This is a genomic window from Paenibacillus sp. PvR133, assembly GCF_017833155.1.
GTDB classification, from domain to species: domain Bacteria; phylum Bacillota; class Bacilli; order Paenibacillales; family Paenibacillaceae; genus Paenibacillus; species Paenibacillus polymyxa_B.
On sequence record NZ_JAFIBS010000001.1, the window covers coordinates 172,627 to 230,297 of the forward strand.

A 57,671-nucleotide genomic window follows, 5' to 3' on the forward strand; every position below is an offset into this window, starting at 1 on the left:
TAGCACCAAAATAGGTGCCTTTTAGCGACTCTACAGCGAGCTCATCAATCAGAAAATCTATCATTGCCCCCAACAAAAGCTCACCTACAGTAAATACCACCATGGTCGCAATCAAATAAACAAAATGATGGGATAGTGAAAACATCACTAAACTTAAACTGATTAGTACGTTACCTAATGCAATAGATATGAAGGGTGTAAAGCGCTTCATGAGGTTAACGACAGGATATTGAATTAAAATCACCACAAATCCATTTACAGAGAGCAAAATTGAAAATGTCTCTACACCTTTCGTAAAAATGCTGGGTTCGCTAAAGTATTGAGGGAGTGTTGACGTCAAATGCGAGTAACCAGTAAATGTAAAAATAGTCCCCACTAAAGTCCACATGAACACCTTATCTGTAAAGATAACCTTGAGGGCAGGTACTAGCTTGACTTCACTCTTTTGAGTGCCCTTCTCTACTGTGCCATTTTCCTTCAATGTCAACAAAATCGAAAAGCCATATAGCAGATACATAGTGCCTAATAACACAAATGGCAGGATACTCGAATTTTTGCCAAGAGCAATACCGAGTATTGGACCTATAATGGCGCCCAAGTTCAATGCCGTCAATCGGAAATTAAAAACCATTAGCTTATTTCCTTCACTGGCATAGTCAGATAAAACCTTCCGCGTTGCTGGCTCAAATATGGAATAACAAATACCATTTAAAACATTTATTATAAAAAATTGTAATGCGCTGCTTGCTACCGTAAATGAAAAAAAGACTAAAGCCCAGACCACTGCTGTACTAATTAATATCTTTCTGGCACCATATTGATCGGTCAATACACCGCCCCAAAAGCTTGTGATGACTCCCACCAAAGCACTAGACGCTAAAATTATCCCTGCTACACTTGCTGGAATTCCCTTTATTGACGTGAGATAAATAGCAAGAAATGGCATACACATAAAATATGCAATGCGGCTAAATAGAGTTCCTATCAAGATATTCCAAGTTATTGGTCGTATCGTTAGAAATTTATTAATCACCTTACGCCCCCTTACTCACACTCTCAGTAACTATAATTTTCTGAAGTGCATTTTTCACTAAATTTGCAACACTTACAATATCTTCTCCGTTTACATTAACACTTATAATCTACCTCACAACATATTCTCCATAGGGATATAACCATAAATTTGTTTTTTTAAGGACTATACCAACTACATGGCCGTCATTCCTAAGTTTTTGTATGAATCATGACAATTTTTATCTCTGTATCACTAATCTCTAATTTTGAAAATTTAGATTTATTCGCTTTGAAAATAGCTTTGTATTATCATGGTCATCTTTTAGGCGCTCCACATGACAGAATAGGTTCTTCAAATATGAAGATAGCAACATTATTTTTTGTTCCAGGACTTATAGGAATAGACTTATCAGCAGAAAAACTTACTATTACACCTCCAAGTGAACTTGAGCCTAAAATTAGCCCTGTCATTGGAGGTGATATTCCTTTAATTTGAGTATGATCAATTTAAATAAACAGCATACTCATAAAGAACGCGATCCTACTAATTAGTATGCCAAAAACAATATTCCAAGCAAGTGTGCCGAATATAGGATTTTAAAGTTCAACACCTTGTAATCTTCTTTCTGTTTGGCTATGTTGCATTGCTTGCGAACATAAATTAGCAATTACATTAGATGCCAGTCTGATCTTTTCCGTATTAATATCGAGGTGGGTTACAGCCCGAATAGTGTATGGGGCCCACGGGTAGACCAAAACACCCATTTCTTTACATTTTTCTGCAAAGTTAACTGCTTTAATTCCTAATTTTCTCGTATCCAGCATAATCATGTTCGTCTCTGGAGGCTCTATATCTAACTCACATTCACAATTGGACTGGATCAAAGTTGCCAATAATTTTGCATGATCATGATCTTCTTTCAATCTAGAAATATTATTGGTAATAGCATACAAAGCAGCTCCAGCCATGAATCCCGATTGATGGAGACTACCTCCATACCATCTGCGGTATTTTTTTGCCTTTTCAATAAACTCTGATTTCCCCATAATGATCGATCCAAACGGTGCACCCAATCCCTTCGAAAATGAACAAGAAATACTATCAGAGAATGAGGCATATTCATTTACAGGAATGTTAGTAGCCACACAAGCGTTTAAGAATCGTTCTCCGTCTATATGCACTGGTATCCCTTTGGCCTGGGCATAGCTGTAAACATCCTTTAAAGCCTCTATAGGAAAGATACGTCCACCATGTCCGTTAATTGTATTTTCTAAGGAAATCAAAGCTGGCCTACTAAATAAATTGCCTCGGATTCTTTGCGTGATAGCATTATCAATCTGTTCAACTCCGAGTACTCCATCTTCTGTTTCGCACGTATGTAATAGTATTTTCCCCAGATCAGTTGATGGACCTGCTTGGAAGTAATTAATATGATAGCTCCGGTCAAGTATGACTTCATCTCCTGATTCTGTCCAACATCGAATAGATACCTGATCACTCATTGTACCTGAAGGCATAAAGAGCGCAGCTTCTTTACCAAACAATCTGGCACAATATTGTTCCAGCTCAATGGTCGTTTCATCCTCACCGTATCCGTGGTCCCCAACTCTAGCCATATAGATCTCTTGACGCATTTCTTGAGTTGGAGAAGTAACGGTATCGCTTCTCAGATCAACATACTCGATTTTATGGTTGTTCAACTTTCTCACTCCCTCTAATTTTTTCATTATGCTGGTTCACAAATTAACCACCTGCAATAGGCGACATAATAGTAATCACATCTCCGTCGTTCAAAAACGTTCCCCGCAAATCATTGACAATATTGTTATTCAAAAAAAACAATATTTTTCCATTGCTGTTTAACATATTATCGACATAACCCTTGAATGCTCCATAACTACTACATATTTGATCAAGAAACAAATTTTCCAAATTACAATTTACTGGAGCTTTAAATTTTTCCGAAGAAATTCCTGTTATTTTTTTCACTGCAGTTAAATACTTAACGGTAATTTCCATCGAGTTTTTCTCCCCCATTTTCAAATTACTTAAGGAAAATCTTAATTTCTTCTCCAAGCTTACCTTCATAAAATGCCCGCACCTTTGCTTCTCCAGTATCAGATATATAGACAATAAACATTACCATTTCAGAATCACGAGCCAAGTATTCATCTAACTTCGACGGAAGTTCTTTTGATTGAATTCCATTCCACGAATTTTCATGATGCATGTGATACGAGCCGATTAAAGATAAGTCGTACTTATCAAATAATGCCAACGCCTTCTGCACTTCTTTCGGAGATGCAGTCCATGCACGTTCTTCGACAGCAAGTTCAGCAGGAATTGAATAGTTTATTATCGCCTCATTCATATCATCTCGCATTGATTGGTCATAGCGAAAATTTTCACATAATGGTATAACCATTTGTACCGAAAGCACATTATTGTCTATCCTTCCTCCAACCAATCCAAAAGCTTGCTGTTCCATGGTTTCTTCAGGCATATAATGACAGTTGAGCTTTCGAATGCAGTGTGAGTATATTTCATTTTCCACCATTTTATCCATAAAAATAACATTAGCAACCTTCATCATGTCCAACTTTCTCACCTCCTTTCCAAACTTCTTTTAAGCTACTTCATACAATATTGAAGCTTTCAATAATATCTTTTAAGGCAGTCACAAGTGCATATACGTCTTCTTTCGTATTATAAAAACCAAAGCTAGCCCGAAGCGAACCTGTTGAGAACGAACCAGCTGTTTGATGGGCTAATGGGGTACAATGGAAGCCTGTTCTAAGAGCAATTCCAAAATGCTCATCAAGCAATTGCCCTAGCAAAATAGGCTCAATTCCATTCACATTAAAGGAAATAACTCCCGTACGCATTCGTAAATCGTCTGGACCGTATACTTTTATTTGTTTTATGTTTTTCAATTCTCCAATTAGAAGTTTGGCTAATTCCATCTCCTTCTCATATATGTACTCTACCGTATGTTCCATTACAAAATTCACACCCGCTAAAAGTCCACTGATACCTAAAGTATTTTGTGTACCGCTCTCATACCGGAAAGGCAACAATTGTGGCTGATCTGAATCTTCGGAATGATTACCTGTTCCCCCTTGCATTAATGGTTCCAACTTCAATTTCGGATTAAGGTATAACCCCCCAGTTCCCTGTGGGCCATACAAACCTTTGTGTCCAGGAAAGGCAAGCATATCAATATGCATTTTTTGTACATCTATCTTAATAACCCCTGCAGACTGCGAAGCATCCACTAAAAAAGGAATATTAAATTCTTTAGATAGAGAACCAATTTTCTCTATCGGTGTAATGGACCCAGTCAAATTAGAAACATGGGAAACGATAATAAGTGCGGTATCCTTTCTAATTTCAGCTTTAAATTTATCTAAATCCCATGTCCAATCTTTCTCAGGAGAAATATAAGTAATCTCAATCAGTCCGCTTTTTCGCAATTTTTCCAGAGGACGTCTAACAGAATTGTGCTCAAGAGTAGTCGTAATAATATGGGAACCAGCCTTGAGATAACCATGGATTGCCTGATTTAAAGCGTGAGTGGCATTTAAGGTGAATATAATGGAATTATAATTGTTTATATTAAACAATTTTGCTAATTTAATTCTCGTTTCAGACAATAAATCCCCAGTTTTTACCGACATTTTGTAGTTTCCTCTTCCAGGATTAACGCCGTATAAGAGATGTCCATGAACTGCATCAATTACACTCTGGGGTTTAGGCCAGGTCGTAGCTGCATTATCTAAATAAATAATTTCCATATAAATAACCATCCTCTTAAAATATTACACTTATAAATTTTTTAATAATTTAAAATTTTTAACATTTATAGTAGATTGACGTATTTTTTTAGTTAGCTTATCATAGAGAGGGGATTTTTACCATACTAAATTTCCAGAAATTTTTCATTTCTTCTTGTAGAACCATCTTGTCATTTAAAAGATACTAGGAGGTAGCTTTATGGACAGGTATTCAAGACAAACACTATTTTCACCTATTGGGAAATCAGGACAGAGCAAGCTTTTGAGTAGCCGAGTAGCGATTGTAGGCTTGGGGGCGTTAGGCTCGGTGTTAGCCAACCATATGGTTCGATCGGGGGTAGGGTACATTCGAATTATTGACAGGGATTTCGTTGAAACCAGTAATCTGCAACGGCAGATGCTCTATGATGAAACCGATGTTGAGCAGTTTTTGCCAAAGGCAGTTGCAGCATTTAACAAACTAAACTTAATTAACTCCTCTGTCAAAATAGATCCTGTTGTCGCTGACATCAATTCCGGTAATGCCGAATTACTTTTGGATGGATTTGATCTCGTATTGGACGGAACTGATAATTTCTTAACACGGTTTCTCATTAATGATGTATGCGTAAAAAGTAATACGCCATGGATTTATGGCGGTGCAGTTAGCTCAAACGGAATGTTTTCTGTGATCCGCCCTCATATTACACCTTGCTTTTGCTGTCTTTATGAATATTCTTCTGATCTTAACCACGGTGAAACTTGTGATACTTCAGGGGTTTTGGGACCTTTAGTAAACATTGTAGCTTCATATCAAGCCACTGAGGCTCTGAAGATTCTGACAGCTAATGAGCATATGCTTAGCTCTTTTATTCAACATCTTGATATTTGGCATAATGAAGTTGAACATTTCGAGATTGGACCAATAAACCCAGAGTGTCCATGTTGCGGAAAGCATCAATTTAATTTTCTAGACCCAGCGAAAACATATGATAACTTCACCTCTCTTTGCGGTAGAAATACCATTCAAATCACTCCATCAAATCCTAAAAAGGTAAACTTAGAAGCACTATCAAATAAAATTGGACATCTGGGGACTGTTGATTACAATAAGTTTCTTGTAAAGCTTCATGTAGATTCATATCAGTTGATATATTTTGAAGATGGTCGTGTACTAGTTCAGGGTACAAGCGATCTTTCTCAAGCAAAATCGCTTTATTCCAAGTACGTCGGTATGTAATGCTAGACCCGCAGAAACCATTTACAGTTTATTGAAAGGACGTGAGAAACTTATGCTAACTACATTTCCAAAATTAAAATGTGCAATAATTGGTAGTGGGAAAATAGGTACAGATCTACTGAGGAAAATTATAAAGTCGCCATATCTTGAATGCAGTGTCTTTATAGGCAGAAACCCAGAATCCGATGGTCTCAGAACCGCTCAAGAGATTGGTATAAAAACCTCCCATAGGGGGATTCAGGAGATTATTGAGAATCCTTCTTCTTGTAACTTGGTGTTTGATGCAAGCTCGGCAGAAAACCATTTCAAGCATGCCCCGATTTTAAAAGCCCTTAATAAAAAAATAATTGATATTACTCCGTCAAATCTCGGGTTTCCTTGTATTCCTGCCCTAAACACTGCTGAAAGTCTTCTACATAATAATGTGGGACTGATTACGTGTGGGGGACAAGTGTCGATTCCCTTGGCTTATGCAATCAGCGAAACCCACAAAAATACTCAATATATAGAAGTAGTTACAACTATTTCTTCTTTAAGTGCAGGTAATGCTACTCGTTCAAATTTAGATGAATATATCGAAACGACAGAACAGGCGTTAAAATATTTTACGGGCTGCACTAAAGTCAAAGCTATTCTAATTCTTAATCCGGCTTCTCCTGCGATTAATATGCAAACTACAGTTTTTGCTAAAGTTAAAGATTACCATTTGGACAAACTTAATCAGGAAGTCCAAACTATGGTAGCCAAAATCCAAGAGTACGCAAGTGGATACCGTATCATATCTCCTCCTGTAATTGATAATGAGCGAATAGTATTGATGGCCTCGGTTCAAGGTTCGGGAGATTTTCTCCCTTCCTATTCCGGCAATCTAGATATTATTAATTGTGCGGCAATCAAAATAGCTGAAGAATATGTACTCAATTCTTATAGAAGCGAGGTGGTTGGTCAATGAATGTTACTGTCTATGATCCCACATTACGCGACGGCTCACATGCTAACAGTCATCGGTTTAACCCATTTCAAATTGAAGAATACTGCAAAGCTGCAAATTCTATTGGTATTCCTGTAGTTGAAGTAGGGCATGGCTGTGGTATTGGGGCCTCTTCTTTACAATTAGGAGAATCATTAACTTCTGATTATGAAATGCTGACAGCAGCACGCGCTATGCTAACTACTTCTAAACTAGCAGTGCATGTCATACCTGGATTTGCAACTATTCATAAAGATTTGGAACCAGCATTCGAAGCAGGCGTTGATATTTTTCGAATCGCTTCACATTGTACCGAAGCAAATGTTACTCAGAAACATATTGAATTTGTAAGAAAGAGAAATTCCGAAGTTTACGGAGTGCTGATGATGAGCCATATGGCTCAACCGGAAAGACTACTTCAGGAAGCGCATAAGATGGAGTCTTACGGAGCGTATGGGATTGTTCTAATGGATTCAGCGGGTGCTCTGTTACCGGATGAAGTGAAGCAAAGAATTTCACTGCTTTCCTCCCAGCTAAACATTCCTGTTGGCTTTCATGCCCATAACAATCTTGGTTTGGCCATCGCTAACTCTCTTGCAGCAATTGAATCAGGAGCTTCAATCATAGATGGAACACTTCTAGGATATGGTGCTGGTGCAGGCAACACCCAAATAGAGTTATTAGTTATGCTACTGGATAAAATGAAATACACTACAGGTATTAACAGCAATCTGTTGATTGAACGCATTCCCGAATTGCGTAAAATCCTAGAAATTGAGCACCCGCTGATTGCCCCAAATGCTATAATGTGTGGAATTTCCGGTGTCGTATCCACATTCTTAAAACCAATTGAAAGAGCTGCCGAAGAGTATCACGTTAATCCGCTAGAGCTTTTCCTGGAACTTGGCAAAAGGAAAGTCGTCGCTGGTCAGGAAGATACAATTATTGAGGTTGCTCTTCAATTGCAGAGTGCGCCGCTAATTATCAAGGATAAGGTATTACAGTGATGAGGACCAAAAGTGAATTCAAAATAGTACCTTCCAATGCATTCGAAAGACTACCCGTCCATTTTTTTCAGCAGATTATACGAAATGCCACGACTATGAAAGAAAGTGGCGCGGATATAATTAATCTGAGTACGGGAAATCATGACCTCCCAACGCCTACACATATTGTGAGAAAACTCCAGGAAGAAGCTGAATTGAGTGAAAATCATCGGTATCCGCCCTTTGAAGGCTATTTCTTTTTGAAACAAGCTGTTGCAAAACGATATTGGGAAGATTACAAAGTTCATTTAGATCCAGAAAATGAAATAGCAGTGATCCCCGGAGGGAAAACCGGGATCATAGAACTCTGTCAGTGCCTGCTAAATCAAGGAGATGCATGCATAGTTCCAGATCCAGGATATACTGACTATTGGTCAGGAATTGATCTAACAGGTGGAGAAATGATTTCATTGCCACTAGATAAAAATTCAAATTATTTGCCGAATTTAGATCTTATTTCATACGAGCAAGCAAGGCGAAGTAAACTAATGTTTGTGAATTATCCGAATAATCCGACAGGAGCTGTAGCAACTTCAGAATTCTACGACAGGTTGATAGAATTTGCACTCTATCATAATATCGTGATTGCCAGTGATTTTGCCTATGGTCCCATTGTCTTCGACGGACTGAAGCCTGAGAGTTTTCTTAAGCATCCCCGTGCCAAGAAAGTAGGAGTTGAAATATATACACTCTCTAAAATATACAATATGGCTGGCTGGAGAATAGGATTTATAATAGGAAACTCCAAAATTATAAACATGATAAATAAATTTCAGAACCACCAATATTGTGGAATTTTTGGACCTATTCAAAAAGCAGCTTGTGAGGCACTGCTCGGCTCACAAGATTGTGTAAAAGATTTAGTATCCCTTTATCAAACAAGAAGAGATGTATTTTATAATGCTCTTCATAGCATCAATTGTGAAGCAATCCCTTCAAAAGGGTCTTTTTTTTGCTGGATCCCTACACCTAAAGGATTCTCTTCTATGCATTTTAGTGAGATATTGCTAAACCAAGCTCATGTGGTAACTGTTCCGGGTTCTGGTTTTGGCAATTCGGGTGAGGGTTTTGTTCGATTCAGTCTTGTGAGCTCGGACAAACTTCTTGAAGAAGCCGTTCACCGTATTGATAAGCTACACTTATATTAATTGCCTTTTTTTCTTAAGTTAAAATGCTACAAGGAGGTATAGTGATGCTAAAAGTTATTGAAATCAAAATCATACACTGTTTAGTCGATTCAGAAATTCTACCTTTGGTAAAATCAAGTGAATTAGAGGGTTTTTCCTATTTAAGACGGTTAACTGAAGAATACAAACATAACATTAACCGTTTTGATAAAAAAGGCGAACTACTAATCGGTGCATATCATTCAGAAAAGTTGATTGGCATATGTGGGTTGAATCAAGATCCTTTCCTAAATGATAAGTATGTATCGCGTTTACGCAGAGTTTATGTATCACCTGTTTACAGACGCCATGGAGTTGGCCGTAAGTTAGTGGAGTATATTATCACCCACGCCAGACAATATTTTAAAATACTGGTCTTAAGAACATTAACAAATGAAGGAAGAGCTTTTTATCATTCATTAGGCTTTATCTTTGATCCGCAAACAGAACATTACACGCATAAATTACCTCTATAAAAAATATGAATACTTGGTATATACACACCAAAGCAAGCAAAGTGGGAAACAGGTAACCTTCCCCTGTTGTTCTCTTTTCTTTATATACAAGTGCAGCCTGTCAATATCTATCGTTCTGATGAAGGTATGAGTATATAACCATACAAAGATATGTCTGTTCCAAGTCTGGAGTATATTATTGACAAATTACTTTAAATATTTCGATGTGTCATGCCATATTTCTGGTTTCAATACAATTTCAACTGCCCCCCGTCTAGTAGACAGTATAAATAATAAGAGATATTTAAGCGACCTTGGTCCTGAATTCCACGGACTGAGGCCGTTTGGTTTGGCCTGTAATCGTTCGTTATTGTAAAAATGGATGTACTCCGTTGGAGTTCTTCAAAGGTTCGGTAACTATGCAGGTAGTACTTCTCACATTTCAATATCCCCCAGAAGGACTCCATCGGCCCGTTATCAATACAACAGCTCACTCGGGACATGCCTTGTTCCAGCCTCGATTCGTCTAACCTCTCCTTAAATTTCAAAGAAGTATACTGATATCCACGGTCGCCGTGAGCAGTGGACGCCCCTTCGGTTCGGATTGCATGGCAAGCTCCAATGTCTCAAAAACCCAGCGAATTATTATTGGAATGGCATAGAACATAGGAAACAACCGAAATTACCAATTGCGTGTGCTGGACTCACTGATAATGATCCGCCAGAACTCATTACAACATGCTCCAATATAATTGGGTAATAAATATGCTGTTTTTACGATATTCGTATCTTCATTAACTTCGCTAAAAAAACTTCGAAGTTCGAATCAAACGCCCCCAAGTTAAACAGTTTTAGTTTCTTCTTGAGAATATCAAAAGTAGCGATATCAATAAGTTGATCATGTGAAGGATTAATCTCATAAGGAATGGCGCGTTCTTGATTCGTTACATACAGTACAGGTACACCAATAGAGTTATACCGACCATGTGAAGGCTTGCCTAGCAGAGCTATCCACAACTCCTCAACTGTGTAAGCCTTACTGGAGTCCACTGCTCTTGTTCTACCTCTAAATAGCTTTACTTCTGAAGCTTTTAATATGTCGTACTCTCCAGCATCGTAATGTTTTTTTAGAACATTGTATATGGCTGCTCCTGTCTTATTCTTAAACGCCAGCATTGGTTGCTTTCTGAGGACATCCCGAAATTTCAACAAATCTTTTTCAGAGATACTTTCTTCATATTTCTCCGCAAATTCCGAGAAAGCTTCTATCTCAAAACCAAGCATGCTTTCAACCTCTTGATTAGTGTACACATCATCCTGCTCATCAAAAATACTGGCATCCGGATTATTTCCATCCCTCGCATGTCTTCCATACCCACACTTACACTTAATCAGTTTAACGAAAACTAGAACTAAAACATCAGGCACGCCAGAATCCCTTAAATATGTCGATCTGCGATCCCAAACTTCTCCATGAGTCTACGATACGTCCAACCTTCTTCGATATGGAGTCGTATAGCCTCTACCTTGGTTTCAAACGTATACTCATTAAACTTTGTTCCTTTTTTCGCTGGCATAAAAAATGCACCCCCTAGATTTCATCGGATAAACTAGGGGTTTATTCCAATGTCTATTCTAAGGGGTGCACTTCACTCAGTGAGCGGGTTTTTTAAATGGAGGCGAGGGGAGTCGAACCCCTGTCCGAAGATAACGAAACATAAGCTTCTACGGGTGTAGTCGCAGTTTTGATGTCACCCGAGTAACTAATGAATATCAGATTGTTCATTCTGAAACTTTTCAATTGCATCGCTAAGTTCATCGAAGTATTCCATAAGTTTTATCCTTGTAGCGAATTTGTTTTTCATATAACTAGGGTGGATCATAATAACAAAATCATATACTGCATCTGGATCTTCATTTTCATCCATATCAGGTAGATAAACAAATCTTTTTGATATTTTAAAATGCATCATTATAGATATTGGTAATCCGCGCATCAAACGATCAAGCTTCTTTTCATTGTCTATTACACAAATTATTTCTGCTGAAAAAAGATGCTCGAATGAAATATCGCGTTCAAAAGATATTTCAGTCCAATCATTAACTTGATTGAACAATTCGATTGCCTCAACACTACTATTAATCGATCTAATTACGCTAACAAAATCTAATTTCGACAAGGTGTTCACCAACCTTTCGAAAGATTCACTCACTGATTTCTCTTGTTTTTCCCCTTCCAGTTCCCACCCTTCCAGCTCGTATAAACTGTGATAGTTTATCTGCTCCTTCCGCTCAAATCCCCAAGAAAAACTACCTAAGAAGGGTTGATAATAATCATAGTGATCAGCATCGAAATGATCACTATTTTCTGAATACGAGTATAGATGCACATCGAAAGAGTAACTTTGCCCATCCTCCAGAACATACCCATGACGAAGTATCTCCTTAATAGATCCGTGTAAAAAATATGGAATTTCACCAGAGGGATAGAGATAATCAATATACCAAGTATAGTTCCCATTTTTATCATCGAAATGTACTGCTCTAGGTCGAATCATATGTTTATTAGGTAAAGGAAGGTGTTCAATTTCGTTTATACGTGCAGTGATACTTTCTAGGTGGGGTTCAGCAGATGAACCTATTCGATTCGACAAGTGAATATAATATCCTTTATAGTTAACCACCCATCGATTCGGGTTTTCGGTCGCATATATCTTCCACCCATCATTAGCAGATATAGGGAAAAACCTCTGAGCTATTTTCCATGAACTTGGAGTAGACAGCATTCTTTCAATTGCAACACTATCTAAATATATTGCTGATAAGTTGTTATTTTTGTTTTGAGTAATAGCTTCAAGTCTATTAACCACAGTAGAAGAAGGATACGTAGAACACACTAGTAAATATCCTGTTGCATCATGTTGATAACATGAGTCAATTATATCATCGAGATCATTCTTTTGTACTGCTCGATCCCCGTGTGCAAAATGCTTACATTGAACAAGCCAACGCTTTTCAATAGATAATAACTGACTTTTTGGAGTTTCAATACATATTAAGTCTTTACCTCCATCAGGTCCTTTTCCACTCCAATATACTTTCATGCCCATACTAAATAGAAGTTCTCTGACTAGAAGTTCAAAATCGTTTCCATTTACACCAAGCTCTTTAAAATCCAGCATCTCTTTTCCCCATCCTCTAAGTGTTCTAAACCCAACACCACAACATAACGACTTCCATTTGAATATCATCTAAATAAAAAGTGGACTCTTCTCCTCAGATCAATTAAAAAGTCTGTATTTGTAGCCGTCTTAGATCAGACCATTAATTAACCAAAACTTTTCATCAATTTAAAATCCTTTTACAACCAAAAATTCCAGTAACATTCAATGTATCTCACTGCACTTCAAATAAACTAAAAGAGAGCACTTAACAAGGTCTCTCTCAAACTCCGGGAGAGTCATTTCGTGCTGTTTCCTAAAAAAATAGTAAAAATCACCAATCAAGGATATGAGCACTTTCTGACCTTGACTGGCTCTGTATAACATCTATATATTTCTTGAAAATCCATATTTACTCTCACGTTGTTTGAACGCTTCTTCCCCACCCTCAAGCAAACTAGCAACTTCTTTTCGAATAGTTGCATTTTCAATTGATCCCGCTCGATATCGAATCTTATTGTCTAGAAAATCAGCAATTATTATTTGTTCTGCATCAGAATTAACAACTAAATTAGCATTATGAGTCGCAATAATAATTTGCCGTTTTTCTTTTGCTTTTCGGAAAGTAGACAGTAGTTCTTCTGATATAAATCTATTGTCTAAATTATCCTCAGGTTGGTCCAATATTATCGGGTAATCACCATCAGCTAAATATAACTTCAATATAACTGCACCCTTCTGACCCACACTAAGTTTGAATAGTTCCACACCATTGAAGTATACCTTTGTATCTAATTGACAGTAATCACTAGTGAGCCATTTCAAGTAATCGAAAAGAGATTTGTTTTTTCTCAAAAAATTCAATACTGAGTTATCTGTCCTTAATGCAAATGTTATATTTTTTTCTAAAAAATCAATTACAGTAGTACTGCACTGGTCTATGAAATCATCTGCGAGTTTCCTTTTGTCAAATAAATCATCTGCAAGTTCCTGAAATCGCAGTTTATCAAAACGAACCTCTGCTTTAAAGTCGATATTTTGAAGTATATCTTTTTCCAAAGATTTATATATTTCTATAATACGATCATATGAGTTTTTCTGACTTTTGTAGTGTAACAACAAGCCCTCGTATTTATCATTTAAGTCCTTTACCTTTATCCCGAATTCAAGTTGTTTTTTTTCCATCTCAGAGATTCTCTCAGTAATTTCTTGCATATTCTTTTCTATGCTGTCTTTTTCTCTTAGTAAACTCGCTTGTTCATTTTGTTTACCAGTAAATTTCTTAATATCATCAGAGTATTTTTCACGCTGTTCTTCTGAATCTTGTTTCCTTATTGTTGCATACGCTTTGTTTTTATTAATTACCGTAATGATATCGTTGAAATCCACATGAGGTACTGTCTCCATAACTAGCTGAGTATTATTTTGATTAAGACTATCAACTTTAGCATTTGTTGTAATTTGAAACTCATCAAGTTCTTTAATTAAATTTTCACAGCCACTAATAAATTCCTTTGATTTTTCATACTGCATTTCCAATTCTCTCACCTTTTCAGTGGCTTTGAGAGCGGCTTCTTCTTCTTCTTGAGTTAATGTTCCATTGAAAGCAAGCAATCTTAACTCTCTGTCTTTTTGCTCACCTTTTTTGATTTCAAGTTGTCGAATCAGTCCTTCTAAAACTTCGGGTGATGTTTCTGTTATTAAAGTATCAATTTCACCTATAAGGGTTGATATCTCTCGATTAGTTTGAATTATTTTTTCATCTCTTTCCAAATAAGAACGGTATTCACTATCCTCTCTCTTTGAAAGATGGCTGAAAATTAATTGCTGGATATCTTTATGCAGAGCTTTAGTATTACCTGCAACCTCTTCAATTTTCCCTTGTGGTAGATAACGAATTTGCCCATTTGCAAAAAAATTTTCTTCGGAGATTTTCTTTGAGAAAAAACTTTGATTATCTAGATATTCAAGTGATACTTCTAAACCTGGACATTCCTTTTCAATTCTTTGCACAAACGAATTTTGGTCTTCATTACTACTAATAGTAGGTTTCCCCTTCAAATCGTAATGACGACTTCTATCGTACTCTTTATAACAGTTTGCAATCAGATCAAGTACCGCAGTCTTACCCGAACCCTTCCCACCAATAACTGCCACTAAATTTTTATTGAATTCGAGCTCGACACTCTGGAAGGATAACTCTTGATTAATATCTGTAGAGTTCAATTTTATTTTTTTCAATGAGTAAATATTTTTTTTACTATCTGGTTCATCTTTTTGTATTTTCACTCTAGTATCTGGCTCAAATAGTAACTGCCGTAAACCAGCAAAGGTTGGTTCACCTTTTATCCAACAAAACCTATCTAAATCTGGCTTAAATAATTTATTAAAATCATGAGCATCTGAACCATGTAAGCAAGCCTTTACCCCCCCATATTTCCTAATAACTTCTTCCTTGGAATCAACTCCACGGCCAAGAAAGTACTTTTGGTCATTGTCATTTCCTGAAAAAATAAAATCAACACTTCGATACAATTCTTGCCTAGTAGAGGCTATAGCATTATCTTTAAGTCCTGAGATACCATCAGAGGAGCTATTGCTTGCAACGATGAAAACTTTGTCCTTATACCGTTGGTCTGTCTCTATCAAGTTTCTCAAATCGGTCATATTGACTTTAAATTGTTTAACCCCCTCTTTATAGCTTTCTACATCACTCTGAAGTTCAGGTTTGTATTTTATTCCCAATTCAATTAAATCATTTTTATTGCACTTATATTTACTTCCACCATATTCATATTTCAATTCTTCCAAGAATCGTTTAATGTCCTGTACCACAAGTTCATTAGAAAAAATGCAGTGGACATTTATTGCTTTGTTCTTATCTGTAATAGGAACAATGCGAAATTCAACATTAGCTAGTATCAGATCAATATTTCTTAAACGACCTTCGCTTTTATAAGCCAGCATCCTTTCATAACCGTCAACCGAGCAATAGTCAGTAATACCTATAACAGAGATTGTGGCATCTGCTGACTCTAGTTTGTCTATGTACTTCTCCCAAATTTGCTCTTTATAATGTGCAGACTCTTCCTTGTTATCAAAACTATATTGCATATTAAGAACTGATTCAGGAGTATGGACATGTAAGTCCCATCTCCTCCATGTTGATCCGACTGATTGATTCATGCTATGCATCCCTTTCGTATCTCGAATCACAATTGACGTATTCTTAAGAATTCTAACAACTGCACTTTTTAAACACTTTTCAACAAAATATTTCCACATAACTAGACAAAATACCTTCTTTTCTCACAATGAATTAGAACTGAAAAACTATTGACTTTTCATAAAAAAGTTTAAACACACGCTAAATTGAATCTTTTTGGACTTTATAATTGTACGCACAAGAAAAACACCGAGGAGTCGCATACCTACTTCTTTATAACTTTTTCTAATTCATCTTCTTCATCAGACACTGAAGGGAATGCGTGGAAATCTTCCTATTGAAATATGTGGTGACGCATATGGAAGACCAACTACGCGACCATTACTAATAGGAAGTTAATCAGTTGTGTAAAACAGGAGTGATCTGGACAATGAAGGTTATCGAGGATCATAGATCTAATGCCTCGATCTGACAAATTGTTCTATAGCGAAGAGAAGGAATATGTTCTTTTCACTGTTATTATTTTACTAGACTTAGCAAGATGATTGAATATTCGAACAATAACCAGTCCAGCAAGATTTTACAAACGTTATATCTCCCCGAAAAAGCAAAAAACCACCTTACAAGGTGGTCCCGCTGATGCTATAAATAGAGGCTTGCCATGGTTAATGCAATACCACATTTCATCGGGTGTGGTTAGAAGTAAAGGTACCTTTACTTCACGGCAGTCAAAAATTCGACTACTATGGTCTCCCCCTGAAAATAGACGACACATAGATTTCTACATAAAGCTAACCGTTTGATGTTGTCGGCCGAACATTGAGCGTCATATAGAGCCGGATCGAGTTGCTAGTCTTCCTCAGTTAGCCACCAGGCTGAAACTAGACAACATCACACTAAATTCAATCTTATCTCAGGGTGTACCTAAATTTCATATACGACTACAGAGTCGTCCTGTGATAGATATTACGCAAGTAATGTAAAGGAAATTAATCTTTGTACTCAATTAACTTCAACTCTCCCGGAAAATCTTTATGGAAAGTCACAATACAATGTGGCCTGAGTACTCCTACTTCACTAAGACAGCAATCTTCATACTTCTGTCCTGATTCACAAGGGCAATCACTGCTCTTATTAACATGTGCATACCTAGAGTGAGGGTGTCTTGCTTTAGTCCAATTTACATCCCAACCATGAAAAGGTGAAATAAGTCTACTAATCACATATTTAACCAGATGGTAGTCGTACTGATCTTTTGTTCTCCCGTTTTCCTGATCTGTAGTAAACACCACAGAATATTTTTGCAAAGGGTTGGTTACTAAAGAAATTCCTAACATTTCAGACTTCGTAATAATGCGGTTGCATAGTTCACCATTATAGACTTCACCCACCCGATGTCCGCAAGAGTTTCTAATTGATATCGGCCTTTTACATATACTACATATCTTTATTTGTGTAACATACTCAGGACTAAAAAAAATTTTGTAAGGAAACAAGACCTGAAATTTTTCAGTATACATTTTAATATGGCTAAGTTTATACAGATTGAATTCCTTAGAAAAATGACGCTCTAACGATAAAACTATTAACTCTACTTGTTCTAGAGTCCTCCAACCTGCGTAATACTCCTGACGTTTCATCTCCCAGAAGGCAGAAATAAATGCTTCTTGTGCTTTTAAGGTAGCTTCGTAACACCATATTTCTTTAGCTAATAGTTGATCACCATTTGCTACAGCAACTCGCTTTATGTCCAATAATTCATTAAGTATCTGATTACTATCGCGAATATTATAATTACTTTCAGCATCAATCAGTTTTTTCTTGATTTGATGTAGATTCATCTTCTTGCACCTCCACATCTCCTCGAACTAGAGTCTGAACAGTTGGCATGATTTTCTCTTCGAACTCTACTGCTGGCCCTTGATATTGCAAACGAGTTGCTTTCATTTTCACTCTCAGGAAAGGCTCCCCCTATCTCCTGAGCAATTTTTAATGCAGACTGTTCCGTCTTAATGTTCTCATAATCGTATTCTTCCGGATTCAAATAATGATTTAAATAATCCATTACATACTTCAAAACAGCAGACATGTTTTCAGCATGACTTTTAAAATCAAACTCATCAAGCTTATCCTTTTTCTTCATTTTTGTTATGTATTGATCAACCGTAAGCATTATGATTCCCTCACCTTCAATTTAGTTGAAATTGTATTAAAAGACTCCCGAATCCAAAGATTCAAAGGAGTCTTGTTCTTGGATGAGGTACATGGATTCAATCGAAAAATATTGTTTACCATCTTCATATGTTGATTTCCATACAACATTATTCACTACAGATGGTTCTAAACTGAATCCCGATGATCTCCAGAATATATCCATATGGAGAAGACAAGATGCTCATACTCCCCACATATTGATTTCATTTTGAAAAAGTTAGGTTAAGTAAAGTTTAAACTTTTTCATCCTAGGACAAATAAACTTCCGAGTGTAGATTCCTTTGACCTGAACCAGTTCGTGTCTTCATATCAATTTCGATCTTATATTAAAATCAATTGTCTTTAGCTGTGACGGATGGCTCTACTACGAAACACTTTCATCCACGTCGAGCTGTTGTTCCATTTTCGCTTGGCTGATTGCTGAACGAGAATGTAAATACTTTATCTGATATTTCTGTACCTTGCTGGTAATACTGTTCACTCCGTTCTTAGCTTCAATGTCGAGGCTATATACGGTATTAAATTTGCTGGTAAGGTCCAGCTTGATGTTCGGCGGACATAATGTAATCCCTTGAACTTTGAGCAACTCAAGTGCAACGAAGAGTGGTTCAATCAATTCCGGCCCCGACATTTCCCCAAACATGTTATCCGTAATTAATAACCCAGGTGAATCATCCTCATTCTGCTCTTTTAGAAGCATACAGTCTTAGGCAGCAATTTCGCATACTGGTATTGGTAACTTTTATTGTAAATTTTTATAATAGTCCTCATATTCGAACATTATGAAGCTGTAAATTCATTATTTAGTTAGGGTTTACTCGTGAAACAAAAGAAAAATCACACAATCGATCCCAAACTGGGAACTCATCTGTGATCTTGCTTTCTTGAATATTTTCCTTTGGCTTGTCTGTTTATTTCATGTAGAATCACATTTCAATTACGATGAAATGATACCACTCACTGGACTTACCATCTTTCAATCTGTTATTTTTTCAATATCCTTATGTTTTTTTGAATAATAAATCTCTGAGCACCACTTAATTTGAGGCTCTCTATTCTTCTCATAAATTTTTATTAGTTGGTTTAAAACAAAAATCTTTTGTACAATATTTTCACTGAAAAAGTTGAGCTGTCGATTATAAAAATTAATATCCTTTTGATAAGGGTGGCGATCCTTTTGGTTCCTCTCATATACATCAAGAAGCTGAATATGTAAATTATATATATCTTTATAATTAATCTTAATCTCCTCCCTTTTTATTTTCATCATCAGTATACCCGTATATCAAACGAAATAGACAATTTACATCAATATAATATTTCTCAGAAATTAATAAACAAAATGAAATAACAGATGGGTACTTTTTCATCCTAGCTTAACAAATACAATCTAAAAACAGGTTTGCTAATTATCTAAATATCCTCAAAAGCTAAAGACAAACTTTGTCTGAGTATCGACGGATGTATCTTCCAAAAAGCAGAAAGAGATTTGAATGAGGGTAACACTTTCCCAAAAATGGGTTATCATTTCACCTGCCATCCATAACGTAAAAACAGCCCCGAAATAAAGAGCTTTCATCGAGACTGTTTACTTTAGATATTAAATTGTCCTGTAGGTAAGAATGTATATAAATTTTATTATAGCCGAGCAAAGGTAATTTTCCCTTAGATAATGTTTGTCTCACTTCTTGTTATAAAAAATGGCTGTCCTTTTTCACCATAAAATAAGATAATTTAGATCAATCTTAACAGATAATTTTGATTTTACTTAGTCTTTATTCCCGTTTTCACTGGGTTTTCGGGGATATTGACTGTCTCATTTAGATGATATAAACAGTCTCATTTAGTATTATAAATTGTCTCAATTGATGTTATAACCCACACCAGCAGCCCCGTGTTCATTCTCTTAGTTTCGTTGTCTCATCGCCTCAAATAATAGCACCGTAGAAGCCATCGCTGCGTTCAGTGATTCCGCTTGCCCCTGCATCGGAATGAATACCGACTCATCCACCATGCGCGCGGTAGCAGCAGAAATACCTTGGCCTTCGTTTCCGATCACAAGCCAAGTGGAAACACGCAAATCTATGGTATAGCATGACAAGCTCGCATCCAGTGAGGTGCTGAGCAAGCGGGCACCTTTACTTTTGGCCTGCGGTAAAAGCTCCTCCAGACTGCCTTCAATCACCGGCAGGTGAAACAACGATCCCATCGTGGAGCGGATCGTTTTGGGATTGTACAGGTCGGCGCAGCCATGACCCAATATTACGCCTGCGGCTCCAGCAGCGTCCGCGCTGCGGATGATGGTGCCTACATTGCCGGGGTCCTGCACCCCGTCCAGCACCATCACCAGTGCATCCGGCTGCTCCAGCAATGCCGGGAATGCGCTGCGCTCCTCCTTACGCACGATGGCAAAGACCGACTGCGGCGTCTTCGTATCGGTGCATTTTGCAATGACCGCCGCTGACACGGGAACCCATTCCACCGGCTGGTCGGCTGGATCCAGGCCATTCAGCTCGGCGGGAATGCCCTTGTCCAAATCATAGGCGACGGTTTCGACAGCCGCGTCCGAACGCAGCGCTTCCTGCACCAGATGAATACCCTCGACAATATATTTATGCTGCCGTGTGCGATGCTTTTTCTCCAGCAGTTGCGCCCACTCTTTTACACGCGCATTATTCGGTGAAATGATTTCCATTCGTTTAACCTTCCGTTTCTTTGTCCGTTTCTTAAAATAAATGATGCATCACTTGTACTTGAACATCAGCCTTCATTAGGCTGCGAATGCCAGCTCCAGCTTGGTCAGATCATCCTTGTGGCCCACAATGACAAGTACATCACCCGGCTCCAGACGATCTTCGGCATAAGGTGAAATGTTCATTTCCTGATTTCTGCGAATCGCCATCACATTGCAGCCGAAGCGTGCACGTATGTCTAGCTCCTTCAGGTTTTTGCCAATCATGGAATCGGCGGCTCTCATCTCCAAAATACTGTAGTCCTTGGACAGCTCGATATAATCCAAAATGTTGGGAGATGTCAAATGATGGGCTACCCGTAACCCCATATCCCGTTCAGGATAAACGACTTTATCCGCACCTATTTTTTGCAGCACTTTCCCGTGCAATTCATTTTGTGCCTTGACCACAAGGGCTGGTACGCCCATGTCCTTGAGAATCAATGTCGTCAGAATACTGGCCTGTATATCTTCGCCAATCGCAACTACAATTACGTCAAAATTACGGATACCCAGCGCTCGTAGCGCTTCCTCATCCGTCGAGTCAGCAGATACCGCATGCGTCACAATATTCGACATTTCCTGTGTACGCTGCTCGTCCGAGTCAATAGCCAGCACATCAAAACCCATCTCACTCAGCGCACTGGCAACACTGGAACCAAAACGGCCCATGCCAATGACCGCATACTGTTTTTTTGCCATTCCTTCTTTACCTCCCGATCACCATACTGTCCGTCATAGTATAGCATATCATGTTGCAAACATAAATTTTGACATACTTATGCCAAATGCTTCTCCATGTATACTGGACAACAGCCCAAGCCATAATACATTCGACCACTACTACAACATACGGGAGGTACACATGCCCATTACAATGGATTTACGACAAGCAATTGTTCACAAAGTACACGGCAAATCAGAAGCTGATCTTACGGACATGATTATTGGGTCAGTGGACGGACCAGAGGCCGCTTTGCCTGGATTGGGTGTCATTCTTGAAATTGCTTGGAAGCATATGAGTCCAAACCAGCAGCACGATTTCGTCCATTTGGCACATGAACAAATCGATAAAATCAAACCCGTACCTTTAACCTAGCTCTAGCTATTTAACTTTTTGTTCCGATTTAATTGTGCTCATTATTTTACCCGTATTCTAAAATGAGAATAGTCCACTCGCATTAACATCGAGTGGACTATTCGTTGTATACACTAAATGACTGAGATCTAACGGTTCTGCATACTCAATCTTATGGAGCCATTTCCAAAAACTTAGCTGTCGGGTTTTTCTCCATAGCCGTACGCATGGCATACTCATTTTCGAACAAGGCAACATAATTGCCCTTCTTATCCTTTACCAGCGTAGAGTTAATACGGAACTTGCTCGGATCAATCTGATCATCCACAATCCAACGTGCAAATTGGAATGGCATACGCTGAAGCTGTACATCAACGCCATATTCACCCTTCATGCGGTACTCAAATACTTCAAATTGCAGTTGCCCGACAACACCCAATAGCGTATCGTCAAAGCTTACCGTACGGAACACCTGAATCATACCTTCCTCGGTCAACTGGTCAATACCCTTCAGATACTGTTTGTGCTTCAAGGCATTTTTCACCGTTACCTTGGCAAAAATCTCAGGCGAAAAGGTCGGCAATTCATCAAACACAACCTCGCTACCTTGGCTGAGTGAATCACCAATACGGAAAATACCCGGGTCAAACAATCCTATAATATCGCCAGGAAAAGCCTCCTCGACAATATCACGGTCCTGTGCCAGGAACTGCTGTGGCTGAGACAGCTTAATCTCCTTGCCCATCCGTACATGCTTAACACTCATCCCGCGTTGAAACTTACCGGAGACAATACGCAAAAATGCAATACGGTCACGGTGAGCCGGGTTCATGTTCGCTTGAATTTTAAATACATAGCCGGTAAACTTTTCGTTTGTTGGCTCAATTTCCCCAGCTGTACTACGGCGCGGCTCCGGTTTAGGAGCAAGCTGAAGGAAGTTTTCCAAAAATGTTTGTACACCAAAATTATTAATCGCACTGCCGAAGAATACAGGTGTTAATTCTCCACGCTGTACTTTTTCCATGTCAAAAGGGTCACCCGCGACGTCAAGCAACTCCAAGTCTTGGCATAATTGGTCATGCAAATATTCGCCCGCCATCTCACGAATGATTGGATCATTGTAATCTTCCACTTTTTGTACTTTGATCGTGGAATGGTCATCTCCCTGAAACAGCTCGACCTGATTTTTGACACGGTCATAGACACCACACAGCTCGCGTCCTGTACCAATTGGCCAATTCATAGGCACCGAACGGATGCCAAGCACCTGCTCCAGCTCCTCCATCAAATCAAAAGGACTGCGTCCCTCACGATCCAGTTTGTTAATGAAGGTGAAAATCGGAATTCCACGCTTCGCACAAACTTGAAACAGCTTAATCGTTTGCGCTTCCACACCTTTCGCTACGTCAATCAGCATGACTGCACTATCTGCTGCTGTTAATGTACGATACGTGTCTTCACTGAAATCCTGGTGACCTGGGGTGTCCAGAATATTGATGCGGTGACCATTATAATCAAATTGCATTACTGAGGATGTTACAGAGATCCCCCGCTGTTTTTCAATCTCCATCCAGTCACTCGTGGCGTGTTTGCTTGCTTTACGCGCTTTAACTGAACCAGCAAGACGAATCGCGCCCCCGAACAGCAGCAGCTTTTCCGTCAGTGTCGTTTTACCCGCATCCGGGTGAGAAATAATCGCAAACGTACGCCGTTTGTCGACTTCCTGTTGAAGTATATCTGTTGTTTTACTCATTTCACATATCCCTTCATGATCAAATCCATTGCATTACTGCTCAAGCTATTCATAAAAAGGCCATGACGCACGCCTGTTTTCATAAGTTCATCGGCCCTATCAGCTATATTGCCGTTAGCTCCAGTATTCGGCGTACTCCGTTACCATATTCATTATAAATACGATCTATTTACATGTTTTAGCCTGCCTTTAACTTATAATCAGTTGCAAACTGAAAACCTGAGACTAAGCTATTATAGCACACTCGGAACGCAAAGCATCCCCTTACGTCCTGAACAGGACATAGGGGGATGCAGGACAAATTGGGATTACTGAACGCCGCCTACTCGCCAGATGACATTATCTTCATCCTGACCGCTAACCGGCCACCACTTGAAGCCATCCTGCTCCAATAGCTTGTGAGCACCTTCCGGTCCCCATGAGCCTGCAGCATAGGTTTCCAGCGTATCCGGGGCCTGCTGCCATGCCTTGGCGATTCGATCGACGAATCCCCATGCCGTGGCAACCTCATCCCAACGCGTGAAGTACGTCGAATCACCCTCAATCGCATCCATCAGCAATCGTTCATAAGCCTCTGGTGAGTTGATACCCACCATACAGCTTTGGCAAAAATCCATAGCCAGTGGCTCAATATCTGATTCGGAACCGGGTTTCTTGGCATTGATTTTAATGTAAATGCCCTCCATTGGATTGACCCGAATCACGAGCAAGTTCGGTTCTAGCTTATGCTTTTGACCGAGATACACGTTCGTTGGCATGCTCTTAAATTCCACAACAATCTCCGTTGTTTTTACAGGGAGACGTTTGCCCGTACGAATATAGAACGGTACGCCAGCCCAACGGAAATTATCAACAAACACGCGTGAAGCAAAATAAGTCTCTGTGTTCGACTGTGGATCTACCTTGTCTTCTTGGCGATACCCCGGCAACTGCTGGCCGCGATAACTGCCTTCGGTGTATTGGCCACGTACCACATTGGTTTTCACATCCTCAGACGTTTCAAAAGGGCGCAGCGAACGCAGCACTTTTACCTTTTCATCACGGATATCCTCAGGCAACAAACGACTAGGTGGTTCCATCGCAATCATCGTTAGCATTTGCAACATATGGTTCTGTCCCATATCCCGCAAGGCGCCGGAATGATCGTAGTAACCTCCGCGTTCCTCCACCCCTACCGTTTCACTAAGCGTAATTTGCACATTGGCAATATGCTTATTATTCCACAGTGGTTCAAAGAAGGCGTTCGCGAAGCGGATCACCTCAATATTTTGTACCATTTCCTTACCAAGATAGTGATCAATCCGATAAATTTCTTCTTCGGCAAATACTTCTCGTATTTCAACGTTCAATTCTTGTGCAGATTCGAGGTTATAACCGAATGGCTTCTCAATTACTAGGCGATTCCAGCCCTTGCCATCCATCATGCCGCCATCTTTCAAGCTCTTCGACACGCTTCCGAATAATTCAGGAGCCAAGGCCAAATAAAACAACCGATTTCCCGGTATGTTAAACTTGCTTTCTATAGACTCCGTCTGCTGTCTCAGCTCATGGAACCCTTCGACATTGTTTATATCCAGCGATTTATATTCAAAATGCTCGGCAAATGCCTGCCATTCTTGATCATTTTCTGCTTTGTAGCGACTAAACTCCTGTATGGAAGCATACAGGTCATTACGGAATTCTTCCTCTGTGCGCGGACGCCTTGCTACACCAATAACGGCAAAATCTTCAGCAAGCTTGCCTTCGCGGTACAAGCTGTAAATAGCAGGAAAAAGCTTGCGACGAGCCAAATCGCCCGTAGCGCCAAAAATAAACAGAACTGCGCCTTGCGTCACAACAGATTCTTTAGCAGGTATGTCAGCCATGAAGTACCTCATTCTTCCCATGTCAAGATTCCGCAATCCACAATCCCCGAAATCCGCATGTAGTATTGTGTATATTTATACAAGATCATACTTGATTTTCGAAAAACATGGAACTAAAGATTTGATGATATTTTATCATATCCTACATGGATAAGCTATCCGATGAATCATAAATTTACCTTATAAGTCAGTATTCAATCGTGATGAGCGGGAAACCGAGCGTTATACGTGTATTCTGCTGCTCCCTATCTTCATGTACAGCCATCTGCATCTGGACCTGATGCTCACCGCTTTGAATCATTAACGGCAGCTCTGGAGCTTCATAGGATATAGCCACAGTAGTCGCATCCGTATATCTTTCTTTGGCCTGCATGGAAATGTTCTCTGCTAAGCTCGCCTCTGTCAGTTTCAACAGTTGATCTTTGGATTCCTTTGTATGCAGCGAACGCTGAAGGGCTGTGTTCCACTGCGCTTGAATCCCCATAGATTTTAATTGCTCAGCACAAAGCTTATGAAGCTGAATCAACCGCTCACGTCCTGCATTATTACTCTCCAGTTGAACAACTACATACCATTGTCCAGTTTGACGTTCCATCACATTTAAGCGGATTCTTAGATCCTCACTATGACGAACAGAACGATAAACCGTGTGTCCATTTTCTACGAGTTTGTTTACTGTGGGTATATTCAGCTGATCGGCTATCTGTGCCGCCACATCTGCCGGCTCTTCATGGTTAGAAATCCAATCGCCTTGCCACTTCACAACCAGCTTATCCAACGTACCCGGGGCCTGGTCCGAGATGATTAACAATGAACGTAAAGCCGTTTCTGCTTCGCGGGAATCATATCGGTTTGTCTGAAGGGTTCCGTAGCGCCAGCCAGCCAGTACCAGCACTGTTCCTAATACCAAAATTGCAATAATCCCTTTTTTAATCAGCTCTGCTTTTAACATTATCGTTCCCCCGCTCCACAACCATCCGATTCCCACACCTACGCTCTGGTTACTTTCTTTTTCGGCTGGTTTGAAATCTATCAATCTATCAATAGCATTCCCGTTGTCAAAGGTTTTATACACACAGCTACGGCAAAGCCCTTCTAAAATATTCATCTGCCTACTGGGTGTTCGACCATACATCGTAGGCACCGTAAGAATAGACTATGATCACAATGCATCTTACACCAAAAGAGGTGAAATCATGTTTCCGATTTATCCTGTAAATGAAGCCAATGTGGCACCTCATGGTGGACGTCTGGTCTGTGCCGTTATGCGTGATGGTACACGACACATCGGCATCTTAAGTGGGTGTAGCAAAGGCAAGCTGATGTTGAACGGATATCCATCCTCCTTTCCTGGCAGTCTCTACGCCGGGAGCTACAGTAACAAAGGAAAACAATCCCCAAAAAAGAATTCCTCTAAAAAGAAAAAAAGGAATCCTAAAAACAAAGCTCGTACCTCTGCCAAACTAAATGCCTTAATTAAGCCGCCTAACGAACCTCTGAGTCCATCCTTTCCTTATGACGCAGGCGGATTTGCTGGAAATGGCAGACCAGGCTATCGCGGTGGGTACGGCGGATATGTATACGGGGCAGGGCTTGCACTAGATCTGGCTTTAATCGCCTTTTTATTCCTCCTGATCTAAACACCTTGTTATGGAACACAAAAAACCGGAGGACTATTGTCGTCTCCGGTTTTTTGTATTCGTTTATTCTACATTCTACTCTGCTAATCCGTTCTTATAGGCATAGATCGCCGCCTGTGTACGGTCTTCCACTCCTAATTTAGCGAGAAGGTTCGTGACATGGAATTTTACCGTCTTAATCCCGATAATCAGCTCATCTGCGATATCCTGATTAGACTTCCCTTGTGCCAACAGGCGAAGCACCTCCATCTCACGATCAGTCAGTTCCGTATGCGCGGGTGCCTCAGCCTGTGGCTGGCGAAATCGATTCATCATCTTGGAGGCCACCTGTGACTCTAGTACGGACTGTCCGCGTGCAGCTGCACGGATCGCATCCGCTATCTCGGAAGCACGAGACGTTTTGAGCAAATAGCTGAATGCCCCTGCCTCAATGACCGGATACATTTTCTCATCGTCCAAATAACTCGTCAGCACAATCACCTTTGTCTCTGGAAGCAGACGAGTTACTTGGCGTGTCGTTTCGATGCCATCCATGCCATCCATGACCAGATCCATCAAAATGACATTTGGCTTGTATTCGGAAGCCAACCGTATGCCTTCTTCTCCGCTTCCGGCCTCGCCGACCACTTCAATACCTTCTTCCGTCCCCAGCACCGCCGCAAGACCAATCCGTACCATTTCATGGTCGTCTACCAGCAGTACGCTAATCGGTAATTCCGTTTCCATGATCATCGTTCCTTCCGCTTTCATCATTAATAACTGGCACGGACACCTCGATCCGTGTTCCTTTTCCCGGAGCCGTTATATACTGAATAGCTCCCCCAATTTCACTGACCCGCTCCTGCATCGTGGATAGTCCATATGAAGTCTGCTTTTTCTCATCCAGTTCAAAACCAATACCGTTATCCCGAATCGTCAGCCTGATGGAATCCGGGCGTTGCACGATACGAATTTCCATGCGGGTTGCTTTGGCATGACGCAATGTATTAGACATCGCTTCCTGAACAATACGAAACAAGTGGTTCTCAATGCCTTTAACCAACTGTACTCCGCTTTCAATCTCAAAATCAATCTCCATTGGTACCTTTGCCTGCAACTCCTGTACCAAATCACGCAAACCCTGCTCAAGCCGTTTTCCTTCCAGATAGACAGGCCGCAGATGAAGTAGTAACGCCCGCATTTCGGATTGTGCCACGGAAGACATTTCTTCAATTAGCGCAACTTGACGCTGCGCTTTATCAAAATCCTTATCCAGCGTCCTCCCCACAGCCGTCGCCGTCATTGAAATAGCAAATAATTGCTGTGATACGGCGTCATGCAACTCTCTGGCCAGCCGCTGCCGCTCCTCCACAATCGCAGTCATCCGTGCCTGTTCTGCCAACTGAGCATTATCCGTGGATAAGCGTTGTAAAGACGTAACTTGTTCCTGCCATTTACGCCCGATCCGTTCCAGCTGCTCTCCCAGCCTGCCAAGCTCATCATGCCCTAGGGGCGGCAACTCACGTGCAGGGGTTCCCTTTTCCCACATCAGCAACGTCTCTCTCAACATTTCCAATCTGCTTTTAAAGCGGTAGCTCTCATAAAATCCGTACATTGCCCCTGTACCAATCAACACCAGTATAACGGCTCCTGCAACTTTCAATATCATGCCCCAGGTTGGGAACGACTTCACATATCCATATGTATACAGCATATAAAAGACAACTACGCCCACAACAACACACAGGAGGATACCTTCACCCATACTGCGGGTTACCATGTTGGACGTTTTTTTATGATTCATCCCGGCTCCTCCTGATTCAATAAAATCGGACGCGGACATCGCCCGCCAAGTACGAAACGACAAACTTCACTTTATACTCACTCTGCTCAAAATGGGGAGACTTCCAAACCAGTCGATTGAGCATCCCCGCCTCATGATCCCGGTCAAACTGAATCTGTCCGAACAATACGAGCATCTCCACCTCTACACCGTAATTATCCGGTAACGTGATGTCAATGTCACCGAAGATCCCTTGTAGAAATATGACGGACTCACGTTCCTCTGGGAGAGCCAACGTCAGGTCAGCATCCACGTCCCCAACCACATGCCATATGCTTGTGCTGCGCAGACTCCAAGGCACTTCATCCCATTTATGATTGGATATAAAATTGTGCTTGAATATGGAGCTTTGACCTTTATGCAGCTTCCTTGAACGTGAATAGAATACAGCTAATGATGCTAGTGTAACTACCACAAACAGGAACAAATGATCCAGCACTAACAGTCCAGCACCAATCGCAAGCATCGTGTAACCTTTTTTGATTTTGGAATTACGGATCTTATATATTCCGGCCAACATTAGGATCAGTGCAACCACGGAGAGGAACCCAATCCACTGACCGAATAAAATGATAATCCCGATGCCAATTCCTGCCAGTGCCAAGGCTGATTTTTTTCTCTCCATGCTGCACCCCCTTTATGTTTATACAGGACGGAAAAGCCATAGTGGCGCGACATTCCGCCATATGGCTTTCCCGGACCATACAGATTGAGCACGATCATCGACCAATGTCCATTCCATACAGCATATCATAATGTCTTGTTTCCGAGTAGTCAGTCCTTCTTCATATCGACTGGTTTAGCACCTGTCTGAATTTTGGACTTAAGCTGTTGAAGCTGCTCATCCACTTTAAACTGTTTTTCAGCCTCAGCTGGATTAATATATGCTTCTCCTGGAGCTTGACGGTAAGGAGCACGCAGTACGTCAGCTTCAGCTTCCATTTGCATGATTTTTTCTTCCATACGGTGGAAGCCCAATGAAGCAGACCCACTTTCAATCGTGTGCAAACTATTGATTTGAGACATTTGCTTTTTAGCTTTCGCCATTTGAGCACGGGATACCAACTCATTGCGCTTGTTGCGCATTTTATAGAACTCATCTTTCATGTCGTGAAGCTGTTGTACTAATTCTTTTGCTTGAAGCTCAGCTTGTGTATGCAAGTCGCGGTATTCGTCCTGCTTTTGCACAAAATAAATCTTCTCTCCCAACAGCTTGCGCGCTACTTCTTCCTGACCATTTCGTAATGCGGATTCGGCTTGCTTCTCACGCTCATTGGATACACGTACCGCTTCCTCCAAACGCTGTTTCATACGTCGTTCATTCGCCATTTGCTTGGCAACCGTTACCTCAGCCTCGTGAATTTCCGCCTCCATATCGCGCAAATATTGATTCAACATAATAATCGGATCTTCCACTTTATCCAACACTTCATTCACCGATGCTCTTGTCATATCCTTCATTCTTTTAAAGATCCCCATTATTTACGATCTCCCTTCTCGAATTGCTCTACTTTTTTGCGTAACTCTGCCAATTCTTTTTTCATTGCCTTTTTCTCAATATCTTCCATCATGGAATCCAAGTCGTTGTTCTGACCTGTGTTAAATTTGGATGAGTTGCGGGCATCTTGACCAAAAAACGGGTTCGAATTGCCGTATGCGCCGCCCTGATTGTAACCAGTTCCCTGCCCATACTGCGATCTTGTATTGTTACTGCCATAATAGCGCGGGTCCTGTTGATTATAGGGTCCGCTGTCAGGGCCAAATCCTCCATCGAAAGGAGATCTCGGCTCCTTGGAGATAACCAGTGCCGCAATCACATAAATCATAAATGTGGTTCCTGCTGTAATAAAGAAACTGATCACAACCAGAATACGAATCCATGTTGAGTCCATTCCTGTTGCGTCAGAAAGACCGCCACATACACCTGTTATTACTCTATCCCGGCTTGATCTGTAAATTCGGGTCATTATCAATTTACTCCTTCCCGCTGTTGTTCAGCTTGCTTTTCAGTCTCTCCCACTCTTGTTCAAGCAACGATCCACCGCCTTGGGCATCCTGTACATGGTCGCCCTCACCCCGACGTAAATCACGCAGACTCATCGTTTCTGCTTCCATATCGGCTACCCGGTCTTCCAAGCGGTTGAACATTCGGGGAACATTTCGTCCACCGTATGTACCAGCCCGTTCGTTCATTTGCTGCTGGAGTCTCAACGTCTGTACACGTGCCGCATAATACTGACGCTTGCTGTGTACCGTTTGATATTCTGTCTTTAACGTATCTAGCTGTTGTTCTAGCTCACGTAGTGATTCACGGCTCTGCTCCCACAGTTCTCTATACTGCTCTTCTTTTTCTGCATATAGCATTTTCTCCTGAAGGGCCAGCTTCGCGATATGTTCTTCATCAGCCTTCAAAGCCAGTAGCGCCTGTTCCTCCCGTTTGGTCTGCATGGACAATGCATGATCCAACTGCTGCTTCATCTGTCTTGTGTGCATCGCATACTGTTGATGGAGTTTTTCCGCTTCGGCAATTTCCTGGCGGGTATTATACAAGAACTGGTCAATTAGTTGCACCGGGTCTTGGCTTTGTTCCAAATGCTCATTGAAGGTCGCTACCGTGATATCTCGCATTCTTCGAAAAACACTCATTTGCGTCTGCTCCTTTCACAATTCGTATTGCCATAATTTACCACTTCGTTGCTACAATCTTTTTTCATTCGTCAAACTGCTAAATCAGTAACGTCTTCTGCGGTCACTCAGCAGGGAAACACCAAATATGATCAACCCGATTGCCAGTAGCGGTCCCAGAAGCCAGGACAGTTTGCCAAGCAAAATCAGTACCCCGAGTACAAGTACGATCCAGCCGAAGAGCGCATTTCCTTTTTTCACACCGTAGTAGCCTAGCATGACCATAGCTATCGGAATTAAGTAACCAATCAGATGTCCTAAAAAGTGACCGAAAAACGGAGTAAACTTACCGAGCAGCATAATCGAACCCAACACGATCAGTACAATGGCTAACCCATTCCCTTTGTTAACTCTCATCATCTCTCACCGCCTTTCACTGTGTCTTGCTTATGTTCTTATTGTACGCTGACTTAGCGTTCGACAAAACGGACCCCAGACGGTTTTTGAACCTAGACCTAAGTCGGGGATGAATATAGACCTGCGGCTATCACCCTCTATGCTGTTCTGCTGCACGGGCTATCGAGTGTTGCTCACCCGCTTGCTTGGAGCGTAGTGACAGGACAAGACAAGCCAGTAACGCTATAGCTGCAACCATATAAGGCAGGTTAATATGAACATCGAACAACAGTCCTGCAATTAACGGTCCAATCACATTACCCAAGCTTGTATAGGACGAGTTCATTCCTGCCACAAAGCCTTGCTCATCTCCGGCCTGCCGCGATAGAGAAGTGCTTACTGCTGGACGAAGGATATCCATAGCCAGAAAAATGATAAAGGTCGTCAGCATAATCATCACATACTGTTCAGCAAATAGGGTTAGAAAAATGAAAACGCCCCCAATAGCCAAACAGAGGTGAATTACTTTTTTCTCTCCAAAACGATTAATGATCCATCCAAATATAGTTGCTTGGACAACTGCTCCCATAATGGAGCCTGTCGTTATAATGATGGCAATATCCATTGGTGTAAAACCATATTTATGGTCAACAAACAGTCCAAACACTGTTTCAAAGTTCGCTAACCCAAAAGCAACGACAAATACAATGAGTAAACCCATGAAATATGGAGATTGATATGACTTGGCAAATTGCTGCAAAAGATTTTCTTTTTGACGTGGAAGCTCTCTATTAAATTGTTGCTTTTCCTTGCTTAAAGACTCAGGCAGCACTAACAGAGACAAGATAGCCGCTATTCCCGCAGCTCCTGCTGCCGCAAAGAAGGGAATGCGTATTCCATATGTGGCAAGCAAACCGCCAATCCCTGGTCCTATTATGAAGCCTGTGTTGATCGCTGCATTGATCATTCCCATTCCCTTGCCTCTTTCCTCAAACGAGGTCACATCAGCGACATAGGCCATAATAGAAGGAGTAAGCAATGCTGCCCCTGCTCCACCCATGATTCGTGCTATGAACAGGGTAGGAATGGAATTTGCCAGTCCAAAAACAAGCTCTGATAACATGAAGATGAACATCCCAGAAACAATCAACTTTTTACGTCCATAACGATCAGACAACTTTCCTGACAATGGTGATAACAAAAGCTGTGTCAACGCAAAAGCTGCAACCATCAGCCCCATCGAGGAACCATTCATCCCTAGCTCACTTATAAACTTAGGTAACACAGGGACAACTAAGCCAATCCCCATGAATGCCAAAAAAATGTTAAGCATCAATAACAGCATTGCTCCTCGATTTCTTGTGAGTATAGACATATTTCCACCCTTCCTTTTCCGTATCTCTTTATTTAATATTAGATAAACCTTATTATTTTTCAAAAACAATTGAAACTAAAATTGTTTTCTTAGTTTTCATATACAAAAATGGCCTCTTCAAATATGCAGCATATTGTTGAGGCTATTTTTTTATTTTTCGACCAATCCGAACAACAGAATATCTACAATAGAATAAGTTGCTTCCTCTACCGTCACACTGTTATCCAGAAAGAAACGCTGATCAAGCGTTAAATTTACAGATTCAATAATAAGCTTCATGATCAGAGCCTCATTTTTGTTCACTATTATTCCTTCTCGAATGCCTTCCTGAATTAATGTTCTAATCGGAGACCAGTCATTTAAATCGGCATGCACCCTTTTCCATTGCTCAGGATAATACTTTTTCATCTGGTCCAATATTCTTAAATCGTAAAACTTATAATACAGAGGCATGACCCTAATCGACTGCTTAATCTTGTCTAACAAAGATAACTCATTATTTTCGATAATTTGCTCAGTTTTACGAATCATATCATCATTAGTACGCTCAATAAGTGTTTCTAAAATAAGCGTCTTAGACGAAAAATGTTCATACAACGTACGCTTACTAATGGCGAGTCTTTTCGCAAGATCATCCATCGTAAATTTCAAACCATTTTCATGAACTTCCTCTACAAAAGCCTCCAAAATTCTTTCCTGCATATTCGTCCTCATTTCTTTCGCGCTCAGTAAACTAGAAAAGTTTTTTCAGTACCATCATCTTACGATAAGATCAAAGCGCTGGTCAAATCCATGTTAACCTTGTTGCCAAAATCATGAATATATAATAAAAAGGATGATAAAATGCCTTTAAGCATTTTATCACCCTTTTGTGTATACCGGCGAGAGGACTCGAACCTCCACGGTTTCCCACTCGATACCGAATACAATCTTGATAATACCTTGTTTAATGAAGGAAAATAAGCGCTGCTCGTCGATTTCGACCCGCAAGGTAATCTGTCGATGTACTTTGGTATTGAGCAGCGGGATCAACTTCCGTAGCTATGGTCTGCGACAGGACTAACTCAGTTGCTCAGTATCAAGGAATTTAGAATACTTGTACAACTTCTTTAATATCATCAATTTCCTCAAGAATTGCGCGCTCAATAGCAACCTTTAACGTAATCGTAGCACTTGGGCAACCATTGCAAGCTCCCAAAAATCTTAATTTTGCTATACCGTTCTCAACTTCGACCAGTTCAGCATCTCCACCGTCACGCAGTAAGAAAGGACGTAGTTTGAGAAGAACTTCCGATACTTCATCGAATAAAACTCCATTTTCATCCATTATGTCAACTCCTCCCATTTTTTATCAACCGTCAATTCAGACCTTTTTTCACCCTAGATCGTCTGAGTGATCCTTTGCTTTTTGCCTAAGAGTGACCTCTTGATCCGAAAGTTCCCTTATAAGCGTATGAATAGAGTCTAAAGGTATCATCACACCACAACTTGCGCTCAATCCTGACAGCATATTGAAGCAGAACTGAAGTTTTCGTATCTCTCGGGTAATTTGAGCTAGTTCTGAATCGTCCGAATTATTTTTCTTCATTACTAGCACCTCTTTAAAGAATGATAAAGGTTTGATCTATTAAATTAATGAATCAACCGATGCTTCCTTCCATCTCAAATTGAATCAACCGATTCATTTCAACGGCATATTCCATTGGCAATTCTTTGGTAAACGGTTCAATAAAGCCCATTACAATCATTTGTGTAGCATCTTGTTCTGTAAGCCCGCGGCTCATTAAGTAAAACAATTGTTCCTCGGACACTTTGGATACTGTTGCCTCGTGCTCCAAAGTAATCTGATCGTTTTTAATTTCATTGTACGGAATCGTATCTGATGTTGACATGTTGTCCAATATCAACGTATCGCACTTAATATTGGACTTGGACCCTGCGGAATCGCGGCTGAAGCTGGACAACCCTCGGTAGTTTACTTTTCCGCCCTGCTTGCTGATGGATTTGGATATAATCGTAGATGTTGTCTCGGGAGCAAGGTGAATTACCTTCGCGCCAGCATCTTGATGCTGATCTTTACCGGCTACGGCAATAGACAGGATGGACCCCTTGGCTCCCCGTCCTTTCAATAATACTGCCGGATACTTCATTGTTACCTTGGAGCCGATGTTGCCGTCCACCCATTCCATTGTGGCATTTTCTTCTGCCACAGCCCTTTGGGTTACCAAGTTGTAGATATTAGGAGCCCAATTCTGAATGGTCGTGTAACGGACACGGGAATCTTTCCGGCAAATAATTTCAATAACTCCACTATGCAGAGAACTGGTACTATAAATAGGTGCTGTACATCCTTCAACATAATGGACAAAGCTGCCCTCTTCGGCAATAATTAATGTCCGCTCGAATTGACCCATATTTTCAGAATTAATACGGAAATAACCTTGTATAGGAACCTCGCACTGAACACCCTTCGGAATATATACAAAGCTACCGCCTGACCAAACCGCACTATTAAGCGCCGCAAATTTATTGTCGGCAGGAGGGATGATCGTCCCAAAATGTTGCTTAAACACTTCGGGGTATTGCTTTAATGCACTATCCGTATCAAGGAAAATAACGCCCTGATCCTCTAGTTCTTTCCGCATGCTGTGATAAACTACTTCCGACTCATATTGAGCGGATACGCCCGCCAGGAACTTTTGCTCCGCTTCAGGGATTCCCAGCTTGTCAAAGGTTGCTTTGATCTCGGAAGGAACCTCCTCCCAGGTCTTTCCCTGTTTTTCAGAAGGGCGAACGTAATACTGGATGTCATCAAGATTTAGCCCGGTCAAATCCGCTCCCCATTCAGGCATCGGCATTTTGTAGAATTGATTCAAAGCTTTCAACCGAAAATTGAGCATCCACTCCGGCTCTTCCTTGATCCGGGAAATTTCCCGGACAATCTCTTCCGTCAGACCTTTTCCAGATTGAAAAATAGACTGGTGCTTGTCGCGAAACCCATATTTATATTCGCCCATATCTGGTGCTTTTTTAGCCATTAGTATCACTCCTTTTTAACCTTTCAAGATTCATTTTGATTTGCTATGATCTGCCGAGCTTGCTTTCCACTAAATCTTTTAGGCGACTGCGAACACCTTCCAGCGGGATCTCCGAAATGACAGGAGCGAGAAATCCGAAAATAACAAGATGTTCGGCTTCACTCCGTGATATCCCGCGCGACATCAGATAATAGATTTGCTCTGCATTTACTTGCCCCACGGATGCAGCATGACCCGCGGTTACATCATCCTCATCTATCAGCAGGATCGGATTGGCATCGCCGCGAGCTTTAGGACTTAGCATAAGCACGCGTTCTGTTTGCTGACCATCACAATGGGTTGCACCTTTTTCAATCTTTGTAATGCCGTTGATAATGGCCGTAGCTTCTTCAAGCATGACTGCACGCGTAATCATCTGGCTTACCGAGCTTCTGCCAAAATGCTGAGCTTGAGTTGTATAGCTCGATTTTTGATTGCCCGTGCCAATAGCAATCACCTTATTGTCGGAGACCGCCCCGTTGCCTTGTAGCAAAGTCTTGGTATCGCTGGCGGTATAACCATTGTTCATCTCACCAATAATCCATTCCACACCCCCATCAGCAAGAACGACCGCCCGTCGCTGGGTGAAATCTGTTGTAGTTGCAGCAAGCTGATGAACCGAAGCTACTTGCACCTTTGAGCCCGCCCCCGCGAAGACCTCCGTCACACCGTTATGCAATACCTTGACATCATCACCACTCGATACACAATTATCCACATAAGTGATCTTGCTGTTGCTCCCTGCCACAATTAAGACGTGAGGAGCAAAACACACACCGCTTGTATCGTTAAGAAAGATCGCTTGAATAGGTGCTTCAACCTCTACACCGTCTGGGACATATAGAAAAACGCCACCACTCCATAAGGCACTGTGTGCAGCAGATAAACGATGTTCTTCTGGCTTTACTGCCTGAAAGAGATAACGTTGAACCAGCTCCTCATGCTCTTTTGCCGCAGTATGCAGATCCGTTAAAATAACTCCCTGGGCGGCTAAGCTCTCGGACAATTTCGTATACACTACATCCGAGTTGAACTGAACGATTAGTCCGCCTTTCACCGGAGAAGCAACCAAACCTCGAACAACCTCCGGCGCTTCCTCCAAACTAGACCACGCATTCTCAGCCTTGTAATCTCCACTTTCGTAGATATCCCATTTTTCGAGATTGATTTTCTCCACTTTAGGCAACTCCAGCGTCCCTGCCAGTTCGAGTGCGTGAACGCGGCGTTCAATCAGCCAACGAGGTTCATCCTTAGCGCTTGACCATGCGCGTAAATCGTCCACATTCATTGAAACTCTAGCTTGTATATCCACGTGCTGTTCCTCCTCTCCGGCTTTTAAGCTTCCCTTACCGTCTCATCCGTAATCCCAAGTTCCTCCTTCACCCAATCGTACCCTTCAGCCTCCAAACGGTGGGCAAGCTCCGGACCGCCAGATTTAACTATCCGGCCTTGCATCATGACATGCACAAAATCCGGGGTAATATAATTCAACAGTCGTTGATAATGGGTGATGATTAAAAAGCCTCTATCCGGGCTGCGCATCTCATTTACGCCATTGGCCACAATACGCAGTGCATCAATATCAAGCCCTGAGTCCACTTCATCCAGGATCACAAACTTGGGTTCAAGTAGCATCATTTGCAAAATCTCATTCCGCTTTTTTTCACCGCCAGAGAATCCCTCATTCAAATAACGATGCACAAATTCCGGGTTCATCTCCAGCCCCTTCATTTTGCTCTCCATTTCACGGATAAAACGGATTAAGGATATCTCATCGCCTTCTTCACGCCGTGCATTGATGGCACTTCTGAGAAAGTCCGAGTTGGTCACGCCAGCAATTTCACTTGGGTATTGCATAGCGAGGAACAAGCCTGCCTGGGCACGCTCATCCACCTCCATCTCCAGAAGGTCTTCATTGTCCAATGTCACCTTACCGCCAGTAACCTCATATTTGGGATGGCCCATTAAAGCTGAAGCCAATGTACTTTTTCCCGTCCCATTAGGCCCCATAATCGCATGAATCTCTCCGCCATGAATCTCCAGTGTGAGCCCTTTTAAAATTTCTTTCCCTTCAATCTTGGATCTTAATTCCTCAATCTTTAATGTCGTCATTTATCGTAAACTTCCCTTCGGAGTATTCTTCGGCACGCGCCACCAAATCACTCATAAATTTTCCAATAGTCTGCAGCTCAACCTCTGAATAGGATTCAATGAATTGGTAAAACCTTTCTTCTTTTTCTTTGTGCAGTTCTTTATGCAAATGATAAACGTGTCTTCCCTTATCCGTTAAACTAAAGTAAATCTCCTTACGATTGCTGTTCAGTTGACTTCTCATAATGAAGCCCATTTCCAGCAGCTTTGCACTAATTTTAGTAATGCTAGCTTTGGACAACCCCATCTTCTCCACAATCCCGGTATGATTTATCGGTTCATAATCACCAATGCAATCAATAACGTGTACACTAGTAATATTGTTGGAGAGCATGTCAATCTGGTACTTTCTGGCCTGTTGCCGAAACGAGTTAAATTCTTGTTCAGTATACAGCTCATTCAGATGTAGCATTTTAATATATTGCTCGTAAAGATGACCTTTAAAATGATTTTGAAACTCCAATTTCCCAATCTCCCCTCTCTTGTAGTAGTTGCAGACCAAGTTCAGTGTCACCATTAGATTATTTTTTGTTCACTAGTAAACAAAATTATATTAACACAATTGATATTGATTATCAATATCAATTGTGTTAAATGTGACGCAATTTTGGAGGCGCTTTTCATGGGTTTGTTGTCATCGTCATCGGCCTCATGCTGTGTTTTGACTAGGGCACGTCCCGGAAATGGTTTTGCCTACCTCTGATCAATTCGGCAGCACCCGGATGGATATGGTAACCGAAGCCAAGTCCAATACCGTTGCCTATGAACGTCATGGTACACCTGCCACAGACCGGGGTCGCTAGCGTAAAAAGAGGACAAAGGTGGTGCTTGGCCGAGCTGTTTTAAAGCCGTACCGCAGCGTTTGAGTACGCTATCGTGAGCATGTATGGCAATGAATAATCCGTCAGTTACCTGTGTCTGGATATGTTATGGGGCCAAAGAGTATACCAAAAACTGTGGTTTTTGCTGGTGAATCCGAACAGGCGATGCTCCATTCTAGCCAGCACCGATCTGACACTGGAGGCGACCTAGATCATCGAACTTTATACCGCCCGGTTCAAAATCAAATGCACCTTCTGGGCGCTAAAGCAATCCATCGGCGGATTCAGCTACCACTTTTGTAGCAAATCCATTCCGAAGCTCAACCGGTATTTGAAAAAGGATCGGGTTCACCCTCTGGAGTTGTTGGAAGAGGAGAAAGCGCAACGGGACATCCGCCTAACTGTAAAGATGAGAATGGTAAACGATAACCAAAATGGATCCCTACGGGGCTTAAGATAAAAGGAACCAAGAAAAGAGCCGAAATCTTGCTTCAGGAAGCCAGGAAGAATTATCATATGAAGGACAAGCACTCGCGGTTGAAAACGAAGATATGCTGTAAGAGTAAAAGCGGCTACTCCATCCGGTAATAGCAAAAGGCTGTTCGCAGACTTTATGCTTCAATGGCTAGAGATGATGAAGAACAGTATCGGGCTTATCTCCTATTCCGACACTGTAAAAGGCCGCGTAGATCCTTTTTCCGAGAGAAAGGGATGTATTGCTTGATGATTTAACTACAGAGGATTTTCAGACCTTGTATACCCATGAAATGAATGTGCAAGGTGTCAGCGCCAATACCGTTATTCATTACCACGCGAACATTTGCAGAGCCCTTCAGTATGCCGTGAAAATAAAGCTGATTGTGGCGAATCTCCCTGACTTAGTTGAAAGCCCAAAAAAGAACAATTACGTCGTGAGCTTCTACAATGCGAGGAGCTGAATCAACTCCTCGCAGTAATCCGAGGCGAAAGAATTGAGCTTTTCGTTATCCTGGCTGCCTTTTATGGGCTAAGCCGAAGCGAGGTCGTAGGATTAAAATGGTCGGCTATTGATTTATTGAATTGGACTATTAATATTAAACATACCGCCACATCGGGCAATTTGAATGGTAGATATATTGAAATTGAAAAGGACCGAACCAAGAATAAAGCCAGTCGCCGTATACTGCCACTGGTGGACACGTTCTATGAGCTTCTGATTCGTATGAAGGAATAACAGGAATCCTATCGCTTATCTTCTGACAATTCTTATTGTCTTGAATACCTGGAGTATATTTATGTAGATGTATTAGGGGTAAGCATGAAAGAAGTTCAGGAATGGTTAGGCCACAGCGATTATGCAACAACGGCAAATATTTATTCGCATTTCGAATACAACTCAAAGGTGTCTTCAGCTCAAGCAATGAGTGGGGTACTAAAGCTCAAATAAAAAAAGCCCACTAGAGATTATCTCTAATGAACTCTTTTAGTTAATACCGGCGAGAGGACTCGAACCTCCACGGTTTCCCACTCGATTTTGAGTCGAGCGCGTCTGCCATTCCGCCACGCCGGCATATTCAATTATGGAGGCGCCACCCAGATTTGAACTGGGGAATAAAGCTTTTGCAGAGCTTTGCCTTACCACTTGGCTATGGCGCCAGAGTGTAACAAAGCGGACGACGGGAATCGAACCCGCGACCCTCGCCTTGGCAAGGCGATGCTCTACCGCTGAGCCACGTCCGCATAAAGATGGCTGGGGATATAGGATTTGAACCTATGCATGACGGAGTCAAAGTCCGTTGCCTTACCGCTTGGCTAATCCCCAATAAGTAAAGGGCGGCCGATGGGGCTTGAACCCACGAATGCCGGAGTCACAGTCCGGTGCGTTAACCACTTCGCCACGACCGCCGCAAGTAATGAATAATTGGCAGGGGCAGCAGGAATTGAACCCACACCAACGGTTTTGGAGACCGTTGTTCTACCTTTAAACTATGCCCCTATAAAACTGGTGGAGGATGATGGATTCGAACCACCGAACCCGTAAGGGAGCAGATTTACAGTCTGATGCGTTTGGCCACTTCGCTAATCCTCCAAAAATGGTGCCGGCGAGAGGACTTGAACCCCCAACCTACTGATTACAAGTCAGTTGCTCTACCAGTTGAGCTACACCGGCACATAAAATATTCAATTAAAAGTGGCTCGGGACGGAATCGAACCGCCGACACGAGGATTTTCAGTCCTCTGCTCTACCGACTGAGCTACCGAGCCTTATTATAAGGCTCTTCATTAAACGTTGTATTACTAATGGCGGAACTGACGGGATTCGAACCCGCGATCTCCTGCGTGACAGGCAGGCATGTTAGGCCTCTACACCACAGTTCCATAATAAATTTTAATTGGTTGCGGGGGCAGGATTTGAACCTGCGACCTTCGGGTTATGAGCCCGACGAGCTACCGAACTGCTCCACCCCGCGACAATAATAAATATTTAATTTTCAAATGGTGGAGGCTGAGGGGCTCGAACCCCCGACCCTCTGCTTGTAAGGCAGATGCTCTCCCAGCTGAGCTAAGCCTCCACAATTAAGCACTTCTCATATTATACCATAATGAACTTTTTATTGCAAGTTCTTTTATGATATTTTTATGACCCGTAGGGGATTCGAACCCCTGTTACCTCCGTGAAAGGGAGGTGTCTTAACCCCTTGACCAACGGGCCATGCAATAAAATAATTATGGCGGAGAGAGAGGGATTCGAACCCTCGAGACGCTTTTGGCGCCTACACGATTTCCAATCGTGCTCCTTCGGCCAACTCGGACACCTCTCCATATGGCTCCCCGAACAGGACTCGAACCTGTGACAACTCGATTAACAGTCGAGTGCTCTACCAACTGAGCTATCAGGGAATATTAAGCAATTGTTTCAAGGTTACACCCTGAAAACTGGATCCGAAACTCATTGCGTTTTATTCTTAGGATAAGCCCTCGACCGATTAGTATTGGTCAGCTCCATGCATTACTGCACTTCCACCCCCAACCTATCTACCTCGTCGTCTTCAAGGGGTCTTACTAATTGGGAAATCTCATCTTGAGGGGGGCTTCACGCTTAGATGCTTTCAGCGCTTATCCCTTCCGTACATAGCTACCCAGCGGTGCTCCTGGCGGAACAACTGGTACACCAGCGGTACGTCCATCCCGGTCCTCTCGTACTAAGGACAGCTCCTCTCAAATTTCCTACGCCCACGACAGATAGGGACCGAACTGTCTCACGACGTTCTGAACCCAGCTCGCGTACCGCTTTAATGGGCGAACAGCCCAACCCTTGGGACCTACTTCAGCCCCAGGATGCGATGAGCCGACATCGAGGTGCCAAACCTCCCCGTCGATGTGGACTCTTGGGGGAGATAAGCCTGTTATCCCCAGGGTAGCTTTTATCCGTTGAGCGATGGCCCTTCCATGCGGTACCACCGGATCACTAAGCCCGACTTTCGTCCCTGCTCGACTTGTAGGTCTCGCAGTCAAGCTCCCTTCTGCCTTTGCACTCTTCGAATGATTTCCAACCATTCTGAGGGAACCTTGGGGCGCCTCCGTTACTCTTTAGGAGGCGACCGCCCCAGTCAAACTGCCCACCTGACACTGTCCTCGCACCGGATCACGGTACCAAGTTAGAACCTAGATACGATCAGGGTGGTATCCCAAGGATGCCTCCCTTCAAGCTGGCGCTCAAAGTTCAACGGCTCCCACCTATCCTGTACAGATCGTACCCAAATTCAATATCAAGCTGCAGTAAAGCTCCATGGGGTCTTTCCGTCTTGTCGCGGGTAACCTGCATCTTCACAGGTATTAAAATTTCACCGGATCTCTCGTTGAGACAGCGCCCAAGTCGTTACGCCATTCGTGCGGGTCAGAATTTACCTGACAAGGAATTTCGCTACCTTAGGACCGTTATAGTTACGGCCGCCGTTTACTGGGGCTTCGGTTCATAGCTTCGCCCCGAAGGGCTTACCACTCCCCTTAACCTTCCAGCACCGGGCAGGCGTCAGCCCGTATACTTCGCCTTGCGGCTTCGCACAGACCTGTGTTTTTGCTAAACAGTCGCTTGGGCCTTTTCACTGCGGCCCCCTCGGGCTATTCACCCTACCGAGGCACCCCTTCTCCCGAAGTTACGGGGTCATTTTGCCGAGTTCCTTAACGAGAGTTCTTCCGCGCGCCTTAGAATTCTCTTCTCGCCTACCTGTGTCGGTTTGCGGTACGGGCACCTTCTCCTGGCTAGAGGCTTTTCTTGGCAGTCTGAGATCATGACCTTCGCTACTACAATTTTCGCTCCCCATCACAGCCCAGCCTTACGATGTGCGGATTTGCCTACACACCAGCCTCACTGCTTAGACGGACATCCATCAGTCCGCGTCACTACCCTACTGCGTCACCCCATTGCTCATAACGGATTACGGTGGTACAGGAATTTCGACCTGTTGTCCTTCGACTACGCCTATCGGCCTCGCCTTAGGTCCCGACTTACCCTGAGCGGACGAACCTTCCTCAGGAACCCTTAGGCTTTCGGCGGATCTGATTCTCACAGATCTTTTCGTTACTCATACCGGCATTCTCACTTGAATGCAGTCCAGCGCTCCTTACGGTACACCTTCAACCCGCATTCAACGCTCCCCTACCCCTGATGCAAGCATCAAGCCATAGCTTCGGTGGTGTGTTTAGCCCCGTTACATTTTCGGCGCAGAGTCACTCGACCAGTGAGCTATTACGCACTCTTTCAATGGTGGCTGCTTCTAAGCCAACATCCTGGTTGTCTGTGCAACTCCACATCCTTTCCCACTTAACACACACTTGGGGACCTTAGCTGATGGTCTGGGCTGTTTCCCTTTCGACAATGGATCTTAGCACTCACTGTCTGACTCCCGGAACTAAATCTATGGCATTCGGAGTTTGACTGAGCTTGGTAACCCTTGCGGGCCCCGCACCCAATCAGTGCTCTACCTCCACGATTCTTTTTTCCGAGGCTAGCCCTAAAGCTATTTCGGGGAGAACCAGCTATCTCCGGGTTCGATTGGAATTTCTCCGCTACCCCCACCTCATCCCCGCATTTTTCAACATGCGTGGGTTCGGGCCTCCAGTGCGTGTTACCGCACCTTCACCCTGGACAGGGGTAGATCACCCGGTTTCGGGTCTACGTCCACGTACTCATTCGCCCTATTCAGACTCGCTTTCGCTGCGGCTTCAGCTCTTCACCTTAACCTTGCACGGGAACGTAACTCGCCGGTTCATTCTACAAAAGGCACGCCATCACCCATAAATAGGGCTCTGACTTCTTGTAAGCACACGGTTTCAGGATCTATTTCACTCCCCTTCCGGGGTGCTTTTCACCTTTCCCTCACGGTACTGCTTCACTATCGGTCGCCAGGGAGTATTTAGCCTTGGCAGATGGTCCTGCCGGATTCATACGGGGTTTCACGTGCCCCGCACTACTCGGGATCCGTCTCGGAGAGAACAAGTTTTGAACTACAGGGCTTTTACCTTCTCTGGCGGGCCTTTCCAGACCTCTTCATCTAACCGGTTCCTTTGTAACTCCATGTGAGACGTCCCACAACCCCAAGGAGCAAGCTCCTTGGTTTGGGCTAATCCGCGTTCGCTCGCCGCTACTGACGGAATCACTATTGTTTTCTCTTCCTCAGGGTACTTAGATGTTTCAGTTCCCCTGGTCTGCCTCTATTCTGCCTATGTATTCAGCAGAAAGTGACTGTCGATGAAGACAGCCGGGTTTCCCCATTCGGACATCCCCGGATCAAAGCTTGCTTACAGCTCCCCGAGGCTTTATCGTTGTTCGCCACGTCCTTCGTCGGCTCCTGGCGCCTAGGCATCCTCCGTGTGCTCTTTGTAGCTTAACCTAGTATTTACATCGTAAATACGATTCGCTTTGAATTTCGGTTCAACACTTACGTGTGAATGAAATTCAAGGCAGCTACCTTTATTTCACTTGTTTACACAAGATCAGCTTAAAGGAATATTCTAAAACGCAATTTCGTTTCGGTATCCAGTTTTCAAGGTGCAATTCGCTTCATCGAAGCGAAACCCGATGAATATTTCGGTTCCACACGGATGTGTGAATGAAACATTCGTCGAAGCTTGAGAGTTTGAGCTCTCAAAACTGAGCAACGAGTGAGTAAGTTAAGGATATTCATTTCATTCACACGAACGTGATGAACCGAATTGAATATCCGGTCGCAGGTACATTGTACTTGCTTATTTGAATGTTTCCGTTGCAGGAAACGATTCTCCATAGAAAGGAGGTGATCCAGCCGCACCTTCCGATACGGCTACCTTGTTACGACTTCACCCCAATCATCTACCCCACCTTCGGCGGCTGGCTCCCTTGCGGGTTACCCCACCGACTTCGGGTGTTGTAAACTCTCGTGGTGTGACGGGCGGTGTGTACAAGACCCGGGAACGTATTCACCGCGGCATGCTGATCCGCGATTACTAGCAATTCCGACTTCATGTAGGCGAGTTGCAGCCTACAATCCGAACTGAGACCGGCTTTTCTAGGATTGGCTCCACCTCGCGATTTCGCTTCCCGTTGTACCGGCCATTGTAGTACGTGTGTAGCCCAGGTCATAAGGGGCATGATGATTTGACGTCATCCCCACCTTCCTCCGGTTTGTCACCGGCAGTCTGCTTAGAGTGCCCAGCTTGACCTGCTGGCAACTAAGCATAAGGGTTGCGCTCGTTGCGGGACTTAACCCAACATCTCACGACACGAGCTGACGACAACCATGCACCACCTGTCTCCTCTGTCCCGAAGGAAAGGTCTATCTCTAGACCGATCAGAGGGATGTCAAGACCTGGTAAGGTTCTTCGCGTTGCTTCGAATTAAACCACATACTCCACTGCTTGTGCGGGTCCCCGTCAATTCCTTTGAGTTTCAGTCTTGCGACCGTACTCCCCAGGCGGAATGCTTAATGTGTTAACTTCGGCACCAAGGGTATCGAAACCCCTAACACCTAGCATTCATCGTTTACGGCGTGGACTACCAGGGTATCTAATCCTGTTTGCTCCCCACGCTTTCGCGCCTCAGCGTCAGTTACAGCCCAGAGAGTCGCCTTCGCCACTGGTGTTCCTCCACATATCTACGCATTTCACCGCTACACGTGGAATTCCACTCTCCTCTTCTGCACTCAAGCTCCCCAGTTTCCAGTGCGACCCGAAGTTGAGCCTCGGGATTAAACACCAGACTTAAAGAGCCGCCTGCGCGCGCTTTACGCCCAATAATTCCGGACAACGCTTGCCCCCTACGTATTACCGCGGCTGCTGGCACGTAGTTAGCCGGGGCTTTCTTCTCAGGTACCGTCACTCTTGTAGCAGTTACTCTACAAGACGTTCTTCCCTGGCAACAGAGCTTTACGATCCGAAAACCTTCATCACTCACGCGGCGTTGCTCCGTCAGGCTTTCGCCCATTGCGGAAGATTCCCTACTGCTGCCTCCCGTAGGAGTCTGGGCCGTGTCTCAGTCCCAGTGTGGCCGATCACCCTCTCAGGTCGGCTACGCATCGTCGCCTTGGTAGGCCTTTACCCCACCAACTAGCTAATGCGCCGCAGGCCCATCCACAAGTGACAGATTGCTCCGTCTTTCCTCCTTCTCCCATGCAGGAAAAGGATGTATCGGGTATTAGCTACCGTTTCCGGTAGTTATCCCTGTCTTGTGGGCAGGTTGCCTACGTGTTACTCACCCGTCCGCCGCTAGGTTGTTTAGAAGCAAGCTTCCAAACAACCCCGCTCGACTTGCATGTATTAGGCACGCCGCCAGCGTTCGTCCTGAGCCAGGATCAAACTCTCCATTAAAGACCAACCGAAGCTGGTTTATAGAAAGAGCGATAAGCTCATGTTGAAACTGACGAGATAAAATATCTCTTGTTTGATTTTGCGAACAAAATCGTTTTACTCACTCGTTGTTCAGTTTTCAAAGATCAAACCTGCATTTTGTCTTACTTTGTTTCACCACCGCGTCTCAGCGGCGACTTAAATAATGTAACACATAACCTCATTTTTCGTCAAGCTTTTTTTTGAAAATTCATTTTTCCGCTTGATGCAACACGTTTATCCTGCTTTAAACAGTTCAAAATTATTCATGCTGCTTAATGGGGCGAGTTATAACTTATCACATATTTTATATACTCGTCAACCAAAATTGATAATTTATATTTTTTAACTATTTATAAATACTAAATCACGTACAAAAAAAGGAAGAAAAGTCGGTTTAACAACCTTTCTTCCTGACATATCAACCCCTGCACATCAAATAAGGGAGTAACGCAGTTCACGATTTTGTCCACGCTCCCTAAAATCCCCGGCAGCTGTTTCTCTAATAAGTGAACGATATACCAGTTTACGGAGCACGACGGTAAGATCCAATTGGAGATTCTTTAGCTCAGGATGGTTAATAAGTTCATTTATAGACCAAGGTTCCCGTCTGCTGCCTAATATACGGAATAGCGGAGATGAGCACTCCTCCATTTTTGACATCACTGAAAATTCACAAGCAAGCAGTACTAGTTCAACCCGTTGTTCCAAGGTTTCCGTACTTAATGTGAGTTCGTTATACAGTTTGTCAATCGTTCGATCCAGAGGCTGTACCTGAACCCATAAGTGAATCTTTGGATAAATCCCCCGTTCAATGAGTTCAATAGATGCCCAATGATCCAATGCTTTCAGAACACTTTGATAAGCGTCAATGATCCGCCCTTCTCGCACCGCTCTTTTACCATGAACGTAATTGACCAAAAAGCGGGAGAACTCATGAAATCGCTTCTGCTCCCGCAGTGGATCGTTAAAATCAACAATTTCCTGTCTTAAAAGACGGACCCTGTCATCCAACTCCCAGACAATACGACCTTCTAGCACATAATCTATAATGTTGGCTTGTTCACCAGCGATAATCCATTCCTTCAGACAACTGAGCGTTGCGTACAACACTTGGCATCTTAGTCCATTCATAAATAAGTGTTGAATAGAACGAACTGGCTTGGTGCCTTCTCCAATAATTAGAATGAGTTCATCAAAGTCATACAACATCGAACCGTGAAAATACTCTCCCGGCTTTCTGTACGAAATAACACCTATCGAATCTTCCTGCAACAATTCATCATACATCAGGTTTAATTTGGTTAACTGCACTTCTCCCTCCATACCTGCAAGGCGGCTATGACCGCAAATTGGATATTTGGATACATGTGATCATTTCTACATAAATAAGAGACTTCCTTCTTCAATTGTATAAATTTTTATCTTATTCACTTATTTTTTTCAGTATTACCCAAGCGTTTTCATCTGCAAAGGTTCGATTCCATGCACCAATTCCTCCGAGCTTCAGCGATTTGGCAAGGTCTACTCTTGCTTTTAGAGATACCTGATCCTCTAGCCAAATCTTTTTGACCACGCCGTCTTCTGTATACTCGACATAATTTTGACCTTCGGAAGCTCTAAACTTAGGCTTCAACTTAAATTTGGCTATGATATCCGCTGCTGACTCCATACCAAGTGATTTGGAGGTGACCTTAATCTTCCCTTCTTTGGGAGTCTCGGACCACACTCGAGTATATAATGGAATACCTAAAACCACTTTTTGAGGCGGCACTTCATCTTCCTGAATAATTCGCTTAATTGACGCTTCCGTCCATGGTAGCGAGGCGACAGAACCAGCCTTTGGACTAGCCGCCCAATGTTCATCATATGCCATTACCATGAGGTAATCTGTGATGGTGCCTAATGATTTTCGATCTAAAAAAGCTGACCACATCTCACTTTGAGATTTAGGCGTTACATCAATGGACAGTATCAAATCATGTTCCCGAGCCATCGGTTTAAGTTCCCGCAAAAATTGGGTGACATTTGGGCCATCCTTCGTATGAACATTTTCAAAGTCAATATTAATACCGTCCAGATCATTTTCTAGGGCAAGTGAAATCATCTGATCTACAATCGACTTTCGACGTTCAAAGGTGGACAAAGCTTCTGTTGTTAATTCGGGATTAAAGCTGTTGCTCAACAAGCCCCAAACCTCAATCCCTTTGCGATGTGCCCAGCTGACATAGGCAGGATCTGCCTTGCTTTCTACAGTACCTTCATGATCGACGACACTGAACCACGTAGGGCTCACCACATTTACTCCAGGCATAGGATCAAACTTGGAAGGATCGGGCTTGCGATTATAGACAGCTTCCCAAGCGAGGTTTACTGATCTACCCTCCCAATGTTTTTCCGAGATGGACAAATCGTCCTTAACCGAAGGGATCACAAGCTCTTCTCCTTCAGCGACATGGTCTGACTTAATGTATCCTGCATAACCATTGTCTAACTGAACAAAATACCAATCGCCCTGTTTGGACCAAATACGCACCTTCGTCCGCTGAGATATATCTGTCAAAATGAAAGATAGGCTAGAGGCTTCTTTACGTAAGGCGATTGTAGCATCCTGTGGGCCATCCTTCTTTTCTACACTCCCCAGCCTGACCTTCTCCCCAGCCTTCATTAGGATGACAGCACCAGTCACAGGATCTTCGTGTATAGAAACGCCGCATACTTCACGTACAGCCTCTATCGGGATATATACCTCTCCACTGATTACCTGAGGGGCTGCGCTCAGCGCATATGTTTTACCATTCAGTTCCCCTTGTGCCTTCGAAACCTTCATATAGAGCAGGCTTTGTCTCGTCGCCATAATAACGGTTTGGCTGTCATCCTCATAGCGAACCGTAGGATCAATTTTACTTTGCACCAATTTAAGCGGCATCAGCATGTTCTTGCCGGAGCTCTGAGCTTCATACCCAGTCAACTTTCCCTGCATAAAAATAGGACGGACACTGCCCTGCCAATCGGGTTTCTCGTGAAGGGGATTGCCAAACCATACAACAGTAATTGCACATATAATCGCTGCAAATAATAGCAGGCTTGCCGCTCCTTTGAATCGTGAACGTTTACGGCGGCGTCTGGAATGATTTCTGGCCAATATTGAACCTCCATTGTATGAACTTTGAATTTCCGTATTTTGTAACCTCAACAGATTACTTAAAACAAAAATAAAGTGATTTAAACAAAAAAACGCGGTAAATCCCCGCTTATGGGGAATTCCTCACGTTTCCAATCCATTACAATATATACATACCGCACAAAAAACTTCTATTCCTTGTTTCGTTACGTTTGTTTGTTACTACAAGCTTTGCATACTCCGTGTAACTCCATACGATGTCCATGCACCTCGAAGCCTGTTTCCAACGCGGCATGGCGTTCCACATCGGCCAAATACGGATAACTGAAATCTTCAATCTTTCCGCATTTTTCGCAAATGATGTGATAGTGCTCCGAAATATTGGCATCATAACGACTGGCGTTATCTCCATAGGTCAACTCATGTACCATACCCGCTTCTATAAACATCTTTAAGTTATTATAAACCGTAGCCACACTCATACTTGGAAACTTGGACTCAAGCGCTCGATATATTTCATCTGCAGTCGGGTGCCCCATAGTTTCCATTAAATAGTTTAATATGGCATGACGCTGGGGTGTTATGCGTACACCTGTCTTCTTCAGAAGTTCCAAAGCATGCTGGACGCGTGCTGCCATATATGTCCACCGCCTTATCCCTTACTTACGATCCTATCAATTACCACGCATCTATTTACAATTCACTTCTAAACCTACTCACATTGTACGGTCTACTCAAGTTTCTTGTCAACGCGCCGTATTGTCGCCGGATATTCCTATAGAGGTATCTGTCTCAGAAGCTCCCGGTTCAGCCGCAGAGCTTTCAGATGTATCGGGCGCAGTCGTACCCCCGGAATCATCCAAGTCGGGTAACGACGGCATCAGTAACTTTTTAATGGTTAAATTACTGTTGCCCTCTACGTTGATCGCATACTTGCCTGTCCCGTTTTGGCCTGAAATACTTTTACTGTCTATTTTAAATGGAAAATCGGATTGAAGATTACCATAACTGCTTGAACCCTCTAACTGAAAATCTCCATTCGACGGAAGATCCAATACGATATCACCGACAGCACTGTATATTTTCCAATCTCCGCCTATCTGCTCGCTATGCACTTTGATAGAGCCATTAAGCGAATTTGCATTCAGCTTGGCTGTAGAATTCAGCACATTCATGTCACCATTCTGAGTATCTACGGTGATGTCCCCTTCCGAACGAGCGAGCTGAATATCACCTACCATGGTGTGCAGTGTCACAGCTCCTTCAATATCGCCTGCTTGCATGTCGCCACGGTTCGTGCGCACATCCACATCTCCAGAAATCCGATGCAATTTAACCTGACCGTTCAGCGTGCCTCCCTTGACATTGCCGATAGCGTCATTAACAGTGAGATTTCCATTACCGCTCTCAAGCCGAATGCTGTCAATTGCATCAACTCCATTCAAGGAAATATTCCCGTTGGAGGTTCTAATCTGCACATTGAACCGCCGGTCCTCCGGCACGGTGATCAGCATGTTCACACGAGGCTGACGTTTGCTTGATGCTCCGTACGACTTTGCCTCCGGACGAATCTGGATAGTCTTGCCGTCGGTAGAAGTCAGTGAAGAAGCTTGAGCAATCTTGTCCGCTTCGGCAGCAGGCGCTTGATCCACCCACAGAGTACCTCGTACCTCTATATTGGACACAGGCCGTCTGATCAGTGTTACATCACCATTAACCGAATCAACTACTAAATCGGACGTCTGCATAGTTACAGGTACCAGCATACCACCCATATCATACCGATTCTCTTTAGCCTGGCTAAAATCCATAGAGGCTGACGTCAGATTAAGACTGACCCGGTTCCACAGATACATATAATGATTTTGCTGGGTCACGATAAAAACCGAGGCTGCCACTACCAAAGCGGACAGAATCCCCTTTAGGTCAGGTCTGAATCGCCTTCCGTTGTCAGACTTGCCTTCTTTCCGATAGTACATGGCAAAAAAAATCAGATACTCCAGTCCCCAAAGCACAAAGATTACGGGCCACCAAACGAGGAGCTGAAGCATATATTCAGTATTTTGAAACACATCTACAATAAGCAAAATGCCTACAGCCATCAACAGAAGCGAAGAGGTGTAGCGCCCGACTCTTATTTTGCGGTGCACGCCAGCTTCACCCTCTTTCTTTCAACTTTTTACGCTTAAAGTTCAGAAAGGCTTCCCTTAGAAAAAGGAATAAACCGATCATCATTAATAAAATGGCCAGCGTAAGGAATCCATAATCCTCAAAGAAATTACTCAACCAGCGAGGTTTCATGCGAAACAAAATCATAAGTCCACCGCCTGCCACCATTAGCACAGCAAAAGCAAAGCCTCTCTCCCATGCATAAAAAGGACTACTTTGCTGGCCTCTAGCATCCATTCGTGCATAACGATCTGGCTTACGCCGATAACGAACCATGTAATCTGCTGACTGTAAGACATCATATACATTATAAAAATATAAAACGGGTATGAACAATCCAAGCAAAATAAGTAATGGAATGTTGATCCTCAAGCCGTCAGAGGAAACATACAACATCGCAAAAATATCTAGCAGGAGCAATACAATAAAACTAAGCCCCCTAATAAACAGTCCTAAAAAAAGATGTCCCAGTCCGGGTAACAATGCCGCCATGATAATAGCAATCACTTTGCGAAATTTAGCGTATTTTAGACGTTTCCCCTGTCTGGGCTGTTCCCGCTGTTCCGACGCTTGTAGCTGTCCAGCCTCTCCAGACGGTAACGGTTGTTCCGAGTTCATGCCATCCTCCCCTTTGAATCCCATGCGTGGCTCCGCTGAAAATACTTCGATGCTTACATAGTACCCCAATCGGATTTAAGAGTAACTGTTAAAAAAAGGTGGACTATTACTCAACGGAGACAGCAGCTACATCTTCCCATTGTCGTAAATCAGCTGCAATACGTACGGGATTAAAATCATGACGGGCCAGCACCTCTAGGGAAACTTCCATACTCTGCCGATCTGGGTGTAATTCGTGAAATGGGACATTTTCATGTTCTTTAATCATTATTTTACGTATTTCCACTTTTTCTTGCTCTAAATAAGTCGAAATCTGCTCCAGCAGTCCGTGAGAGGACAATCCGTACAATGTAATAAGATGACGCTTGCGTCCACGCATATACCGAAGTTCAACTTTGTTAAACACCCATAAATTTAAAAATACGAGCACTGTCGCCGCTATAGACGGGAAATAAAAGCCTGCTCCCACCCCAAGGCCAATAGCAGCCACGACCCAAATGGAAGCCGCAGTCGTTAGTCCGGTAATGGATTTACCTGTGAACATAATCGTCCCTGCACCCAAAAAGCCTACGCCAGTGATCACAGCCGTAGCCAAACGAGCGGGATCTATGCGTACATTAACTTCTTTAATGAAATCGGCAAAGCCGTAAATGGAGAGTAGCATAATCAGCGTCGAACCAAGACTGACCATAATATGAGTCCTCAAACCAGCTGCGTGATTGGAACGTTCGCGTTCAAAACCAATGAATCCACCGAGAAGCATGGACAGTAAAAGCCGTAAAATGATATGTGAATCGTCTATAATCCACGGATTATTCATTCGAGTCTCTCCTCCCGGTTATGTCGTGCTTTCCACTCCGGGTGCGCGGTTTGTGGGCTTATGTGCATTTTTAATGCCAATTTAATGATATCTCAATGCTATTCCACCTTATGCAGATGGTAGGTGGTTAATTCCACGCCTGGGGCGACCTCGGCCGCAGATACGGGGCGAAAGCCATGTTTTCGATATAATGTCACCGCAGGAGTATTTAAGGTTCCTGTAGAGACGATAAACAACGGGATATTTTGATATTCACTCAAAACATGCTTCATTAAAGAGTCCGCAATGCCTTTACGAAAATGATCCGGGTGAACCATCATACGTGTAAGGGTAAGCGAATCGGGCGACTCAGACTGCACAGCCAGTGCTCCTAGCAATTCACCGTCCTCCAGCCACCCATAAAAAGACTCTCCACAGCTTTTCAGCGTATCCAATGTATCCATCAGTGGAGGAATCTCATCAAACCCAATCAGCTCAGCTTCCAACCTATAGGCAACGTGCTGTAGACGCCATATCTGACTGACGATATCATCATCTTCCAATGAACATAGGGTAACCATGCTGTTTTCCCTCCTAAGGAAACTCATAAAATGCCATCAGGATTCTAAAGCTTGTTCGCGCCAACCGTTCTCAGCGTCTATGCAAAAGGGGCCTGTCCCTAAAAGACAAGCCCCTGTCAAATCTATGCCATTAGCGGTTAAGCACTTCCGTCAGCAACTTATTAGCAAGACCAGGGTTTGCCTTCCCCTTGCTCTCCTTCATCACTTGACCGACTAGGAAGCCGATGGCCTTTTGCTTGCCAGCTTTGTAATCTTCGACCGATTGCGGGTTAGCTGCTACAACTTGTTCGACAATCGTCAGGATTGCACCCTCATCACTGATTTGTACAAGCCCTTTTTCTTCAACAATTTGCTGTGGCAGTTTATCACTTTCCAGCATTTCCTTGAAGACCGTTTTAGCGATTTTGCTATTGATCGTTCCCTTCTCCAGCAGTCCGATCATTTCACCCAAGCCCCGTCCGGTCAATTTAACCTGCGACAGCTCCACACCGGCACTGTTCAAATAACCGAGTAAATCCCCCATAATCCAGTTGGATACTGCTTTGGCATCCTTGGTGAATTGAAGGCTATCCTCGAACAAATCGGCCAATGGCTTGGAGGACGTAATCACCTGGGCATCATACTCAGGTAATCCATATTCGGAAGTGTAGCGTGCTTTACGCTGGTCAGGCAATTCAGGAATCGAAGCACGAATGCGTTCTTTCCATTCCTCATCTATATGCAGTGTAACGAGATCCGGGTCTGGGAAATAACGATAGTCATGGGCCTGTTCCTTACCACGCATGGATAAAGTTTTACCTTGCGCTTCATCCCAACGACGTGTCTCCTGTACAATCGTTCCGCCTTCGTCCAGCGTCTGCTCCTGGCGGAACTGTTCATATTCCAGTCCGCGCTGTACGCCACGGAAGGAGTTCATGTTTTTCAGTTCCGCTTTAGTTCCCAGCTCTTTTTGTCCATGCGGACGAAGGCTGATATTCGCGTCGCAGCGAAGTGATCCTTCCTCCATCTTCACATCGGATACGTCACAATACTGCATAATGGCACGTATTTTTTCCAGATAGGCCTTGGCTTCTTCCGGCGAAGATATTTCCGGCTCCGAAACGATCTCGACCAATGGTGTGCCGACCCGGTTAAAATCGACCAAAGATGCGTAGCCACCATCAACATGTGTTAATTTCCCTGCGTCTTCTTCCAGATGCAGTCGGGTAATACCGATACGCTTTGTCTCACCATTCACTTCAATATCAATCCAGCCATTTTCGCCAATGGGTTGATCGTATTGTGAGATTTGGTAAGCCTTAGGTGAGTCGGGGTAAAAATAGTTCTTGCGGTCAAACTTGCTCACATCAGCAATGGTGCAATTCAGCGCCATTGCTGCTTTCATCGCATAATCAACGGCCTGACGGTTCAATACCGGCAGCACCCCTGGATGACCGAGACAGACCGGACATGTATGAGAGTTGGGTGGTGCTCCGAAGGATGTCGAGCATCCACAGAATATTTTAGACTTCGTATGCAATTCCACGTGCACTTCAAGTCCGATGACCGTCTCATATTTGGATGTAGTTGTAGACATGAATAGGTTCCCTCCTTTTTGGCAAATTACAGCTGCGGACGCTGCTTGTGAAATTCGGTATTTTGTTCAAAAGCATGAGCTACGCGTAGCACGGAAGACTCGTCAAAGGCTTTTCCGATAATTTGTAGTCCGACTGGCATTCCATCCGCAAGACCACACGGAATGCTGATGGCTGGCACACCAGCCAAGCTTACCGGAATCGTCAAAATATCGTTCAAATACATTGTTAATGGATCGTCCACTTGCGAGCCGATTTTGAAAGCAGTTGTCGGTGCAGTAGGTCCGATAATCACATCATATTGTTCAAATACACGATCAAAATCCTGTTTAATCAGTGTGCGCACTTTTTGAGCTTTCAAATAATAGGCATCGTAGTACCCGGAGCTGAGTGCATAGGTACCCAGCATAATCCGACGCTTCACCTCGGGACCAAACCCCTGCGTACGGGACTGATGGTATAGATCAAGCAGGTTGTCCGGATTGTCAGAACGCACACCATAGCGCACGCCGTCAAAACGGGCCAGATTGGATGACGCTTCGGATGAAGCCAGCAGGTAATATGTAGCTACCGCATATTCTGTGTGAGGGAGAGACACTTCTTCCCAAACAGCACCCAGTCCTTCCAGCGTTTTCAGTGCATCCAGCACCTTTTCCTTGACCTGAGGATCGACGCCCTCACCAAGATACTCTTTAGGCACAGCGATACGAAGTCCTTTTACATCCCCGGTTAAAGCGTTCAAATAATCAGGAATGTCTACCTTCGCAGAAGTGGAGTCCTTCTGGTCATAACCTGCAATGGCTTGTAGGACATAGGCTGAATCCTGAACATTTTTAGTAATGGGTCCAATTTGGTCTAAAGAGGAGGCAAAAGCCACCAGTCCAAAACGGGATACTAGACCATAGGTTGGTTTCAGGCCAACTACACCGCAGTAAGAAGCAGGCTGGCGAATGGAACCACCTGTATCCGAACCGAGTGTGAAATAAGCCTCACCCGCTGCAACAGCCGCAGCTGAGCCGCCACTGGAACCGCCGGGAACACGTTCTAAATCCCAAGGGTTACGTGCAGGGAAAAAGCTGGAGTTCTCGTTAGAGCCGCCCATGGCGAATTCGTCCATGTTCATTTTACCGAGTGTCACGGTTTGCGCTGCGCGTAACTTGCTAACAACTGTGGCATCGTAAACGGGATCAAAATTTTTCAAAAACTGACTGCCACATGTTGTACGCAGCCCTTCTGTCACGATATTATCCTTAATACCAACCGGCAGGCCAAACAACAGCCCTCTTTCCTCTCCGGAAATCAGCTGATCATCCAGCTGACGTGCGGATGCACGGGCCTGTTCCTCGTCAACGGTAATATAAGCTCTGATCTTGTCTTCCCGCGCACCAATTGTCTCCAGAGCGTGTCCCACCAGATCACTCACG

General features: G+C 42.9%; 50 protein-coding genes, 15 tRNA genes, 2 rRNA genes and 1 pseudogene (2 of these 68 only partly in view). 10 read left to right on the plus strand and 58 right to left on the minus strand.

Translation table 11 applies throughout. The features are described 5' to 3' along the window. Positions 1 to 1,033, minus strand: partial view of an MDR family MFS transporter gene (locus JOE49_RS00750; RefSeq protein ID WP_209940414.1) — the 5' portion only. 206 nt of this gene lie to the left of the window's left edge; the window shows 1,033 of its 1,239 coding nt (coding positions 1-1,033); the start codon lies at positions 1,031 to 1,033; its stop codon lies off the left edge, out of view. Positions 1,034 to 1,243: 210 nt separating this feature from the next. On the opposite strand from JOE49_RS00750, the gene JOE49_RS00755 reads away from it, so the two are divergent. Beyond that, positions 1,244 to 1,510: a hypothetical protein gene (locus tag JOE49_RS00755; RefSeq protein WP_209940415.1), complete on the plus strand. Its 267-nt coding sequence runs from the start codon at positions 1,244 to 1,246 to the stop codon at positions 1,508 to 1,510. A gap of 101 nt (positions 1,511 to 1,611) precedes the next feature. Here the strand turns inward: JOE49_RS00755 and JOE49_RS00760 are convergent, their stop codons facing one another. Genes JOE49_RS00760 through JOE49_RS00775 form a run of 4 tightly spaced genes read right to left on the minus strand, consistent with a single transcriptional unit; the run spans position 1,612 to position 4,809 of the window. After that, on the minus strand, positions 1,612 to 2,715 hold the full coding sequence (locus JOE49_RS00760; protein WP_209940416.1) for a threonine aldolase family protein: 1,104 nt from the start codon (positions 2,713 to 2,715) through the stop codon (positions 1,612 to 1,614). A gap of 43 nt (positions 2,716 to 2,758) precedes the next feature. Then, a complete protein-coding gene (locus tag JOE49_RS00765; protein ID WP_209940417.1) occupies positions 2,759 to 3,034 on the minus strand; it encodes a MoaD/ThiS family protein in 276 nt (91 codons plus the stop codon). 25 nt (positions 3,035 to 3,059) lie between these two features. Then, the gene (locus JOE49_RS00770) at positions 3,060 to 3,614 is read right to left on the minus strand and encodes an MPN domain-containing protein (protein ID WP_209940418.1); all 555 of its coding nucleotides are present in this window, start codon (positions 3,612 to 3,614) and stop codon (positions 3,060 to 3,062) included. 37 nt (positions 3,615 to 3,651) lie between these two features. Next, on the minus strand, positions 3,652 to 4,809 hold the full coding sequence (locus JOE49_RS00775; protein ID WP_209940419.1) for an aminotransferase class V-fold PLP-dependent enzyme: 1,158 nt from the start codon (positions 4,807 to 4,809) through the stop codon (positions 3,652 to 3,654). A 199-nt stretch (positions 4,810 to 5,008) separates the two neighbouring features. Here JOE49_RS00775 and JOE49_RS00780 point away from each other — a divergent pair, with 199 nt between their 5' ends. From JOE49_RS00780 to JOE49_RS00800, 5 genes are read left to right on the plus strand one after another with little or no spacing between them, the layout of a single operon-like run. Continuing rightward, positions 5,009 to 6,028, plus strand: coding sequence for a ThiF family adenylyltransferase (locus JOE49_RS00780; RefSeq protein ID WP_209940420.1), 1,020 nt, complete (start codon positions 5,009 to 5,011; stop codon positions 6,026 to 6,028). A gap of 52 nt (positions 6,029 to 6,080) precedes the next feature. Further along, the gene (locus tag JOE49_RS00785) at positions 6,081 to 6,980 is read left to right on the plus strand and encodes an acetaldehyde dehydrogenase (acetylating) (protein ID WP_209940421.1); all 900 of its coding nucleotides are present in this window, start codon (positions 6,081 to 6,083) and stop codon (positions 6,978 to 6,980) included. Beyond that, positions 6,977 to 8,005 carry a 4-hydroxy-2-oxovalerate aldolase gene (gene dmpG, locus JOE49_RS00790; RefSeq protein WP_209940422.1) on the plus strand — a complete coding sequence of 343 codons (1,029 nt, stop codon included), beginning with the start codon at positions 6,977 to 6,979 and terminating at the stop codon, positions 8,003 to 8,005. Before JOE49_RS00785 ends, dmpG begins: the two co-directional genes overlap by 4 nt. After that, a complete protein-coding gene (locus JOE49_RS00795; RefSeq protein ID WP_209943531.1) occupies positions 8,005 to 9,192 on the plus strand; it encodes an aminotransferase class I/II-fold pyridoxal phosphate-dependent enzyme in 1,188 nt (395 codons plus the stop codon). Before dmpG ends, JOE49_RS00795 begins: the two co-directional genes overlap by 1 nt. 44 nt (positions 9,193 to 9,236) lie before the next feature. Continuing rightward, positions 9,237 to 9,686 carry a GNAT family N-acetyltransferase gene (locus JOE49_RS00800; RefSeq protein WP_209940423.1) on the plus strand — a complete coding sequence of 150 codons (450 nt, stop codon included), beginning with the start codon at positions 9,237 to 9,239 and terminating at the stop codon, positions 9,684 to 9,686. 753 nt (positions 9,687 to 10,439) lie between these two features. Here JOE49_RS00800 and JOE49_RS00805 read toward each other — a convergent pair. From JOE49_RS00805 to JOE49_RS00850, 10 genes and pseudogenes are all read right to left on the minus strand, one after another. Then, on the minus strand, positions 10,440 to 11,093 hold the full coding sequence (locus JOE49_RS00805) for a hypothetical protein (RefSeq protein WP_209940424.1): 654 nt from the start codon (positions 11,091 to 11,093) through the stop codon (positions 10,440 to 10,442). Positions 11,094 to 11,104: 11 nt separating this feature from the next. Further along, entirely contained in the window at positions 11,105 to 11,242 is a 138-nt protein-coding gene (locus JOE49_RS00810) for a hypothetical protein (RefSeq protein ID WP_209940425.1), read from the minus strand. A 186-nt stretch (positions 11,243 to 11,428) separates the two neighbouring features. Beyond that, positions 11,429 to 12,847: a restriction endonuclease gene (locus JOE49_RS00815; RefSeq protein ID WP_209940426.1), complete on the minus strand. Its 1,419-nt coding sequence runs from the start codon at positions 12,845 to 12,847 to the stop codon at positions 11,429 to 11,431. Positions 12,848 to 13,213: 366 nt separating this feature from the next. Further along, positions 13,214 to 16,012: a TrlF family AAA-like ATPase gene (locus JOE49_RS00820; protein ID WP_209940427.1), complete on the minus strand. Its 2,799-nt coding sequence runs from the start codon at positions 16,010 to 16,012 to the stop codon at positions 13,214 to 13,216. A gap of 969 nt (positions 16,013 to 16,981) precedes the next feature. Next, on the minus strand, positions 16,982 to 17,833 hold the full coding sequence (locus JOE49_RS00825) for an SEC-C domain-containing protein (protein ID WP_209940428.1): 852 nt from the start codon (positions 17,831 to 17,833) through the stop codon (positions 16,982 to 16,984). Further along, complete coding sequence (locus JOE49_RS00830; RefSeq protein ID WP_209940429.1) at positions 17,830 to 18,165, minus strand: hypothetical protein; 336 nt, start codon at positions 18,163 to 18,165, stop codon at positions 17,830 to 17,832. The genes JOE49_RS00825 and JOE49_RS00830 overlap by 4 nt, the downstream gene beginning before the upstream one ends. A gap of 405 nt (positions 18,166 to 18,570) precedes the next feature. Further along, complete coding sequence (locus JOE49_RS00835; RefSeq protein ID WP_209940430.1) at positions 18,571 to 18,906, minus strand: hypothetical protein; 336 nt, start codon at positions 18,904 to 18,906, stop codon at positions 18,571 to 18,573. 276 nt (positions 18,907 to 19,182) lie between these two features. Further along, complete coding sequence (locus JOE49_RS00840) at positions 19,183 to 19,476, minus strand: hypothetical protein (protein ID WP_209940431.1); 294 nt, start codon at positions 19,474 to 19,476, stop codon at positions 19,183 to 19,185. A 636-nt stretch (positions 19,477 to 20,112) separates the two neighbouring features. Then, positions 20,113 to 20,901 carry a TrmH family RNA methyltransferase gene (locus tag JOE49_RS00845; protein WP_023990230.1) on the minus strand — a complete coding sequence of 263 codons (789 nt, stop codon included), beginning with the start codon at positions 20,899 to 20,901 and terminating at the stop codon, positions 20,113 to 20,115. 75 nt (positions 20,902 to 20,976) lie between these two features. After that, positions 20,977 to 21,642: pseudogene (locus JOE49_RS00850) on the minus strand (potassium channel family protein); the annotation flags it as partial. A gap of 160 nt (positions 21,643 to 21,802) precedes the next feature. On the opposite strand from JOE49_RS00850, the gene JOE49_RS00855 reads away from it, so the two are divergent. Further along, positions 21,803 to 22,036 carry a small acid-soluble spore protein SspI gene (locus JOE49_RS00855; RefSeq protein WP_016819939.1) on the plus strand — a complete coding sequence of 78 codons (234 nt, stop codon included), beginning with the start codon at positions 21,803 to 21,805 and terminating at the stop codon, positions 22,034 to 22,036. A gap of 151 nt (positions 22,037 to 22,187) precedes the next feature. Here JOE49_RS00855 and JOE49_RS00860 read toward each other — a convergent pair whose 3' ends face one another. The 3 genes from JOE49_RS00860 to JOE49_RS00870 form a co-directional block, all read right to left on the minus strand. After that, positions 22,188 to 23,768 (minus strand): peptide chain release factor 3, encoded by a 1,581-nt coding sequence (locus JOE49_RS00860; RefSeq protein ID WP_013311888.1) that lies wholly within the window; start codon positions 23,766 to 23,768, stop codon positions 22,188 to 22,190. A 308-nt stretch (positions 23,769 to 24,076) separates the two neighbouring features. Continuing rightward, positions 24,077 to 25,633 (minus strand): glucose-6-phosphate dehydrogenase, encoded by a 1,557-nt coding sequence (zwf, locus tag JOE49_RS00865; RefSeq protein ID WP_025723630.1) that lies wholly within the window; start codon positions 25,631 to 25,633, stop codon positions 24,077 to 24,079. Between the two features lie 187 nt (positions 25,634 to 25,820). After that, positions 25,821 to 26,585: a YwmB family TATA-box binding protein gene (locus JOE49_RS00870; protein ID WP_028541400.1), complete on the minus strand. Its 765-nt coding sequence runs from the start codon at positions 26,583 to 26,585 to the stop codon at positions 25,821 to 25,823. A 244-nt stretch (positions 26,586 to 26,829) separates the two neighbouring features. Here JOE49_RS00870 and JOE49_RS00875 point away from each other — a divergent pair, with 244 nt between their 5' ends. Further along, positions 26,830 to 27,273, plus strand: coding sequence for a hypothetical protein (locus JOE49_RS00875; RefSeq protein ID WP_071558265.1), 444 nt, complete (start codon positions 26,830 to 26,832; stop codon positions 27,271 to 27,273). A 75-nt stretch (positions 27,274 to 27,348) separates the two neighbouring features. On the opposite strand, the gene JOE49_RS00880 is transcribed toward JOE49_RS00875, so the two are convergent. From JOE49_RS00880 to JOE49_RS00945, 14 genes are all read right to left on the minus strand, one after another. Continuing rightward, positions 27,349 to 27,999, minus strand: coding sequence for a response regulator (locus JOE49_RS00880; RefSeq protein WP_013372995.1), 651 nt, complete (start codon positions 27,997 to 27,999; stop codon positions 27,349 to 27,351). After that, positions 27,977 to 29,056 carry a sensor histidine kinase gene (locus JOE49_RS00885; RefSeq protein WP_023990236.1) on the minus strand — a complete coding sequence of 360 codons (1,080 nt, stop codon included), beginning with the start codon at positions 29,054 to 29,056 and terminating at the stop codon, positions 27,977 to 27,979. Before JOE49_RS00885 ends, JOE49_RS00880 begins: the two co-directional genes overlap by 23 nt. A gap of 16 nt (positions 29,057 to 29,072) precedes the next feature. After that, complete coding sequence (liaF, locus tag JOE49_RS00890; RefSeq protein WP_023990237.1) at positions 29,073 to 29,720, minus strand: cell wall-active antibiotics response protein LiaF; 648 nt, start codon at positions 29,718 to 29,720, stop codon at positions 29,073 to 29,075. 149 nt (positions 29,721 to 29,869) lie between these two features. Next, the gene (locus JOE49_RS00895) at positions 29,870 to 30,574 is read right to left on the minus strand and encodes a PspA/IM30 family protein (protein WP_023990238.1); all 705 of its coding nucleotides are present in this window, start codon (positions 30,572 to 30,574) and stop codon (positions 29,870 to 29,872) included. Then, positions 30,574 to 31,062: a PspC domain-containing protein gene (locus tag JOE49_RS00900; protein ID WP_023990239.1), complete on the minus strand. Its 489-nt coding sequence runs from the start codon at positions 31,060 to 31,062 to the stop codon at positions 30,574 to 30,576. The genes JOE49_RS00895 and JOE49_RS00900 overlap by 1 nt, the downstream gene beginning before the upstream one ends. Before the next feature lie 7 nt (positions 31,063 to 31,069). Continuing rightward, positions 31,070 to 31,741: a PspA/IM30 family protein gene (locus JOE49_RS00905; protein ID WP_023990240.1), complete on the minus strand. Its 672-nt coding sequence runs from the start codon at positions 31,739 to 31,741 to the stop codon at positions 31,070 to 31,072. A gap of 84 nt (positions 31,742 to 31,825) precedes the next feature. Beyond that, on the minus strand, positions 31,826 to 32,137 hold the full coding sequence (locus tag JOE49_RS00910) for a LiaF transmembrane domain-containing protein (RefSeq protein ID WP_013311898.1): 312 nt from the start codon (positions 32,135 to 32,137) through the stop codon (positions 31,826 to 31,828). Between the two features lie 130 nt (positions 32,138 to 32,267). Then, a complete protein-coding gene (locus JOE49_RS00915) occupies positions 32,268 to 33,491 on the minus strand; it encodes an MFS transporter (protein ID WP_023990241.1) in 1,224 nt (407 codons plus the stop codon). A 150-nt stretch (positions 33,492 to 33,641) separates the two neighbouring features. Then, on the minus strand, positions 33,642 to 34,193 hold the full coding sequence (locus JOE49_RS00920) for a TetR/AcrR family transcriptional regulator (RefSeq protein WP_023990242.1): 552 nt from the start codon (positions 34,191 to 34,193) through the stop codon (positions 33,642 to 33,644). 385 nt (positions 34,194 to 34,578) lie between these two features. Further along, the gene (locus tag JOE49_RS00925; RefSeq protein ID WP_013373004.1) at positions 34,579 to 34,818 is read right to left on the minus strand and encodes a NifU family protein; all 240 of its coding nucleotides are present in this window, start codon (positions 34,816 to 34,818) and stop codon (positions 34,579 to 34,581) included. Positions 34,819 to 35,131: 313 nt separating this feature from the next. Continuing rightward, positions 35,132 to 36,529, minus strand: a complete 1,398-nt coding sequence (gene sufB, locus JOE49_RS00930) for a Fe-S cluster assembly protein SufB (RefSeq protein WP_023990245.1) — start codon at positions 36,527 to 36,529, stop codon at positions 35,132 to 35,134. A 43-nt stretch (positions 36,530 to 36,572) separates the two neighbouring features. After that, positions 36,573 to 37,880 (minus strand): Fe-S cluster assembly protein SufD, encoded by a 1,308-nt coding sequence (gene sufD, locus JOE49_RS00935; protein WP_023990246.1) that lies wholly within the window; start codon positions 37,878 to 37,880, stop codon positions 36,573 to 36,575. 23 nt (positions 37,881 to 37,903) lie between these two features. Beyond that, positions 37,904 to 38,680 carry a Fe-S cluster assembly ATPase SufC gene (gene sufC / locus JOE49_RS00940; protein ID WP_023990247.1) on the minus strand — a complete coding sequence of 259 codons (777 nt, stop codon included), beginning with the start codon at positions 38,678 to 38,680 and terminating at the stop codon, positions 37,904 to 37,906. Beyond that, positions 38,661 to 39,182, minus strand: coding sequence for a MarR family transcriptional regulator (locus tag JOE49_RS00945; protein WP_023990248.1), 522 nt, complete (start codon positions 39,180 to 39,182; stop codon positions 38,661 to 38,663). The genes sufC and JOE49_RS00945 overlap by 20 nt, the downstream gene beginning before the upstream one ends. Positions 39,183 to 40,594: 1,412 nt before the next feature. Between JOE49_RS00945 and JOE49_RS26230 the strand changes: the two genes are divergently transcribed. Together JOE49_RS26230 and JOE49_RS26625 are read left to right on the plus strand one after the other, a co-directional pair. Next, positions 40,595 to 40,753 carry a site-specific integrase gene (locus tag JOE49_RS26230; RefSeq protein ID WP_235308384.1) on the plus strand — a complete coding sequence of 53 codons (159 nt, stop codon included), beginning with the start codon at positions 40,595 to 40,597 and terminating at the stop codon, positions 40,751 to 40,753. A gap of 84 nt (positions 40,754 to 40,837) precedes the next feature. Then, positions 40,838 to 40,966, plus strand: coding sequence for a recombinase (locus JOE49_RS26625; RefSeq protein WP_143109565.1), 129 nt, complete (start codon positions 40,838 to 40,840; stop codon positions 40,964 to 40,966). 44 nt (positions 40,967 to 41,010) lie between these two features. Here JOE49_RS26625 and JOE49_RS00955 read toward each other — a convergent pair. From JOE49_RS00955 to gatA, 26 genes are all read right to left on the minus strand, one after another. Beyond that, positions 41,011 to 41,089, minus strand: a tRNA-Leu gene (locus tag JOE49_RS00955). Between the two features lie 11 nt (positions 41,090 to 41,100). After that, positions 41,101 to 41,175, minus strand: a tRNA-Cys gene (locus JOE49_RS00960). Between the two features lie 12 nt (positions 41,176 to 41,187). Next, a tRNA-Gly gene (locus JOE49_RS00965) sits at positions 41,188 to 41,259 on the minus strand. A 7-nt stretch (positions 41,260 to 41,266) separates the two neighbouring features. Beyond that, positions 41,267 to 41,341: transfer RNA gene (locus tag JOE49_RS00970), tRNA-Gln, on the minus strand. Between the two features lie 10 nt (positions 41,342 to 41,351). Then, a tRNA-His gene (locus tag JOE49_RS00975) sits at positions 41,352 to 41,424 on the minus strand. A 17-nt stretch (positions 41,425 to 41,441) separates the two neighbouring features. Continuing rightward, positions 41,442 to 41,515: transfer RNA gene (locus JOE49_RS00980), tRNA-Trp, on the minus strand. A gap of 7 nt (positions 41,516 to 41,522) precedes the next feature. Then, a tRNA-Tyr gene (locus JOE49_RS00985) sits at positions 41,523 to 41,608 on the minus strand. A gap of 5 nt (positions 41,609 to 41,613) precedes the next feature. Beyond that, positions 41,614 to 41,689, minus strand: a tRNA-Thr gene (locus JOE49_RS00990). A gap of 22 nt (positions 41,690 to 41,711) precedes the next feature. After that, positions 41,712 to 41,784 (minus strand) — tRNA-Phe (locus JOE49_RS00995). A gap of 37 nt (positions 41,785 to 41,821) precedes the next feature. Beyond that, positions 41,822 to 41,898 (minus strand) — tRNA-Asp (locus JOE49_RS01000). Positions 41,899 to 41,913: 15 nt separating this feature from the next. Continuing rightward, positions 41,914 to 41,990 (minus strand) — tRNA-Met (locus JOE49_RS01005). Between the two features lie 26 nt (positions 41,991 to 42,016). Further along, a tRNA-Val gene (locus JOE49_RS01010) sits at positions 42,017 to 42,092 on the minus strand. Between the two features lie 68 nt (positions 42,093 to 42,160). Next, positions 42,161 to 42,232, minus strand: a tRNA-Glu gene (locus tag JOE49_RS01015). 17 nt (positions 42,233 to 42,249) lie between these two features. Next, positions 42,250 to 42,341: transfer RNA gene (locus tag JOE49_RS01020), tRNA-Ser, on the minus strand. Positions 42,342 to 42,344: 3 nt separating this feature from the next. Beyond that, positions 42,345 to 42,420 (minus strand) — tRNA-Asn (locus tag JOE49_RS01025). A 66-nt stretch (positions 42,421 to 42,486) separates the two neighbouring features. Beyond that, positions 42,487 to 45,413 (minus strand): 23S ribosomal RNA (locus JOE49_RS01030). 395 nt (positions 45,414 to 45,808) lie between these two features. Further along, positions 45,809 to 47,364, minus strand: a 16S ribosomal RNA gene (locus tag JOE49_RS01035). The 16S and 23S rRNA genes sit together here with 15 tRNA genes alongside, the layout of an rRNA operon. A gap of 453 nt (positions 47,365 to 47,817) precedes the next feature. Beyond that, complete coding sequence (locus JOE49_RS01040) at positions 47,818 to 48,696, minus strand: nucleotidyltransferase-like protein (RefSeq protein ID WP_209940432.1); 879 nt, start codon at positions 48,694 to 48,696, stop codon at positions 47,818 to 47,820. A 112-nt stretch (positions 48,697 to 48,808) separates the two neighbouring features. After that, a complete protein-coding gene (locus JOE49_RS01045) occupies positions 48,809 to 50,527 on the minus strand; it encodes a glycosyl hydrolase family 18 protein (RefSeq protein ID WP_209940433.1) in 1,719 nt (572 codons plus the stop codon). A gap of 185 nt (positions 50,528 to 50,712) precedes the next feature. Further along, positions 50,713 to 51,144: a Fur family transcriptional regulator gene (locus tag JOE49_RS01050; RefSeq protein WP_013311903.1), complete on the minus strand. Its 432-nt coding sequence runs from the start codon at positions 51,142 to 51,144 to the stop codon at positions 50,713 to 50,715. Positions 51,145 to 51,252: 108 nt separating this feature from the next. After that, the gene (locus JOE49_RS01055) at positions 51,253 to 52,656 is read right to left on the minus strand and encodes a DUF4097 family beta strand repeat-containing protein (RefSeq protein WP_028541863.1); all 1,404 of its coding nucleotides are present in this window, start codon (positions 52,654 to 52,656) and stop codon (positions 51,253 to 51,255) included. 7 nt (positions 52,657 to 52,663) lie between these two features. Then, on the minus strand, positions 52,664 to 53,317 hold the full coding sequence (locus tag JOE49_RS01060; RefSeq protein ID WP_053326077.1) for a hypothetical protein: 654 nt from the start codon (positions 53,315 to 53,317) through the stop codon (positions 52,664 to 52,666). 82 nt (positions 53,318 to 53,399) lie between these two features. Further along, positions 53,400 to 54,113, minus strand: a complete 714-nt coding sequence (locus tag JOE49_RS01065) for an MgtC/SapB family protein (RefSeq protein ID WP_160789366.1) — start codon at positions 54,111 to 54,113, stop codon at positions 53,400 to 53,402. Between the two features lie 98 nt (positions 54,114 to 54,211). After that, the gene (locus tag JOE49_RS01070) at positions 54,212 to 54,673 is read right to left on the minus strand and encodes a GNAT family N-acetyltransferase (RefSeq protein ID WP_028541861.1); all 462 of its coding nucleotides are present in this window, start codon (positions 54,671 to 54,673) and stop codon (positions 54,212 to 54,214) included. Between the two features lie 130 nt (positions 54,674 to 54,803). Further along, positions 54,804 to 56,249, minus strand: coding sequence for an Asp-tRNA(Asn)/Glu-tRNA(Gln) amidotransferase subunit GatB (gene gatB, locus JOE49_RS01075; protein ID WP_013311908.1), 1,446 nt, complete (start codon positions 56,247 to 56,249; stop codon positions 54,804 to 54,806). Positions 56,250 to 56,275: 26 nt separating this feature from the next. Further along, positions 56,276 to 57,671 carry the 3' portion of an Asp-tRNA(Asn)/Glu-tRNA(Gln) amidotransferase subunit GatA gene (gene gatA, locus JOE49_RS01080; protein WP_023990257.1) on the minus strand. The gene runs 62 nt beyond the window's last position, so only the last 1,396 of its 1,458 coding nucleotides appear in the window; its start codon lies beyond the right edge, outside the window; it ends in the stop codon at positions 56,276 to 56,278.

Bases quoted from the DNA above. Each gene is read 5' to 3' on its own strand.
- JOE49_RS00780 (WP_209940420.1), top strand. From the start codon at position 5,009: ATGGACAGGTATTCAAGACAAACACTATTTTCACCTATTGGGAAATCA.
- sufB (WP_023990245.1), bottom strand. From the start codon at position 36,529: ATGGCTAAAAAAGCACCAGATATGGGCGAATATAAATATGGGTTTCGC.
- zwf (WP_025723630.1), bottom strand. From the start codon at position 25,633: ATGGCTGACATACCTGCTAAAGAATCTGTTGTGACGCAAGGCGCAGTT.
- JOE49_RS01060 (WP_053326077.1), bottom strand. From the start codon at position 53,317: ATGGGATTCAAAGGGGAGGATGGCATGAACTCGGAACAACCGTTACCG.
- JOE49_RS00800 (WP_209940423.1), top strand. From the start codon at position 9,237: ATGCTAAAAGTTATTGAAATCAAAATCATACACTGTTTAGTCGATTCA.
- JOE49_RS00920 (WP_023990242.1), bottom strand. From the start codon at position 34,193: ATGCAGGAAAGAATTTTGGAGGCTTTTGTAGAGGAAGTTCATGAAAAT.
- dmpG (WP_209940422.1), top strand. From the start codon at position 6,977: ATGAATGTTACTGTCTATGATCCCACATTACGCGACGGCTCACATGCT.
- JOE49_RS00855 (WP_016819939.1), top strand. From the start codon at position 21,803: ATGCCCATTACAATGGATTTACGACAAGCAATTGTTCACAAAGTACAC.
- JOE49_RS01050 (WP_013311903.1), bottom strand. From the start codon at position 51,144: ATGGCAGCACGCGTCCAGCATGCTTTGGAACTTCTGAAGAAGACAGGT.
- JOE49_RS00905 (WP_023990240.1), bottom strand. From the start codon at position 31,741: ATGAGTGTTTTTCGAAGAATGCGAGATATCACGGTAGCGACCTTCAAT.
- JOE49_RS00845 (WP_023990230.1), bottom strand. From the start codon at position 20,901: ATGGAAATCATTTCACCGAATAATGCGCGTGTAAAAGAGTGGGCGCAA.
- JOE49_RS00775 (WP_209940419.1), bottom strand. From the start codon at position 4,809: ATGGAAATTATTTATTTAGATAATGCAGCTACGACCTGGCCTAAACCC.
- gatB (WP_013311908.1), bottom strand. From the start codon at position 56,249: ATGTCTACAACTACATCCAAATATGAGACGGTCATCGGACTTGAAGTG.
- liaF (WP_023990237.1), bottom strand. From the start codon at position 29,720: ATGGAGAGAAAAAAATCAGCCTTGGCACTGGCAGGAATTGGCATCGGG.
- JOE49_RS00840 (WP_209940431.1), bottom strand. From the start codon at position 19,476: ATGATGAAAATAAAAAGGGAGGAGATTAAGATTAATTATAAAGATATA.
- JOE49_RS00835 (WP_209940430.1), bottom strand. From the start codon at position 18,906: ATGCTTCTAAAAGAGCAGAATGAGGATGATTCACCTGGGTTATTAATT.
- JOE49_RS00875 (WP_071558265.1), top strand. From the start codon at position 26,830: ATGTTTCCGATTTATCCTGTAAATGAAGCCAATGTGGCACCTCATGGT.
- JOE49_RS00915 (WP_023990241.1), bottom strand. From the start codon at position 33,491: ATGTCTATACTCACAAGAAATCGAGGAGCAATGCTGTTATTGATGCTT.
- JOE49_RS00795 (WP_209943531.1), top strand. From the start codon at position 8,005: ATGAGGACCAAAAGTGAATTCAAAATAGTACCTTCCAATGCATTCGAA.
- JOE49_RS00880 (WP_013372995.1), bottom strand. From the start codon at position 27,999: ATGGAAACGGAATTACCGATTAGCGTACTGCTGGTAGACGACCATGAA.
- JOE49_RS00825 (WP_209940428.1), bottom strand. From the start codon at position 17,833: ATGAATCTACATCAAATCAAGAAAAAACTGATTGATGCTGAAAGTAAT.
- JOE49_RS00785 (WP_209940421.1), top strand. From the start codon at position 6,081: ATGCTAACTACATTTCCAAAATTAAAATGTGCAATAATTGGTAGTGGG.
- JOE49_RS00815 (WP_209940426.1), bottom strand. From the start codon at position 12,847: ATGCTGGATTTTAAAGAGCTTGGTGTAAATGGAAACGATTTTGAACTT.
- JOE49_RS00895 (WP_023990238.1), bottom strand. From the start codon at position 30,574: ATGGGGATCTTTAAAAGAATGAAGGATATGACAAGAGCATCGGTGAAT.
- JOE49_RS00925 (WP_013373004.1), bottom strand. From the start codon at position 34,818: ATGGATGAAAATGGAGTTTTATTCGATGAAGTATCGGAAGTTCTTCTC.
- JOE49_RS01065 (WP_160789366.1), bottom strand. From the start codon at position 54,113: ATGAATAATCCGTGGATTATAGACGATTCACATATCATTTTACGGCTT.
- JOE49_RS00885 (WP_023990236.1), bottom strand. From the start codon at position 29,056: ATGAATCATAAAAAAACGTCCAACATGGTAACCCGCAGTATGGGTGAA.
- JOE49_RS00830 (WP_209940429.1), bottom strand. From the start codon at position 18,165: ATGCTTACGGTTGATCAATACATAACAAAAATGAAGAAAAAGGATAAG.
- sufC (WP_023990247.1), bottom strand. From the start codon at position 38,680: ATGACGACATTAAAGATTGAGGAATTAAGATCCAAGATTGAAGGGAAA.
- JOE49_RS00900 (WP_023990239.1), bottom strand. From the start codon at position 31,062: ATGACCCGAATTTACAGATCAAGCCGGGATAGAGTAATAACAGGTGTA.
- JOE49_RS00910 (WP_013311898.1), bottom strand. From the start codon at position 32,137: ATGAGAGTTAACAAAGGGAATGGGTTAGCCATTGTACTGATCGTGTTG.
- JOE49_RS00860 (WP_013311888.1), bottom strand. From the start codon at position 23,768: ATGAGTAAAACAACAGATATACTTCAACAGGAAGTCGACAAACGGCGT.
- JOE49_RS00765 (WP_209940417.1), bottom strand. From the start codon at position 3,034: ATGGAAATTACCGTTAAGTATTTAACTGCAGTGAAAAAAATAACAGGA.
- JOE49_RS01070 (WP_028541861.1), bottom strand. From the start codon at position 54,673: ATGGTTACCCTATGTTCATTGGAAGATGATGATATCGTCAGTCAGATA.
- JOE49_RS00870 (WP_028541400.1), bottom strand. From the start codon at position 26,585: ATGTTAAAAGCAGAGCTGATTAAAAAAGGGATTATTGCAATTTTGGTA.
- JOE49_RS00755 (WP_209940415.1), top strand. From the start codon at position 1,244: ATGACAATTTTTATCTCTGTATCACTAATCTCTAATTTTGAAAATTTA.
- JOE49_RS26625 (WP_143109565.1), top strand. From the start codon at position 40,838: ATGAAAGAAGTTCAGGAATGGTTAGGCCACAGCGATTATGCAACAACG.
- JOE49_RS00810 (WP_209940425.1), bottom strand. From the start codon at position 11,242: ATGCCAGCGAAAAAAGGAACAAAGTTTAATGAGTATACGTTTGAAACC.
- JOE49_RS00820 (WP_209940427.1), bottom strand. From the start codon at position 16,012: ATGAATCAATCAGTCGGATCAACATGGAGGAGATGGGACTTACATGTC.